General features: G+C 55.5%; 57 protein-coding genes (2 of these 57 cut by a window edge). 49 read left to right on the top strand and 8 right to left on the bottom strand.

The annotated features are described in order from the left end of the window. Positions 1-1,641: the 5' portion of a ribonuclease E gene (gene rne / locus ACT3UM_RS17785; RefSeq protein ID WP_498900985.1), read on the bottom strand. The gene continues 1,818 nt to the left of window position 1, outside the view; only the first 1,641 of its 3,459 coding nucleotides appear in the window; it begins with the start codon at positions 1,639-1,641; the stop codon falls past the left edge of the window. 720 nt (positions 1,642-2,361) lie between these two features. On the opposite strand from rne, the gene ACT3UM_RS17780 reads away from it, so the two are divergent. From ACT3UM_RS17780 to sppA, 3 genes are read left to right on the top strand one after another with little or no spacing between them, the layout of a single operon-like run. Then, positions 2,362-3,315, top strand: coding sequence for an RluA family pseudouridine synthase (locus tag ACT3UM_RS17780; RefSeq protein ID WP_498900983.1), 954 nt, complete (start codon positions 2,362-2,364; stop codon positions 3,313-3,315). 38 nt (positions 3,316-3,353) lie between these two features. Beyond that, on the top strand, positions 3,354-3,998 hold the full coding sequence (locus ACT3UM_RS17775) for an HAD family hydrolase (RefSeq protein ID WP_498900981.1): 645 nt from the start codon (positions 3,354-3,356) through the stop codon (positions 3,996-3,998). 9 nt (positions 3,999-4,007) lie between these two features. Next, on the top strand, positions 4,008-5,156 hold the full coding sequence (gene sppA, locus ACT3UM_RS17770; RefSeq protein WP_498900979.1) for a signal peptide peptidase SppA: 1,149 nt from the start codon (positions 4,008-4,010) through the stop codon (positions 5,154-5,156). A 20-nt stretch (positions 5,157-5,176) separates the two neighbouring features. Here sppA and ACT3UM_RS17765 read toward each other — a convergent pair whose 3' ends face one another. Then, complete coding sequence (locus tag ACT3UM_RS17765; protein ID WP_498900977.1) at positions 5,177-5,812, bottom strand: Maf family protein; 636 nt, start codon at positions 5,810-5,812, stop codon at positions 5,177-5,179. A 185-nt stretch (positions 5,813-5,997) separates the two neighbouring features. Between ACT3UM_RS17765 and ACT3UM_RS17760 the strand changes: the two genes are divergently transcribed. The 18 genes from ACT3UM_RS17760 to ACT3UM_RS17675 all read left to right on the top strand — a co-directional run bounded on the left by ACT3UM_RS17760 (position 5,998) and on the right by ACT3UM_RS17675 (position 22,490). Next, positions 5,998-6,528, top strand: a complete 531-nt coding sequence (locus ACT3UM_RS17760) for a YceD family protein (RefSeq protein ID WP_035578521.1) — start codon at positions 5,998-6,000, stop codon at positions 6,526-6,528. A 36-nt stretch (positions 6,529-6,564) separates the two neighbouring features. Beyond that, the gene (gene rpmF, locus ACT3UM_RS17755; RefSeq protein ID WP_007114757.1) at positions 6,565-6,735 is read left to right on the top strand and encodes a 50S ribosomal protein L32; all 171 of its coding nucleotides are present in this window, start codon (positions 6,565-6,567) and stop codon (positions 6,733-6,735) included. 43 nt (positions 6,736-6,778) lie between these two features. Further along, the gene (plsX, locus tag ACT3UM_RS17750) at positions 6,779-7,831 is read left to right on the top strand and encodes a phosphate acyltransferase PlsX (RefSeq protein WP_498900975.1); all 1,053 of its coding nucleotides are present in this window, start codon (positions 6,779-6,781) and stop codon (positions 7,829-7,831) included. 111 nt (positions 7,832-7,942) lie between these two features. Next, on the top strand, positions 7,943-8,902 hold the full coding sequence (gene fabD, locus ACT3UM_RS17745; protein WP_144814858.1) for an ACP S-malonyltransferase: 960 nt from the start codon (positions 7,943-7,945) through the stop codon (positions 8,900-8,902). A 58-nt stretch (positions 8,903-8,960) separates the two neighbouring features. After that, positions 8,961-9,704, top strand: coding sequence for a 3-oxoacyl-ACP reductase FabG (fabG, locus tag ACT3UM_RS17740; RefSeq protein WP_035578530.1), 744 nt, complete (start codon positions 8,961-8,963; stop codon positions 9,702-9,704). Positions 9,705-9,828: 124 nt separating this feature from the next. Further along, positions 9,829-10,062 (top strand): acyl carrier protein, encoded by a 234-nt coding sequence (acpP, locus tag ACT3UM_RS17735; protein ID WP_008956801.1) that lies wholly within the window; start codon positions 9,829-9,831, stop codon positions 10,060-10,062. Positions 10,063-10,254: 192 nt separating this feature from the next. Next, positions 10,255-11,493, top strand: a complete 1,239-nt coding sequence (gene fabF / locus ACT3UM_RS17730) for a beta-ketoacyl-ACP synthase II (RefSeq protein ID WP_498900973.1) — start codon at positions 10,255-10,257, stop codon at positions 11,491-11,493. Positions 11,494-11,499: 6 nt separating this feature from the next. Further along, entirely contained in the window at positions 11,500-12,312 is an 813-nt protein-coding gene (pabC, locus tag ACT3UM_RS17725) for an aminodeoxychorismate lyase (RefSeq protein WP_498900971.1), read from the top strand. A gap of 63 nt (positions 12,313-12,375) precedes the next feature. Next, positions 12,376-13,383 carry an endolytic transglycosylase MltG gene (mltG, locus tag ACT3UM_RS17720; protein WP_498900969.1) on the top strand — a complete coding sequence of 336 codons (1,008 nt, stop codon included), beginning with the start codon at positions 12,376-12,378 and terminating at the stop codon, positions 13,381-13,383. Between the two features lie 34 nt (positions 13,384-13,417). Continuing rightward, the gene (gene tmk, locus ACT3UM_RS17715) at positions 13,418-14,071 is read left to right on the top strand and encodes a dTMP kinase (RefSeq protein WP_172821677.1); all 654 of its coding nucleotides are present in this window, start codon (positions 13,418-13,420) and stop codon (positions 14,069-14,071) included. Beyond that, a complete protein-coding gene (locus ACT3UM_RS17710) occupies positions 14,062-15,048 on the top strand; it encodes a DNA polymerase III subunit delta' (RefSeq protein ID WP_498900966.1) in 987 nt (328 codons plus the stop codon). Before tmk ends, ACT3UM_RS17710 begins: the two co-directional genes overlap by 10 nt. Before the next feature lie 33 nt (positions 15,049-15,081). Further along, positions 15,082-15,417: a PilZ domain-containing protein gene (locus tag ACT3UM_RS17705; RefSeq protein ID WP_498900964.1), complete on the top strand. Its 336-nt coding sequence runs from the start codon at positions 15,082-15,084 to the stop codon at positions 15,415-15,417. A 46-nt stretch (positions 15,418-15,463) separates the two neighbouring features. After that, complete coding sequence (locus ACT3UM_RS17700) at positions 15,464-16,294, top strand: TatD family hydrolase (protein ID WP_498900962.1); 831 nt, start codon at positions 15,464-15,466, stop codon at positions 16,292-16,294. Positions 16,295-16,321: 27 nt separating this feature from the next. Continuing rightward, a complete protein-coding gene (locus ACT3UM_RS17695) occupies positions 16,322-16,894 on the top strand; it encodes a DUF1285 domain-containing protein (protein ID WP_498900960.1) in 573 nt (190 codons plus the stop codon). Next, complete coding sequence (locus ACT3UM_RS17690) at positions 16,891-19,116, top strand: ATP-dependent helicase (RefSeq protein ID WP_498900958.1); 2,226 nt, start codon at positions 16,891-16,893, stop codon at positions 19,114-19,116. The genes ACT3UM_RS17695 and ACT3UM_RS17690 overlap by 4 nt, the downstream gene beginning before the upstream one ends. 161 nt (positions 19,117-19,277) lie before the next feature. Beyond that, a complete protein-coding gene (locus ACT3UM_RS17685) occupies positions 19,278-20,507 on the top strand; it encodes a porin (protein WP_498900956.1) in 1,230 nt (409 codons plus the stop codon). Positions 20,508-20,518: 11 nt separating this feature from the next. Further along, on the top strand, positions 20,519-20,956 hold the full coding sequence (locus ACT3UM_RS17680; protein ID WP_498900954.1) for a type 2 periplasmic-binding domain-containing protein: 438 nt from the start codon (positions 20,519-20,521) through the stop codon (positions 20,954-20,956). Between the two features lie 193 nt (positions 20,957-21,149). Then, positions 21,150-22,490, top strand: a complete 1,341-nt coding sequence (locus ACT3UM_RS17675; protein ID WP_498900952.1) for a diguanylate cyclase domain-containing protein — start codon at positions 21,150-21,152, stop codon at positions 22,488-22,490. Positions 22,491-22,620: 130 nt separating this feature from the next. On the opposite strand, the gene ACT3UM_RS17670 is transcribed toward ACT3UM_RS17675, so the two are convergent. Then, positions 22,621-24,285, bottom strand: coding sequence for an electron transfer flavoprotein-ubiquinone oxidoreductase (locus ACT3UM_RS17670; RefSeq protein WP_498900950.1), 1,665 nt, complete (start codon positions 24,283-24,285; stop codon positions 22,621-22,623). Positions 24,286-24,780: 495 nt separating this feature from the next. Between ACT3UM_RS17670 and ACT3UM_RS17665 the strand changes: the two genes are divergently transcribed. From ACT3UM_RS17665 to ACT3UM_RS17625, 9 genes are all read left to right on the top strand, one after another. Then, positions 24,781-25,530 carry an electron transfer flavoprotein subunit beta/FixA family protein gene (locus ACT3UM_RS17665; protein WP_498900948.1) on the top strand — a complete coding sequence of 250 codons (750 nt, stop codon included), beginning with the start codon at positions 24,781-24,783 and terminating at the stop codon, positions 25,528-25,530. A 55-nt stretch (positions 25,531-25,585) separates the two neighbouring features. Next, entirely contained in the window at positions 25,586-26,512 is a 927-nt protein-coding gene (locus ACT3UM_RS17660) for an electron transfer flavoprotein subunit alpha/FixB family protein (RefSeq protein WP_498900946.1), read from the top strand. A 200-nt stretch (positions 26,513-26,712) separates the two neighbouring features. Next, positions 26,713-27,324 carry a superoxide dismutase gene (locus ACT3UM_RS17655; protein ID WP_273193214.1) on the top strand — a complete coding sequence of 204 codons (612 nt, stop codon included), beginning with the start codon at positions 26,713-26,715 and terminating at the stop codon, positions 27,322-27,324. A 251-nt stretch (positions 27,325-27,575) separates the two neighbouring features. Beyond that, the gene (gene nrdH / locus ACT3UM_RS17650) at positions 27,576-27,797 is read left to right on the top strand and encodes a glutaredoxin-like protein NrdH (protein WP_035578578.1); all 222 of its coding nucleotides are present in this window, start codon (positions 27,576-27,578) and stop codon (positions 27,795-27,797) included. Positions 27,798-27,806: 9 nt separating this feature from the next. Further along, on the top strand, positions 27,807-28,241 hold the full coding sequence (gene nrdI, locus ACT3UM_RS17645) for a class Ib ribonucleoside-diphosphate reductase assembly flavoprotein NrdI (RefSeq protein ID WP_498900943.1): 435 nt from the start codon (positions 27,807-27,809) through the stop codon (positions 28,239-28,241). Next, on the top strand, positions 28,223-30,430 hold the full coding sequence (gene nrdE / locus ACT3UM_RS17640) for a class 1b ribonucleoside-diphosphate reductase subunit alpha (RefSeq protein WP_498900941.1): 2,208 nt from the start codon (positions 28,223-28,225) through the stop codon (positions 30,428-30,430). The genes nrdI and nrdE overlap by 19 nt, the downstream gene beginning before the upstream one ends. A 106-nt stretch (positions 30,431-30,536) precedes the next feature. Beyond that, positions 30,537-31,508, top strand: coding sequence for a class 1b ribonucleoside-diphosphate reductase subunit beta (gene nrdF / locus ACT3UM_RS17635; RefSeq protein WP_007114779.1), 972 nt, complete (start codon positions 30,537-30,539; stop codon positions 31,506-31,508). A 48-nt stretch (positions 31,509-31,556) separates the two neighbouring features. Further along, positions 31,557-31,955, top strand: a complete 399-nt coding sequence (locus ACT3UM_RS17630; RefSeq protein ID WP_498900938.1) for an NUDIX hydrolase — start codon at positions 31,557-31,559, stop codon at positions 31,953-31,955. A 151-nt stretch (positions 31,956-32,106) separates the two neighbouring features. Next, positions 32,107-33,054 carry a LysR family transcriptional regulator gene (locus tag ACT3UM_RS17625; protein ID WP_498900936.1) on the top strand — a complete coding sequence of 316 codons (948 nt, stop codon included), beginning with the start codon at positions 32,107-32,109 and terminating at the stop codon, positions 33,052-33,054. A gap of 19 nt (positions 33,055-33,073) precedes the next feature. On the opposite strand, the gene ACT3UM_RS17620 is transcribed toward ACT3UM_RS17625, so the two are convergent. Together ACT3UM_RS17620 and ACT3UM_RS17615 are read right to left on the bottom strand one after the other, a co-directional pair. Then, positions 33,074-33,967 carry a DMT family transporter gene (locus ACT3UM_RS17620; protein WP_498900934.1) on the bottom strand — a complete coding sequence of 298 codons (894 nt, stop codon included), beginning with the start codon at positions 33,965-33,967 and terminating at the stop codon, positions 33,074-33,076. Between the two features lie 193 nt (positions 33,968-34,160). After that, complete coding sequence (locus ACT3UM_RS17615; RefSeq protein WP_498900932.1) at positions 34,161-34,436, bottom strand: addiction module protein; 276 nt, start codon at positions 34,434-34,436, stop codon at positions 34,161-34,163. Positions 34,437-34,693: 257 nt separating this feature from the next. Between ACT3UM_RS17615 and ACT3UM_RS17610 the strand changes: the two genes are divergently transcribed. Genes ACT3UM_RS17610 through ACT3UM_RS17585 form a run of 6 tightly spaced genes read left to right on the top strand, consistent with a single transcriptional unit; the run spans position 34,694 to position 39,662 of the window. Further along, the gene (locus tag ACT3UM_RS17610; RefSeq protein ID WP_498900930.1) at positions 34,694-35,476 is read left to right on the top strand and encodes a DUF3450 domain-containing protein; all 783 of its coding nucleotides are present in this window, start codon (positions 34,694-34,696) and stop codon (positions 35,474-35,476) included. A gap of 47 nt (positions 35,477-35,523) precedes the next feature. After that, a complete protein-coding gene (locus tag ACT3UM_RS17605) occupies positions 35,524-36,870 on the top strand; it encodes a MotA/TolQ/ExbB proton channel family protein (RefSeq protein WP_498901056.1) in 1,347 nt (448 codons plus the stop codon). A gap of 1 nt (position 36,871) precedes the next feature. Further along, positions 36,872-37,414, top strand: a complete 543-nt coding sequence (locus tag ACT3UM_RS17600; protein ID WP_035578586.1) for a MotA/TolQ/ExbB proton channel family protein — start codon at positions 36,872-36,874, stop codon at positions 37,412-37,414. Next, positions 37,407-37,814 (top strand): ExbD/TolR family protein, encoded by a 408-nt coding sequence (locus ACT3UM_RS17595; protein ID WP_498900927.1) that lies wholly within the window; start codon positions 37,407-37,409, stop codon positions 37,812-37,814. The genes ACT3UM_RS17600 and ACT3UM_RS17595 overlap by 8 nt, the downstream gene beginning before the upstream one ends. Continuing rightward, positions 37,811-38,575, top strand: coding sequence for an energy transducer TonB (locus ACT3UM_RS17590; RefSeq protein WP_498900925.1), 765 nt, complete (start codon positions 37,811-37,813; stop codon positions 38,573-38,575). Before ACT3UM_RS17595 ends, ACT3UM_RS17590 begins: the two co-directional genes overlap by 4 nt. Before the next feature lie 4 nt (positions 38,576-38,579). Then, the gene (locus ACT3UM_RS17585; protein WP_498900923.1) at positions 38,580-39,662 is read left to right on the top strand and encodes a tetratricopeptide repeat protein; all 1,083 of its coding nucleotides are present in this window, start codon (positions 38,580-38,582) and stop codon (positions 39,660-39,662) included. Positions 39,663-39,696: 34 nt separating this feature from the next. Here the strand turns inward: ACT3UM_RS17585 and xthA are convergent, their stop codons facing one another. Together xthA and ACT3UM_RS17575 are read right to left on the bottom strand one after the other, a co-directional pair. Further along, positions 39,697-40,524, bottom strand: coding sequence for an exodeoxyribonuclease III (xthA, locus tag ACT3UM_RS17580; protein WP_498900921.1), 828 nt, complete (start codon positions 40,522-40,524; stop codon positions 39,697-39,699). Further along, on the bottom strand, positions 40,524-40,781 hold the full coding sequence (locus ACT3UM_RS17575; protein WP_498900920.1) for a hypothetical protein: 258 nt from the start codon (positions 40,779-40,781) through the stop codon (positions 40,524-40,526). The genes xthA and ACT3UM_RS17575 overlap by 1 nt, the downstream gene beginning before the upstream one ends. 144 nt (positions 40,782-40,925) lie before the next feature. Between ACT3UM_RS17575 and rhlB the strand changes: the two genes are divergently transcribed. Continuing rightward, positions 40,926-42,200 (top strand): ATP-dependent RNA helicase RhlB, encoded by a 1,275-nt coding sequence (gene rhlB / locus ACT3UM_RS17570; protein ID WP_240716578.1) that lies wholly within the window; start codon positions 40,926-40,928, stop codon positions 42,198-42,200. A gap of 5 nt (positions 42,201-42,205) precedes the next feature. Further along, the gene (gene dinG / locus ACT3UM_RS17565) at positions 42,206-44,335 is read left to right on the top strand and encodes an ATP-dependent DNA helicase DinG (RefSeq protein WP_498900917.1); all 2,130 of its coding nucleotides are present in this window, start codon (positions 42,206-42,208) and stop codon (positions 44,333-44,335) included. A 46-nt stretch (positions 44,336-44,381) separates the two neighbouring features. Here dinG and ACT3UM_RS17560 read toward each other — a convergent pair whose 3' ends face one another. Further along, a complete protein-coding gene (locus tag ACT3UM_RS17560) occupies positions 44,382-45,458 on the bottom strand; it encodes a 3-deoxy-7-phosphoheptulonate synthase (protein WP_035578602.1) in 1,077 nt (358 codons plus the stop codon). Positions 45,459-45,818: 360 nt separating this feature from the next. Between ACT3UM_RS17560 and rpoE the strand changes: the two genes are divergently transcribed. From rpoE to pdxJ, 11 genes are all read left to right on the top strand, one after another. Further along, entirely contained in the window at positions 45,819-46,418 is a 600-nt protein-coding gene (rpoE, locus tag ACT3UM_RS17555; protein WP_035578604.1) for an RNA polymerase sigma factor RpoE, read from the top strand. A 305-nt stretch (positions 46,419-46,723) separates the two neighbouring features. Next, positions 46,724-47,452 carry a sigma-E factor negative regulatory protein gene (locus ACT3UM_RS17550; RefSeq protein ID WP_498900914.1) on the top strand — a complete coding sequence of 243 codons (729 nt, stop codon included), beginning with the start codon at positions 46,724-46,726 and terminating at the stop codon, positions 47,450-47,452. 50 nt (positions 47,453-47,502) lie between these two features. After that, the gene (locus tag ACT3UM_RS17545) at positions 47,503-48,540 is read left to right on the top strand and encodes a MucB/RseB C-terminal domain-containing protein (RefSeq protein ID WP_498900912.1); all 1,038 of its coding nucleotides are present in this window, start codon (positions 47,503-47,505) and stop codon (positions 48,538-48,540) included. Positions 48,541-48,546: 6 nt separating this feature from the next. Continuing rightward, on the top strand, positions 48,547-49,041 hold the full coding sequence (locus ACT3UM_RS17540; RefSeq protein ID WP_498900910.1) for a SoxR reducing system RseC family protein: 495 nt from the start codon (positions 48,547-48,549) through the stop codon (positions 49,039-49,041). A gap of 39 nt (positions 49,042-49,080) precedes the next feature. Continuing rightward, positions 49,081-50,484, top strand: a complete 1,404-nt coding sequence (locus tag ACT3UM_RS17535; RefSeq protein WP_498900908.1) for a DegQ family serine endoprotease — start codon at positions 49,081-49,083, stop codon at positions 50,482-50,484. Positions 50,485-50,679: 195 nt separating this feature from the next. Continuing rightward, positions 50,680-52,497: a translation elongation factor 4 gene (gene lepA, locus ACT3UM_RS17530; protein WP_498900906.1), complete on the top strand. Its 1,818-nt coding sequence runs from the start codon at positions 50,680-50,682 to the stop codon at positions 52,495-52,497. A 15-nt stretch (positions 52,498-52,512) separates the two neighbouring features. Further along, entirely contained in the window at positions 52,513-53,316 is an 804-nt protein-coding gene (lepB, locus tag ACT3UM_RS17525) for a signal peptidase I (RefSeq protein ID WP_498900904.1), read from the top strand. A 67-nt stretch (positions 53,317-53,383) separates the two neighbouring features. Beyond that, positions 53,384-54,076 (top strand): ribonuclease III, encoded by a 693-nt coding sequence (gene rnc / locus ACT3UM_RS17520; protein WP_498900902.1) that lies wholly within the window; start codon positions 53,384-53,386, stop codon positions 54,074-54,076. Beyond that, a complete protein-coding gene (gene era / locus ACT3UM_RS17515; protein ID WP_240716589.1) occupies positions 54,073-54,972 on the top strand; it encodes a GTPase Era in 900 nt (299 codons plus the stop codon). The genes rnc and era overlap by 4 nt, the downstream gene beginning before the upstream one ends. Before the next feature lie 8 nt (positions 54,973-54,980). Next, complete coding sequence (gene recO, locus ACT3UM_RS17510) at positions 54,981-55,676, top strand: DNA repair protein RecO (RefSeq protein WP_498900899.1); 696 nt, start codon at positions 54,981-54,983, stop codon at positions 55,674-55,676. A 55-nt stretch (positions 55,677-55,731) separates the two neighbouring features. Then, positions 55,732-56,173, top strand: the 5' portion of a protein-coding gene (gene pdxJ / locus ACT3UM_RS17505) for a pyridoxine 5'-phosphate synthase (protein ID WP_498900898.1). It continues 395 nt past the right edge of the window; the window shows 442 of its 837 coding nt (coding positions 1-442); it begins with the start codon at positions 55,732-55,734; its stop codon lies beyond the right edge, outside the window.

The raw sequence follows: 56,173 nt of genomic DNA, 5'->3' as shown, positions 1-56,173 counted from the left end.
CGCTTTCTCTTCGGTTTGCAGCGAAGCGGGTGCCGGCGCGTTGTGGGTAACGCTTTTAACCGCTGCTTCTGCCCGCATGGCGGGTGGCACAAAGCTGGGCGTCGGCTCTTTGCCCACTTCGGTATCGGTCGAGAGTTCAAAGCTCGAAAGGCTTTGAGTGTCATCTTCGTCCAGATGGTCGTCGCGCAGGCGTTGTACGTCGTAGTGGGGCGTATCCATTTCAGGATTGGGCAGCAGTACGACGCGAACATTCTGACGCGACTCAAGATCAGCCAGCACGCTGCGTTTTTCATTGAGCAGGTAAGTGGCCACCGGTACCGGCAGAATGGCGCGAATCTGTGCGCTATTCTCTTTCATGGCCTCTTCTTCAATCAGGCGCATGATGGAGAGCGACAGCGAGCGCACATCGCGAATGGTGCCCTGTCCATTACAGCGCGGGCAAACCACGCCGCTGGTCTCACCTAGGGAGGGGCGTAGACGCTGACGGGACATTTCCATCAGACCAAAGCGTGAAATACGCCCAATCTGTACCCGTGCGCGATCCAGCTTGAGGGCATCGCGCATGCGGTTTTCAACTTCACGCTGGTTGCGCGCGGGCCCCATGTCGATAAAGTCGATCACCACCAGGCCGCCAATATCGCGCAGGCGTAGCTGGCGGGCGATCTCATCGGCGGCTTCAGAGTTGGTCTGCAGGGCGGTCTCTTCAATATCGCTGCCGCGGGTGGCGCGGGCGGAGTTGATATCGATGGAGACCAGCGCCTCGGTGTGGTCGATCACAATCGAGCCACCGGAAGGTAGCTTCACTTCGCGCTGATAGGCGGTTTCGATTTGCGATTCAATCTGGAAGCGCGAGAACAGCGGCACTTCGTCCGCGTAGAGTTTGATCTTCTGCTGATACGAGGGCATGACCTGACGAATAAAGCCCAGCGCCTCGGCGTGAATCTCCGGGCTGTCGATCAATACTTCGCCGATGTCCTGGCGTAGATAGTCGCGCATGGCGCGAATGATGACGTTGGATTCACGATAAATTAGGAAGGGGGCAGGGCGCTTGGCTGCCTCGGTGGTAATCGATTCCCACACCTGAACCAGGTAATCTAAGTCCCATTGCAGCTCTTCCGGGTTACGACCGATACCCGCGGTGCGCACGATCAGGCCCATTTTATCAGGCACGGTGAGCTGGCCCATGGCGTCTTTGAGTTGGCTGCGCTCATCGCCTTCGATGCGGCGTGAAATGCCGCCCGCCCGCGGATTGTTGGGCATCAGCACCAAAAAGCGGCCCGCCAGGCTAACAAAGGTGGTTAGCGCGGCGCCTTTATTGCCACGCTCCTCTTTATCGACCTGAACGATGACCTCTTGACCCTCTTTAAGCACTTCTTTAATGCTTGGACGCCCGGAGACGTCTTTGACAAAGTACTCTTTGGAAATCTCTTTGAGGGGCAAAAAACCATGCCGATCGGCACCGTAATCAACAAAGGCGGCTTCCAGGGACGGCTCTACGCGGGTGATTTTACCGCGATAGATATTGGCTTTTTTCTGTTCTCTTGCGCCGGATTCGATGTCTAAATCGTAAAGGCGTTGTCCATCAACTAAAGCGACACGCAGCTCTTCGGGCTGGGTCGCATTAATAAGCATCCGTTTCATAGTGTCTCGCATAGCGTTGCGTACCGGCGAACGGCCTATGGGGTGACGTAGGCGAACCGCTGGGTGCTGCGTGCTTGTGCTCGGCGCATTGCTATGCTGACGCGTCAAGCCGGGAGGGCGTCATCGCCGACCCGGCCAATAGGGCGTTGAGTACGTGGCGGAGGCAGGACGTGTTCCGGTGGCTCTGTCACGTCCATCCGGCCCTGCTGACACCGCCAACACCTGGCATTCATCGATTCACCAACGCCGGCCACCGGCACAGCGTTGAACTTTTCGCCCGGAGTCAGTCAGCGCCTTGTGACGAATAAGGAGGGGCTGCTCAGGGCGTGGCGTTGTTTAGTTACTGCCTGCCGTTGAGGGCTAGGCTTACTTTCATCTGCCGGCATAAAACGGGCGGCAGAGTTACTGCATTTTTAAGATCAGTTTTTAATACTGGAAAAACGGCCAATGCGTACACTGGTGTCGTTTTGTGTTCAGGCCTGCGTGTTAGTCGGGCAGGCGCATTAACCAAGCTCAGCGGTGATGCTCTTTGCTAACAAATTTAATCAATTAGCTATCATTCAGCTAGTCACTAGCGCTAGACAAGGAAGCTTTCGGCGCTTAGCTGGTGAACAACTTGGAATATAACAGTAAAGACAACGACCAGCAATTGACGCAATGCCCTTGGGTCTACGTTAGAATGCCGTTTTTAGCGTCACAGCAGAGCAGGAGTAAGCGGTAATGTCCGAAGGGCGTGAAGTGCAGTGGGTGGATATCGCCCCGGAACAGGCTGGGCAGCGAATTGATAATTTTCTCATGACGCGTCTTAAGGGGGCGCCACGTGCGCTTATCTATCGCATCGTGCGTAAAGGCGAAGTGCGCGTTAATAAAAAGCGCGTAAAGGTCGATTACCGCTTACAGGCGGGCGATTTAGTCCGCGTTCCGCCGCTGCGTCTGGCACCTCGCGAGGCGGTGAAAGAAGTCAGTGATAATCTGCGCGACCTGTTGGTAGGGAGCGTTATTATGGAAGGCCCCGACTGGATGGTGCTTAACAAGCCCTCTGGTTTGGCCGTACATGGCGGCAGCGGGGTTAAAATTGGGTTAATAGAAGCGCTACGTCAGGTGCGCGATGATCTGAGTTTCCTGGAACTGGTTCACCGCTTGGATCGCGATACGTCCGGCTGTTTACTGCTGGCCAAATCTCGCGATGCGCTGGTGACCCTTAACGAGTCGCTGAAAAAACACGGTATGGATAAGCGCTACCTAGCCTTGGTGAGTGGGCGTTGGCCAGCCCGAAAAACCTATGAGAGCGCCCGTTTGGATCGCTTTGATGCGGGCAATGGTGAGCGGCGGGTCAGGGTGGACCCTAATGGTAAAGTGTCGCGTACCCATTTTTCGGTGGTCGAAACCTTCGAAAAAGTAACCCTGATAGAGGCTGAGCCGGTCACCGGGCGAACCCATCAAATTCGCGTTCATGCCGCCCATGCCGGGCATGCCCTGTTAGGTGACGACAAGTACGCTACCCGCGAAAGCGGTTTTCTCACCAAGCAGTTGGGCTTGGGGCGGCTGTTTTTGCATGCCCGAGCGTTGACCTTTCCAGAGCCCGGTAACGGACGCCCCGTCACCGTTAAAGCGCCGCTGCCTGACGCTTTGGAAGAGACGCTTAAGCGCGCCCGGCAAAATGCCCTTCGCTGATATGACCTTATAAGCGTGCCCTGCAACAAGGAGTTGCCATGCAGTACGAGCTGATTATATTTGATTGGGACGGCACCTTGATGGACTCCGTGCCGCGCATCGTGTCCTGCATGCAGGCGGCTGCTCTGGAGGCCGAGTGGGGCGAGCTTTCAGCGCCGGAAGTGGAGGATATTATTGGCCTGGGGCTGCCAGAGGCGATTGCACAGCTTTGCCCGGGCATTTTGCCTGCTCAGGCCGAGCGGCTTCGTGAGCGCTATTCACACCACTTTGTGACGGCGGATGCTACACCGATGATGTTTTTCCCAGGGGTAGAAGCGCAGGTCGCCCGTTTGCTCAGCCGTGAACACCAGCGGTTGGCGGTTGCGACAGGTAAAAGTCGTCGCGGGCTAGACCGCGTTTTTGCTGAGACGGGAAGTGGTGGCTGGTTTCATGCCAGCCGCACTGCGGATGAAACCCGCTCTAAGCCGCACCCGCAAATGCTGTCTGAACTGTTGGCAGAGCTTGAGGTGCCGGTAGATCGGGCGGTGATGGTTGGCGATACCGAGTACGACCTTGAAATGGCCCGCGCAATCGGTATGGACCGAGTGGGAGTCACATACGGGGTTCATGCGCCGGAGCGGTTGGCGCTGAGCCGCCCAAAGTGGATTGCCGATAGCGTCGACGAGCTTTTTGACCGGTTATAAGGATATTTTATGAGTGACGATCCAACCCGCCCAGGTGGTTCAGATGAAGGGCATGATGGCCCGGCCAGCGGCTACCGCCGTAGCGACGCTGATCATAGTGGCCAGTCCAGTGAGCTAAATGAGGATCCCTGGACTGAAGGGCCTGAGATCCCGCCCGGGAAAGGGGCTAAGCAGGCGTATGGGGCGCCAGGCGACGATGCTGAAACCCTGCGCGAGCGCCAGCGACTCGCCCAGCTAGAAATGATGGATCACTGGGTAGGCGGTGTGTTAACCGAGCAGCGACGTACCCGCCGCTGGAAGCTGTTTTTCCGCCTGATGTTTCTCGCTGTGGTTCTGGTGGCGCTGTCTGCCGCGCTGTATAGCCTGTTCTGGGATTCGCCGAGTGTCGCAACGCCCGCTCAGCGCCACTTGGGCATTGTTGAGGTTAATGGAGTAATCGCCAGCGATTCACCGGCCAACGCTGAGCGTATTATCCGGGGGTTAGACCGTGCCTGGGAGGCGGAAAGCGCGGCTGCCGTGGTGCTGCACATTAATAGTCCCGGCGGTAGCCCCGTGCAGTCTCAGCGGATTTATGCAGAAATCATGCGCCTGCGCGAGCAGGGCGATAAGCCGATTATCGCGGTGATTGAAGATATCGGTGCCAGCGGAGCCTATTATATTGCGGCGGCGGCGGATGAGATTGTTGCCTCACCGGTGAGTTTGGTGGGCTCAATTGGTGTTATCTACGCAGGATTTGGTTTTGAAGAGGCGATAGCGCGTATTGGTGTTGAGCGCCGCGTGCTCACGGCCGGGGAGAATAAAGCCTTTTTAGATCCGTTCCAGCCGCTGGATAACGATGCAGAGGCATTTTGGCAAGGTGTGCTCAGCCAAACCCATCGCCAGTTTATCGATGATGTGCGCGCCGGTCGCGGCGAAAGGCTCAGCGATAGTGCGGAGATTTTCTCAGGGCTGATCTGGAGTGGCGAGCAGAGCATCGGGCTAGGTTTAGTCGATCAATTGGGTAGCCTCGAGCAGCTGTCTCGCGATCAGGTCGGTAACACCGACTGGGTAGACTATACGCCGAGCCTTGATCCCTTTGAGCGCTTTACGCGGCGTTTTACCCAGGTTGCCGCCGAGGTGTTGGGTATTAGTGCGCCCAACACCCCGCTGCGCTTCTAGGCTGGCATAGTCCCTCCTGGTTAGTGGGCGGCGCCAAGCGGGTCGAGGCCCGCTTGGCGCAACATCTCGCAGAGCGCAATCAGCGGCAGACCAATCAGCGTGTTGGGATCGCGGCCTTCCAGTTTTTCAAGCAGCGCAATGCCGAGGCCTTCCATGCGAAAGCTGCCAGCGCTGTCTAAAGGCTGCTCTTTAGCGACATAGTTTTCGATCTCTTGGTTGCTCAAGGGGCGAAAGACCACTTCAAAAGGCTCTACATGAACCTGATGGCGCTGGTGGCGGGTATCCAGTAGCGCTAAGCCGGTCAGAAAGGTGACACGCTGACCAGAGAAGCGAGCAAGGTTGGCGCAGGCTTTTTCGGCGCTATGGGGTTTGCCCAGAATGTCGCCTTCAAATACCGCCACCTGATCAGAGCCTATAATGAGGTGGTGAGGGAAATGCTGCGCAACGGCGTTGGCTTTGCTTAGCGCTAGCCGGTGCACTAATGCCTGGGGTGTTTCGCCACGCTGGGGCGTTTCATCAATATCTGGTGAGAGACACTGATAGGGGAGTTGCAGGCGGTTCAGCAGCTCGCGCCGCGAGCGTGAGCTTGAAGCAAGTACCAGTTCTACCGTTGGTAGCTGGTTGCTTGATGGCTCTGTTGGTAATGAGGACGTCACAAATAGCTCCTGGCCACGGGGTTACACGCATCGAAATCTAAAGCAGTAGAGTGTAGCGAAAGCCAACACAGGTGCCTATGTTGGCTGTTTATTGTCGCTTATGTGGGTTATTTACTGAGGTAGGCATGAAGAAATATACCGACAGCTTTGACACCAGCAGGGGGAGTGCCTATCATTGCGCGCCTATGTTGACCTCACAACTCCCCAGTCGGGTGGAGCCTTATAAGCTCGCAGCCCGCCACGAACGAATCGAAGGCTTGGTAGCGCTTGATAAGCTGCCACGTCTTGCCGAAGAAGCGGGTGTCCAAACCGGCGACTGTCAAGTCGTGCTTGAGTTTGGCGTCGACGCTCAAGGTCGTCGTGAAATTCGTGGCCACTTGCAAGCGACGTTGGCGCTTGCCTGCCGACGCTGCCTGGTGCCGCTGCCTCAAGAGGTTAGCAGTGACTTTTTGCTTGGAATGGTCACTGACGAAGCCTTAGCGGCCGAGTTGCCTGCTAGTCATGAACCGGTGCTGGTGGAAAAGGAACAGCTGGATCTCCTGACGGTGGTGGAAGATGAGTTAATTCTCAGCCTGCCCCAGGTGGTCTATCACGATGAAGCCGAATGTCATGTCTCGGCGGAGCAGCTGGTCAGCAAAACAGAAGGCGCGGCGTCGGAAACAACGCCAGCGACGAACCCTTTCGCGGTGCTCAATGTCTTGAAAGGCAAAAAATAAGCACCCTTTACCTTAAATACCTTGGAGTAAACACCCATGGCAGTTCAACAGAACCGTAAAACTCGTTCCAAGCGCGGCATGCGTCGCAGCCACGATGCGCTGACCGCTCCGACGCTGTCCCAGGACAAAGAAACCGGTACCACTCACCTGCGTCACCACGTTTCTCCAGACGGTTTCTACCGTGGTCGTAAAGTGGTTGAGGTATAAACCTCAATTGCGTTACTAAGCGGCTAAACGGACTCAGTGCGGTATGCGCTTAGCGATTGATGTGATGGGGGGTGACCAAGGCCCTCGTGCGATGATCGCAGGCTCCGCAAAGGCGGTGGTGGAATGCCCCGACCTTGAGCTGATTCTGTTTGGCCCGCGTCAGCAGATTCTTGCTGAGCTTTCGCGCTTGCCGCAGCCTCTGGCTGCGGCAACGTCACGTTTGGTGGCGCGTGATGCACCCGATAGCGTGGCGCCCGGAGCAACGGCTGCCTGGGCATTGCGTAGAGGCCATGCCACTAGCATGGTGCATATGCTGCAGTGTGTCGCTCAGGGTGAAGCGGTTGCCGGCGTCAGCGCAGGCAATACGGCGGCGCTTGTTGCTTTGGCAAGGCGCGAGCTGGGCATGGTTGAGGGGATTTCTCGACCGGCGATCAGTACTGCGATTCCCGCACGCCAAGGGCGTCGCTGTTATCTGCTGGACTTGGGCGCCAACGTGGATTCCCCCGCTCATCGATTAGTCGATTTTGCGCTGATGGGGGCGGCGATGGCGCAGTGTATCGATGGCACCGCGGTGCCCCGTGTGGCGCTACTCAATGTTGGCGCAGAAGCCACCAAAGGGAGTCTTAGCGTGCGTGAGGCTGACGGTCTGCTGCGCGAGTATGCCAACAAGGCGAGTGCTTTCGACTATCAGGGCTATGCTGAGGGTGGCGATCTGTTTAAAGGCCAGTTGGATGTGGTGGTGTGTGATGGCTTTGTGGGCAATGCTGTGCTCAAGGCGAGCGAAGGCTTGACCAGTATGTTGGTTGAACGTGTGCAGATGGCATTTGAATCGCGTCTAAGCGGACGTTTAGCAAGCCTACTGGCCAAGCCTGTGTTAAAGCGCTTAAAGCAAGAGCTCGACCCCGTGCGCTACAACGGGGCCAGTTTATTGGGGTTGCGCGGCATCGTGGTAAAAAGTCACGGCAGTACTCACGCCGATGGTTTTTACTACGCTATCCGGCGTGCCCTGCAAGAGGTAGAACATGATTTACCTGCGCGGATCGCAGGCCGCTGGCAGTCGTCATCAAGTGAAGGCGATGGCGTACGTCAGCCATGAAGATAATAAATAGCTAATTTTTTTGCGGGTTTATAGGTGGCATCAGGATGTGCCAATAATCTCGCCTATCGCTCATATGAGCAAATGCCTACAAGAGCAAAGGTGAACGACATGTCTCAACCCCTTGCCCTCATTTTTCCCGGGCAAGGCTCTCAGCAGCTTGGAATGCTGCGAGAGCTTGCCGAGCGCTATAGTGTGGTGGGAACGACATTTGAGGAAGCGTCGGATGCTTTGGGCTACGATTTGTGGAAAGTCGTCCAGGAAGGCCCCGAAGAGTCGCTTAATGCAACTGCCTGCACCCAGCCCGCGTTACTCTCTGCAAGCGTCGCTATTTGGCGCGTGTGGCAAGAGTTGGAAGGGCCGCGGCCAACGGTTATGGCGGGCCATAGCCTAGGCGAATACAGCGCTATGGTATGCGCAGGTGTTATGAGTTTTGCCGAGGGCGTCAACTTAGTGCGTCTACGCGGAGAAGCCATGCAGACGGCGGTGCCTGCAGGTGAAGGCGGTATGGCGGCGATCTTGGGCCTGGCAGACGATGCGGTTGAAGCCGCCTGTGAAAAGGCTGCCCAGGGCGACGTTGTGTCAGCGGTCAACTACAACTCCCCAGGGCAAGTGGTGATAGCGGGCTCTAAAGTAGCCGTTGACCGTGCCATCGTTGCCTGTCAAGAGGCCGGTGCCAGGCGCGCCATGGCGTTACCGGTTTCCGTGCCCTCGCACTGTGCGCTAATGCGCCCTGCGGCCGAGCGCCTGGCAGCGGCGATGCAAAGCATTGAGCTGCGGGCGCCGCGCTATACGGTCATCCAGAATGTCGATGCCCAGGCCCATGCCGATACCGCAACACTCAGTACACGCTTAATCGAACAGCTCTATCAGCCGGTACGCTGGAGCGCCTGCGTTGAAGCAATGGCGGGTCAAGGCGTGGAGGTATTTATTGAGTGTGGGCCAGGAAAGGTGTTGACTGGCCTCAATAAGCGTATCGTAAAAGGTAGCAGAGGGTTGGCGGTAAATGATCCTGACAGCCTGGAGGCGGCGCTTGAGCTGGCACGTGAAACCTTGGCTGATAAGGCGTGACCAAGGTTCGCTTTATTTCGCTATCCTGGCTTGATTACATGGTTAGAGGCAGAACGTTATGACGCAAGAGAGTAGAGTTGCCCTGGTGACAGGGGCGAGTCGCGGCATTGGACAGGCCATTGCTCGCGAGTTAGGTCGCCAAGGCCGTACTGTTATTGGTACCGCGACCAGCGAGTCAGGTGCTGAAAAAATTGATGCCGATTTGAAAGAACACGGCATTGAAGGGGCCGGTTTGTGTCTTAATGTGACCGACCAGGCCAGCATCGATAGTGTGCTGAAAACCATCACTGAGCGCTTTGGTGCGCCCACTATTTTGGTTAATAATGCCGGCATCACCCGAGATAATTTGCTGATGCGCATGAAAGAGGACGAGTGGGACTCCGTTGTGGATACCAACTTGAAATCGGTCTATCGTGTGAGCAAGGCGTGTTTGCGCGGTATGACCAAGGCGCGTTTTGGGCGTATTGTGTCAATTAGTTCTGTTGTGGCAACCATGGGCAACCTGGGCCAAACTAACTATGCTGCAGCTAAGGCCGGTATGGAAGGTTTTAGCCGCGCCCTGGCACGTGAGGTCTCTTCACGTGCGATTACGGTTAATGCGGTGGCGCCGGGCTTTATCGCCACCGACATGACCGAGGCACTGCCTGAAGCACAGCACGAGATGTTGCTTAAGCAAATTCCGTTGGCCCGCTTAGGGGCGCCGGAAGAGATCGCCGCCGCGGTAGGCTTTTTGACCAGTGATGCAGCCGGTTATATCACTGGCGAGACGCTTCACGTCAATGGCGGCATGAATATGCGTTGATGGCCTTGGGCTTGGCGGTTGCGTCTGCCCAAGGGCGTCTATAAACTACCCCGCAGCTTTTGGCTTGCGGTTTCCAAATAGCTGGTTATCAAAAACGGCTAATGTGAACGACTGGAGTACGTTAATGAGTACTATTGAAGAGCGCGTGAAGAAAGTTGTAGCAGAGCGCCTGAACGTTAAAGAAGAAGACATCCAAAACAGCTCTTCTTTTACAGAAGACTTGGGTGCTGATTCGCTCGACACCGTTGAGCTGGTCATGGCTTTGGAAGAGGAATTCGATACTGAAATTCCTGATGAAGAAGCTGAGAAGATCACCACGGTTCAAGAAGCCATCGATTACGTGAACGCCCACCAGTAAGGGCTGCGTCGATGCATCGAACCAGGGTGGGGTGCTAGCCACCCGCCTTAAAAGCCGTCCTTTTCCAGGGCGGCTTTTTTGCTTTGCTGCCACAATGCTTATAACGTTCAATCTCCGTTATACTGTTGACCAAATTTAAGCAGCAAATGACCCAAGAGGGTCGCGTCACCATGGATGCCTGGAGGAAAGCTGATGGCACGGAAAAGGGTAGTGGTAACTGGGTTAGGCCTGGTGACCCCAGTGGGTAATAGCGTTGATGAGTCATGGGCCAACATCGTGGCCGGTAAAAGCGGTATTACGCCCATAGAGCATTTTGACACCAGCGGCTTTAACACTCGCTTTGGTGGATCGGTTAAAAACTTTGATATTAGCCCGTATCTGAATCCTAAAGATGCCCGCAAGATGGATCTGTTTATTCAGTACGGCATGGCGGCGGGCGCCCAGGCGGTAGAAGATTCCGGCATCGAGTGTACTGAGGAGAATGCCGACCGTATCGGTGTGGCTATCGGCTCAGGCATTGGTGGCCTTCCCATGATTGAGCACAATCACAACGCGCTGAACAAAGGCGGTGCCCGTAAGGTGTCGCCGTTCTTTGTGCCGGGCTCTATCATTAATATGATCTCAGGCAATATGGCGATTCAGCACGGCTTTAGAGGCCCGAACATTGCCATTACGACTGCCTGCACCACGGGTACCCATAATATTGGCTATAGTGCACGCACTATCGCCTACGGCGATGCCGACGTGATGATCTGTGGCGGTGCTGAAATGGCCACTACGCCGCTAGGGCTGGGTGGCTTTTCGGCTGCTCGTGCACTCTCTACCCGCAATGATGACCCGGAAGCGGCAAGCCGCCCCTGGGATACTGATCGCGATGGCTTTGTGCTCTCCGATGGTGCCGGTGTGCTGGTGCTTGAAGAGTATGAGCATGCTAAAGCGCGGGGCGCCAATATCTACGCCGAGCTGGTGGGCTTTGGGATGAGCGATGATGCTTATCACATGACCTCGCCGCCGGAAGATGGGCGTGGCGCAGCGCTCTCCATGCGCAATGCGATCAAAGATGCCCAGATAGATGTTTCTAAAGTGCATTACATTAATGCGCATGGCACATCGACGGCTGCGGGAGATTTGGCGGAAAGCCGCGCTATTGAAGACGTCTTAGGCGATGCCGCTGCTAACGTGGCAGTTAGCTCCACCAAGTCGATGATTGGCCACCTTTTGGGGGCAGCAGGCGCTGTAGAGGCAGTATTTTGTATTTTGGCAATACGCGATCAGGTGGCACCACCCACGATTAACCTGGATAACCCCCAGGCAGGCTGCAACCTGGATTACGTGCCGCATACAGCGCGGGATATGCCTATTGATATGGCGCTATCGAACTCCTTCGGCTTTGGTGGCACTAACGGTTCGCTGCTGTTTAAGAAGGTGTAGTTGGCTATGTCGCCCCCCGCGCTATCTGGCGAACAGTCTGTGCCGTTTGATGACCGTGGGCTGGCGTATGGTGACGGTCTGTTTGAGACGGTACTGCTGCGTGCGGGGTCACCCGTGCTGTGGCGCTATCACATGGCCCGTTTGGCGCAGGGCTGTCATCGTCTGGAAATACCGCTACCTTGTCAGCAGGCACTTGATGCCGCTTGGCAGGGCGCCTCCACGGCTGAATTCGAAGTGCTTAAGCTGATACTGACCCGCGGCAGTGGCGGGCGTGGCTATGCCCAGCCGGAGCAGGTGGCACCGCGACTGCTCAGCCGTCGAACGCCTTTTCAACCGTCGGTTGAGCGCTGGCAGCAAGGGGTGACAGTGCGACTTTGTGATTTGCGGCTTGCCCGTCAGCCTCGGTTGGCGGGTATCAAGCACCTAAATCGACTGGAAAACGTACTGGCCCGCCAAGAGTGGAGCGATAGCGCTATTGCTGAAGGGGTGCTGGCCGATAGCGAAGGTTTTGTCGTAGAAGCCACCAGTATGAATGTTTTTTGGCAGCAGGCGGGGGAGGTGTTGACACCTCCGCTTGACCAGTGCGGTGTGGCGGGAACGCTGCGTGCTGCACTGCTTGAACAAGGTGCCGTTGCTCAAGCTTCGCTTTTGCTTCATCAACTCGCGGATGTCGAACGGCTATGGGTGGCAAACTCTGTCCAGGGGGTATGGCCAGTGACTACGCTACTTGCAGCGGATGGCTCGCTGTTGCAGCGCTGGCCCTTATTTCAGGCTGACCCGTTCCAACGCTTGGCGCATCAGCTATTGGGTGTTGCTTAAACACCAATGTTTGTTTAGATATCGTTTGTTTGGATATCGCCCGGTAATTTTCTTAGAGGTGTCATGGTGAAACGGTTATTAACCGCTTTATTGGTGTTAGTGGTGGTCGGCGCTGCAGCTGCAGTAGGCGGTTATTTCTATTGGCAGAGTCGATTAGAGGCACCGCTAGCGCTTGATGAGCCAATGCTTTACCAGGTGCCGTCTGGCGCGGGCTTTAATCAGGTGGTGGCGCAATTGGAAGATCAGGGCGTGCTGGCAGATGCCTGGGCGTTTCGTTTGCTCGCACGGGTTGAGCCAGAACGTGTGCCGCAGCTGCGTACCGGCGAGTACCAGCTATTGCCGGATATGAGCGGTCTGGAAATGATGGCACTGCTAGGCAGCAATAAGGTGGTTACCTACTCGCTGACGATTCCTGAGGGTTGGTCCTTTCAGCAGATGCGCGAGTTACTCAATGCCGCGCCGAAACTCGAGCATCGTACCGCTGAGTTGAGTGATGCAGAGGTGATGACGCTCCTCGACCGCGAAGGCACCTTTCCCGAAGGCTGGTTCTTCCCCGATACCTATCGTTACCACCTGGGGATGAGCGATGTCGATATTCTGCGCCAATCACTTACGCGTATGGAGCGCATACTGGCCGAGGTATGGGAAGAGCGCGCGGACGACCTAACCATTGATTCTCCCTACGAGGCGTTGATTATGGCCTCGCTGATTGAACGGGAAACCGGTGCACCTGAGGAGCGGCGCGAAATTGCCGGGGTGTTTAAACGCCGTATGGAGCAGGGTATGCGCCTGCAAACTGACCCGACGATTATTTATGGCATGGGCGAGCGTTACGAAGGGCGGATTACCCGTGCCGATATACGCGAGGCTACGGCGTATAACACTTACGTGATTGACGGGATACCACCCACGCCGATCGCCATGCCGGGGCGGGCCTCATTAGAAGCGGCGGTAAATCCGTTGCCGGGAGAAACACTCTATTTCGTTGCCCGTGGTGATGGTACGCACCACTTCTCGCGTACCCTGCGAGAGCATAATAATGCCGTTAATCGCTATATCCGCAACCGATAATAGCCATGACTGATGACCACATTAAGGGAGCATGATGAGTAAGCGTGGACGCTTCATTACGCTGGAAGGCGGCGAAGGTGTCGGAAAGTCCACCAATGTGGGCTTTGTCGCCGAGTGTCTGGAAGCCCAAGGGCTGGAAGTGGTGCGCACCCGCGAGCCGGGCGGCACCGCCCGTGGCGAAGCGATTCGCGCACTGCTGCTGGATCCCGCCCCCCAAGAGCCGCTGCATGTGGATGCTGAGCTGTTGCTGATGTTCGCCGCCCGCGCGCAGCACTTAGCGGAAAAAATTCTGCCCGCCCTGGCCAGAGGGGCGTGGGTGGTGTGTGATCGTTTCACTGATGCCACCTTTGCCTATCAGGGCGGTGGGCGGGGCATTGCAAAGGAGCGTATCGCCGTGCTGGAAAACTTTGTTCAGCAGGGGCTTTCGCCGGACTTAACCCTACTGCTCGATATGCCCAAAGAGGCGGCAAAACAGCGCTTAGAGTCACGCCTGCGTGATCGCCATGAGCAGCGTGATCGCTTTGAGCAGGAGCAGGCCGAGTTCTTCCAGGCGGTGCGTGATGGCTATTTAGCACGAGCAAAAGAAGCACCGGAGCGCTTTGCGTTGATCGACGCCCAGCACCCGCTAGAAGAAGTACAAACGCAAATTCATCAAGCCCTGCTCACACGGGTCGCGGCATGGCGTTAACCGGCGTAATGCCGTGGCACCAGGCCACGTGGCAGCAGTTAACCCGCCTGGCCAATAGCGGACGCATGCCCCATGCGCTACTTATTCACGGCGCTCACGGCGTGGGTAAACAGCAGTTGGCAGAGGCGTTAATTGCCCGGACGCTATGCGCCTCGCCTGCCGACCAGGCCTGTGGCCACTGCCATAGCTGTGCCATGCTGGCATCGGGGTACCACCCGGACTTACTGCGTGTTTCGCCGGAAGAGGGTAAGCGCCAAATCCGTATTGACCCGATTCGCGAGGTTAATCGCTTTGTTTCGCAAACGGCCCAGCAGGGTGGTTACCGGGTGATTGTGATTTCTCCCGCCGAGGCAATGAACGTTGCCGCCGCCAATGCGCTACTCAAAAGCCTAGAAGAGCCTGGCGATAAAACGCTGTTTATTCTGCTCTCAGACGTGCCTTCACGTATGCTGGCGACGATCCGTTCCCGTTGCCAGCAGTGGTCGCTGCCAAGCGTTGCTTATGAGGCGTGTCGCGGCTGGTTAATCGAGCAGTTGGGCAGCGCCGATGAAGCCTATTTCTGGTGGCAGGTGGCTGGCGGTCTGCCGCTGCTTGCGGTGGAGCTGGCCGTCCCGGAAGAGCGTGCATTGCGCCACCAGATTCACGACAGTTTTGAGCAGCTAGTGCGCGGTGCCGAGCCCGTTTCAGAGGCGGCCCGCCTGGATCGCCAGGCGATTGATGCCATCTTGTGGTACGGTATCGCCTGGCTGGAAGACCTGATTCGACTGGGCTTATCCGGTGAATCGGAGGTGTTACATAACCCCGATCTTGAGCCGCTCTATCGCCAGGCGGTTAAAAATGGCCGAGTGCAGGATTGGTTTCGCCTGCTGGATTATGCCCGCGAGCAGCGGCGCTTGCTGGCGGTGGGGGCCAACCCCAATCCTCAGTTAGTGCTTGAAGCATGGCTGGTGCGCTGGGCGGCGCTGCTGCGCTCATAGCGGCTTATCTTAACATTTTGCAGCGAGGTCGTTATGGCAGCTCAAAAAGCGCTCTCTCTTACTGTTCCGGATGTGCCGACACTGCTCTCCGCGTATATGCCTTTTCTGGATCATGGGGGTATTTTTGTGCCCACTCAAACCCCTTACGCCCTTGGTCAGCAAGTGTTTTTACTCCTCACGCTACCGGGTGAAAGCGAACGCCTTTCGGTCACCGGTCAGGTGGTGTGGGTATCACCGGAGGGGGTGAGTGGCCGCCGTATGCCAGGTATTGGTCTTCACTTCAGCCAGCAAGATTACCCGGTGCGTGACCGCATTGAGACGCTGCTTGCCGGTCAATTAGATAAAGCAGCCCCGTCGTTTACGCTCTAAATCAGACGGTTAAAACGCTTATAGCCCACCCGCTTTCGAGATCTACATGTTTGTTGATTCACACTGCCACTTAGACCGTTTAGCCGACCAGACCCATGGGGGCGATATCGCTGCCACCCTGGCCGCCGCTCGTGCTGCCCACGTCAGCCAATTGCTTGCTGTGGCGGTGACATTAGAGGATATGCCGCAGCTGGCGGCCATTGCCCGTGCCCATCACGATGTAGCGATCTCCGCGGGGTTACACCCTTTATATAGCGTTGAGCGCGAACCCAGCGTGGCAGATATTAAAGAGGCCGCTGAACAGTATGGCGCCGTAGCGATTGGCGAAACCGGCTTGGATTATCACTACCGTGACAGCGTCCCTGTAGAGATTCAGCATGAGCGCTTCAAGCGGCATTTGATCGCGGCACAAGAACTGGAACTGCCGGTGATTATTCATACCCGCGAAGCCAAACAAGAAACCCTGGCGCTGCTGCGTGAATATAGCGACCCCCGGGTGGGCGGTGTATTACACTGTTTTACAGAAGACCTGGCGATGGCCCGCGAGGCGGTGAGGCTGGGGTTTTATATTTCGCTGTCGGGCATTATTACTTTTCGCAATGCGGCTCCACTGCGTGAACTTGCCCGTCAGCTGCCGTTGGACCGCCTGCTGATTGAGACCGATAGCCCTTATCTAGCGCCCGTTCCATATCGTGGCAAGCCCAATGAGCCAGCCTGGGTGGTGCAAGTGGCAGAGTGCATCGCCCAAGAGCGGGGCATCAGTGTCGATGAAGTTGCCATGCAAACCACCGCCAACTTTTACCAGCTCTTTCGTGCCGCCGCGCCGGATGCCCCAGAACACGTTAAACAGGCGCTGGCAAACGCTGGGCTTTTATAGCGAATACGCTTAAGCGAGGTGGGCGAGATGAATATTGACCGATTGCTGCAGCAAGGTAGTGGAGAGCCAGAGCGCGCTGGCGCTATTCCGCCGCTTGATGAGTGGCAGCCTGAGCTCTCTGGCGATATGAATATACGCATTCGCGCTGACGGTAGCTGGTGGCACGAAGGTCAGCCGTTTGCCCGCCCCAAGGTGGCGCGCCTGTTGGCCACGCTGCTGCGCTTTGATGACCAGGGTTACTGCCTGGTCACACCGGTAGAGCGCTGGCGGATACAGGTCGAAGACCTGCCGCTGGTCGCGGTAGAAGCCGACTTTCGTGATAATGCCTGGTGGTTTACCACCCAGTTTGACGACGTTGTTCGCTTAGATGCCGACCATCCGCTCGCCGTTACGTTAACGCCGCAAGGGGAAGCGGTGCCGCAACTGCCGGTACGTTTTGGACTGGCTGCGCGCTTGCACCGTAATGTCTATTACCAACTGGTAGAGGCCGCCGAAGCCCGTGATTTAGGCAATGGCACTAGCGAAATTGGGCTGATGAGCGCCGGGCACTGGTTTGCGCTGGGGCAACTCGACGACGATTCATTGGGCGAGGCGCCGTGAAGTTAACCGCTGAACAGCAGGCTGTGGTTAATCACCAAGCTGGGCACGCGCGGGTGGCGGCAGTGGCTGGGGCCGGTAAAACGACCACTATGGCTGCCCGGGTACTGCATCTATTGGCTAGCGGTGTGCCGCCAAAGCGTATCCTGGTGCTGATGTTCAACCGCTCCGCCAAGGATGATTTTCAGCGCCGGTTAGCCTCAATGGCACCCGCTGGGCAGGCGCTGCCGGATGTGCGCACTTTTCACTCCCTGGGCCACCGTTTAACCCAAAGCTTATGTCGATGGGGGGCGCTGGCGCCACGCCAGCTACTGTCCGCTGATTGGCAGCTGGAAAGGCTGCTTCGCCAAGCGAGTCTCAATGTGCTGCGTGACGCAGTTGAACGCCGCGATGCTGCACTGGAAGGGGACCGTCTTGAAACCCTGGCCCACTTTTGCGGCTTAGTGAAGGCGGAAATGATCACCCCGGAAGCGCTCTATGAGCGGCTCAATTTAGACCCCGACACGGACTATTTCCCGGCGGCCTTTGCCGAGGGCGAGCGGCTACTAGCAGCCGAAGGGGTGATGACCTATGCCGATCTGCTCTACCGCCCGCTGTTGGCTTTAGAGGGAGATAGTGACCTGCGTGGTCGCGTGGAAGGGTTTCTCGATCATGTCATTATTGACGAGTATCAGGATATTAACGCCGCGCAGCAGCGGCTTTTATCCGTGTTGGTGGGCCGCACGGCCGAGGTAATGGCGGTGGGCGACGCTAACCAGTGTATTTATGAGTGGCGCGGCGCCAAACCCGACACCATGCTGGAAAATTTTACGGCCACCTTCGGCAGTGCGACCGACTATCCGCTATCGACAACCTTTCGCCACGGTCACGCCTTAGCGCTCGCCGCTAATCATGCCATTGCCGCTAACCAGCGGCGCCCTGACCAGCTGTGTTTAGCCGCGGCCAATAACCCCGAAACCCGCGTTGCGGTGGGGCAGGGCAGCCGCCTGCTACTCGATGCATTAATGGATTGGCAGGCCCAGGGGCGAGCGTTTAACGAGGCCAGCCTGCTGGTGCGTAGCTGGGCACTCTCGGTGCCATTTCAACTGGCGCTGCTCCAGGCAGGCATTCCGTTTCGGCTGCAGCGCGAGGATCGCTTTGTGTTTCGTTTGCCGCTGGTGCAGGCCTTGGCGGGCTATTTAAAGCTGTCGCGTCGGCCTGACCTGCTACGCGACCCCCAGCAGTTGCTACTGCTGCTTTCCCAGCCGACGCCCTTCGTTGCCCGTGAGCGGCTGCAGCGGCTAGCCTATCAGTTGGCTGCTACTCAGCAGTGGCCCGAACGGCACGATCCCATGTTGACGGAGCTAAAGCCGATTCAGCGCCGTACGCTGAAAAAACGGTGGGTTCTGCTTTGCGAACTGCCGCAACTGAGTGCCTGGCCACCCGCCAAGCTGTTACGTTACGTGGTGGAAAGTATCGACGCTGAAAAGACGCTTAAGCGTGCGGCGGCGCGACGGGATAAAGGCGAAGAGGATGTGCGCTTACTCGACGTGCTGATTGAACAAGCACAAAGCGTGCAAGACCCCGACGCTTTTATCGAGCTATTGGAACGCCCGGTAGAGAACCAGGCGGGCGGCGTGCTGATCAGTACAGTGCACGGTGCCAAGGGACTTGAGTGGCCACTGGTAGCGGTGGCCGGGGTCAATGAGGAAGATTTCCCTCACTATAGCCGCGATAACCCGCTCAGCGACGAGCGCTTGGAGGAGGAGCGACGGCTCTTCTATGTGGCGATCACCCGTGCCCAAGAGCAGTTGCTGGTGCTGCATGACGGCGGCGTGCACCGGCCGAGTCGCTTTATTGCCGAAAGCGCCTGGCAGGATAGCATGCGCGTCGCTGCCTGCCTGGTTGCTGAAAGCTCAACTGCGGCTTCGCTACAGGTGACCTCAGTGGGGCTGGTAGAGCGCTATCTGGCGCGTCTTGGGCGCGACGACATTGTGCTTGCCCCGGCGCAGGTTGAAGAGACCAAAGCCGGTTATTCAGGCGCGGGCTCTTCCGGAGAGACGCACTTTTATCCTGGCCAGCGGCTGCTTCATGCGGTGTTTGGCGAGGGCGAAGTAGCGGCGGTAGAGGGAAGTGCCAGCGACCCGGTGATTGATGTGCGCTTTGATCAGGCGGGAAGAAGGCGGCTGATTGCCCGACGGGCACCCATTGAAGTGTTGAAAAATGGCTCAACGCTTGTTGGGTAAGTAGTTGATTCAACAACAAGACACACTCTTTCACACTTGCCGTCAAATTAAGCTTTAGGGCGGTTTGACTTAGCATGGCCCTGCCGATTTAATACCCACAAGCCTACCGAGCTAATACTCAGCAGCTCATCGCATAATAACTGATGAAATAGGGAACGGGCATGGTAAGGCAAGCCACTTGGCTCTGCGCCATTTTGATTGTTACCCAAAGCGGCGCCTTGCTGGCCGATAGCGGTCTGCCGAACTTGGAATTTAATGGTTTTGGCACGCTAGGGGTCGTTCACTCTGATGAGCGTGACGCTGACTTCGTTGCTGACCCCTTTGCTTCAGAAGGTGCGGGGTATAGTAATGACTGGAGCGCTGAAGTTGATAGCCGCTTAGGGCTTCAAGCAACGCTACGAATGACGCCTCAGCTCTCCTCTGTTGTGCAGGTGGTCAGCGAGAAGCGATACGACGGCTCATTTGCACCTGATATTGAATGGGCGAATGTTCAATACGATGTTACCCCTGATCTTAGTCTGCGCGTTGGGCGTATGGTGCAGAGCTCTTTTATGGCCTCTGAGCACCGCAAGGTTAATTACGCCACCCCTTGGGTTAGACCACCACAAGAAGTTTACCGTTTAATCCCTTTGGCTAATTTCGATGGTGTTGATGTGCGCTATCGATATCACCGCGGAAGTGCCACCAATGAGCTGCAGATGAATTTTGGGGGTGGCAACGCTGATTATCAAACTGGAAGTATCGACGCCAGCGATTCATGGGGTGTGTCTCATCGCACGCATTGGGGGAGTGCCACCCTGTTTGCCAGCTACGGCGAACTGAAAGTAAGCGCTGATGAGCTCACAACGTTCTTCGATATTTACCGTCTCTTTGGTCTGCCTGGCGAAGAGCTTGCTAGCCGTTACGAAGTTGATGGTAAGCGTGCGCGCCTGCTGAGTTTAGGGGCGAGTTATGACCCCGGTTCATGGTTTGTGATGGGAGAGTGGGCGCACTTTTCGTCGTCGTCTCTGTTAGGCAAAAGTGAAGGAGCCTACATGACTTTCGGCTACCGTGTTGCCGAATGGACGCCCTATATGGGTGTGGCGCGGGCAAAAATCACCAGTAGCACCTCGGAACCGGGATTGAATGCTGCCCTCTACCCATCGCCCTATGCAGAAGGCGCGCAGCTTCTTAATGGTGTATTAAATGAGATTCTATCCAGCGGGATGCAGCAAGACAGTATTACGGTTGGGGCTCGCTGGGATTTCAGGCAGGGCATGGCACTTACAGCCCAGTATGATCATATCGATATGCGTTCAGGTTCATCCGGGGGGCTGATTAATCAACAGCCCGAGTTTACCCCAGGTGAACGTATTAACTTGTTCAGCCTTGCGCTCGACTTTGTGTTTTAAGGAGAGTGACAATGGTTAAACGTCTTATTGCGCCTGGAATCAGCCTCTTATTGGGGGCAATGCTGAGCCTGTTTTATAACCCCGCTTTAGCTGAGGTGTTGGTGGTTGTATCAGCGGACGCGCCTTTTTCTCGCCTTACAAGCAGTGATCTAAGGGATATTTATTTAGGACGCCGTACGCAAATAGCCGATGGGATGATGGTGGTACCTTTGGATCAGTCTGAAGGTACGGCGGCGAGAAGCGAGTTTTACACTCACTTCACGGGGCAAACCCCCGCGCAGATCAAAGCGCACTGGGCCAGGCAAATATTTACCGGCCGGGGGCAGCCGCCCCAAGCGCTCGCTAATAGTCGTGCTGTGGTAGAGCGGCTGGTCAGTGATACAAAAGCACTGGGTTATATAGACCCTGCTTTTCTTGATGAGCGTTTAAGAGTTGTGACAATTGAGTAGTCTCAATGAGCAGAGAAGTCCTCACCGGTTCAGCTCAACCAAAGCCTTTATTAAGCGATGGCCTCATCATCTTGTAGAGCCACTGGTGCTATTTAGCATAGTGGCTTTTATGATGCTGTTGGTTGTTTGGGGGAGTACTTATTTTTTAGTTAATAAAGAGCGTGTGGCCATTGAGCGTCAGGCAAAGCTCTCCGTGGGTGAAATCACCGACACCTACGAAGCACGCGTTGTAAGAGCTCTCAGGGAAATTGACACGACATTGAAATTAGTCCGTTTTACCGCCAACAACACCGTTCACGCGAACGTGCTTAATGCATTAAATGAACAGCGTTTATTGCCACCTGCGCTGCTATTTACCATCAGTCTTGTTGATGCCCAGGGTATGGTAGTTGAGTCGACTGATTCAGAGCTGCTTGGGCTGCGCTTGAGGTCTCCTTTACAAGCCACGCAGGAGGGCGATTACTTAGCTTTGGGTGAGGCACAGACTGATCAAGACAAGCAGCTTACCTTTACCCGGCCACTACTGCCGGGGCAAGCGCCCACCCAACAAATAGGCTCGGGCTGGGTCGTTATTGCTATTGATGCCAATTATTTTGTGAGCAGTTATGAAGCTCGTTCTTTGGGTCAGCAGGGCCTGCTGGCGCTAGTCGGCGCAGATGGAATCGTCCGCGTCAGGCGTACCGGGGAGGCTATTAATTCAGGCGAGTTGATGGAGTTAGCGGCTTGGCAAAGTAGTACGCTGGATGCTGTTAGTGTCCCCTTTCTGACTCACTGGCAAGACGTGGAGCGCTACACGCTGGTGCGCAAACTCTATGATTTTCCACTATCAATCGTCGTAGGGCTTTCGGCCCAGGAGCAGTTGGCAAAGGCTCAGTTACTAGTGCGAAAGTACTGGCAGCGGGCCGCGTGGACAAGCGCTCTGCTGCTCATTATTCTGGCGATACTTGGCCGCCTGAGCTGGCAACTTCAGCGGGAGCGGCAACGGGTAATGGACGAGCGCGTATTGCATGCTCAGCAAGTCGAGCACTTGGCTTTTCATGACACGCTAACCGATTTGCCTAATCGCGCTTTTTTGAGTCATCTGGTGAGCCAGGAAGTTATCCTTTGTGGTCGCCATGGCGAATCCTTCGCGCTACTTTTCTTGGATCTTGATCAGTTTAAGTTAATCAATGATTCTTTGGGGCACGCTGTGGGCGATCATCTATTACAAGAAGCGGCTAAGCGGCTGACTGGAGCGGTACGCGAAAGTGATGTGGTTGCCCGGCTGGGGGGGGACGAGTTTATTATCCTTTTACGCAAAGTGAGTCGAACCGACCAAATTGAACCGATTGCTGACGAATTACTATCTTCCATGAGGCAGCCATTTACCTTAGCGGGTCACGAGTGCCGTATATCGGTGAGTATCGGGGTGTCTCTTTTCCCTGTTGATGGACTCGATGAACAAAGCTTAATGAAAAATGCGGATATAGCGATGTATCAGGCCAAGCAAGCGGGTAAAAACAAAGTGCATTTTTATAGCATAGCGACGAATTAAGTACCAAGCTCTTAGGATAACCAGCCGTTTTCACCACAGGTGTTTGACTTAGTCTAGAAAAGCGTATTTAAAAGGCGTCGGCGAGCGCCGACGCCTTAAATATCATTCGTCTCTACGACATGCTGGAATGCTACATATTTGGATAGTTGGGCCCGCCGCCGCCTTCGGGGGCTACCCAGGTAATGTTTTGCGCTGGGTCTTTGATATCACAGGTTTTGCAGTGCACGCAGTTCTGGAAATTGATCTGAAAGCGTGGCTGTCCCGCACTATCTTCTACCACTTCGTAAACACCGGCCGGGCAGTAGCGCTGTGCCGGTTCGGCGTATTCGGGCAGGTTTTCGCGGATCGGCAGGTCAGGATCATCAAGGCGCAGGTGGCACGGCTGATCCTCTTCATGGTTGGTGTTCGACAGAAATACCGAGGTCGGCTTGTCGAAGGAGAGCTTGCCGTCCGGTTTGGGATAGTTAATCTTTTCAAACTCGGCCGCAGGCTTAAGGGCGCCGTGGTCGGTAGTGGTGTCGTGGACGTTAGGCAGCTTGTTGCCCAGCAACTGGTGGGCAAAGTTATATGCTCCACCGCCCACAGTGCCATATTTATGGATCGCGGGGCCGAAGCTGGCGCTCTCTTTAAGCTCCTGATATGCCCAACTCGCTTCCCATTTCTGGGTAAAACTCGTTAGCTCCTGCGCACCCTCATCGCCAGCTTTGATCGCCTCAAATACGCTCTCTGCCGCGACCAAGCCTGACTTCATGGCGGTGTGCAGACCCTTGATCTTGGAGAAGTTGAGGGTGCCTGCATCGCAACCAATCAATAGCCCCCCTGGGAAGGTCATTTTAGGCAGGCTGTTAAAGCCCCCTTTGGTAATCGCCCGGGCGCCGTAAGCCACGCGCTTGCCACTCTCCAGGTACTGGCTAAGGACTGGATGATGCTTCATGCGCTGGAACTCGTCGAAGGGCGAGAGCCATGGGTTCTGGTAGCCCAAGTCCATAATTAGACCAACGACGACCTGCTGGTTTTCCGCGTGATAGAGAAACCAACCGCCGTGAGTGTTTTTGTCCAGTGGCCAGCCTGAGCCGTGGAGTACAAGCCCTGGTTCGTGTTGTTCAGCAGGTACATCCCACAGCTCCTTGAGACCGATCCCGTAGTGTTGCGGGTCGCGGCCTGCATCCAGGGAGAAGTCTTTAATTAGGCGTTTGCCCAAATGCCCGCGCGCACCTTCAGCAAACAGCGTGTACTTGGCGCGAAGCTCCATACCCGGCATATGGCCATCTTTGGGAGTGCCATCTGCGGCGACGCCCATATCGCCAATCAAAATGCCGCGCACGGCGTCATCTTCAATGATAACGTCCTGGGCGGCAAAGCCTGGAAAGATCTCAACGCCGAGGGCTTCGGCCTGTTCGGCCAACCAGCGGCACAGATTGCCAGCACTGATCACATAGCGGGTAAGGTCGCCGTCGGTGTTGTGCATGCTTTTAGGCACTAAGGCGTTGGGCACTTTCTGCGCTTTTTCGGCGTCTTTGAGCAAAAAAACATCGTCGCGAATCGCCGGCGTATTGAGTGGTGCGCCGCGCTCCTCCCAGTCAGGGAATAGCTCTGCCAGGGCGCGGGGTTCAAATACCGCCCCTGACAATATATGCGCGCCCACTTCCGAGCCTTTTTCAACCACGCAGACGGTAAGCTCTTGCTCAGCTTCGTTGGCTTGCTGCATTAGGCGGCATGCGGCGGAAAGCCCGGATGGGCCCGCACCGACAATGACGACATCAAAGTCCATTACATCGCGTTCAACAGTTTCCACCCGGTTTCTCCTTATTCTCTTTAAGTGCCATTATTTATACACACTAGCGAATGAGAACTAGCTTATAAAAAATCGGCCTTAATTTAAAACGGTCGTTTGCTTCTGGTTATATGCCATGATAGGCATAATACCTGTGTCAGGTCACGCCTACGATGGTGAAAGAGGCATTTATTGGCTGTATGCTTCGCTAATCAGCGTTCAGTGCTACGACTAAGGCCGTAGTGGTTGTTTAGGCATTAGGTGTTGTCGCTTTGCAGCAGGCTATGGCAAATTGGTAGGGTTTCTCAATTGCGCACCTATCAAACGCTTGATTGAATTTAATCCATTGAATTTAAACGCGCCCTCATTGCTGTTGGCAGTCGCTGTGTTGAGGCAGGTGGGTCGCTTTTGAGAAGTGGCCAGTTAGTCTTCACGACACGTCTTAAATTAAGGGGTATCCGCTGGGCGGGTGCCGTCTCAGGGTAACGGCTTTACGACAAGCCAAGCGAGGAACCTATGAAAGTACTCGTCGCGGTTAAACGCGTCATCGACTACAACGTCAAAATCCGCGTTAAAGCGGATCACTCGGACGTCGACCTTACCAACGTCAAAATGGCCATGAACCCGTTCTGCGAAATTGCCGTGGAAGAAGCGGTACGCCTGAAAGAGAAGGGGGTGGCCACCGAAGTGGTAGCCGTCACCGTTGGCCCCAAAGCCGCCCAAGAGCAGCTGCGTACGGCACTGGCGCTGGGTGCGGATCGCGCTATTCATATCGAAACCGATGAGCGCGCCGAATCCCTGGCCGTAGCCAAGCTACTGGCTAAAGTGGTTGAGGAAGAGCTGCCGGGCTTAGTGATTCTCGGCAAACAGGCGATCGACACCGACAACAACCAGACCGGCCAGATGCTTGCCGCGTTGACCGGCCTGCCCCAGGGCACGTTTGCGTCAGAAGTGGCGGTCGACGGTGACAAGGTGCATGTGACCCGTGAAATCGACGGCGGTCTGCAAACCATTGCCCTAACGCTGCCGGCGATTGTGACCACCGACCTGCGTTTGAATGAGCCACGCTACGCTAAGCTCCCCGATATCATGAAGGCCAAGAAAAAGCCGCTGGATGTCAAAACCCCCGCCGACTACGGCGTCGAGGTTGCCTCCAAGGTGAGCCTGCTAAAAGTCGAATCGCCAGCGGAGCGCAAGGGTGGCGTTAAAGTCGCCTCGGTAGACGAGCTGATCGACAAACTGAAAAACGAAGCCAAAGTTCTCTGAAGTCGGTTGTTTACCCCCGTACGTTGAGATAAGCGCTTTTGAAGGAGCTGATTTTATGAGCATTCTGGTACTTGCCGACCTGCATGAAGGCCAACTGGCCGGTGCGACGGCTCACGTGATTGCGGCCGCCCAACAGATCGGCGGCGATATTGACGTTCTCGTCGCTGGTGAAGGCGTGCAAGCCGCGGCCGAGTCTGCCGCCAAGCTCGACGGCGTGAGCAAAGTGCGCGTCGCCGATAACGCCGTTTACGCTCACCAGCTCGCCGAGCCCATGGGGGCGCTACTGGTCGAACTGGCAGGTGATTACACCCACGTACTTGCCAGCGCCTCCACCACTGGAAAAAATGTGCTGCCGCGCCTGGCGGCGCTAAAAGACGTCAGCCAACTGTCGGATGTACTTGGTGTAGAAAGTGCCGACACCTTCCTGCGCCCGATCTACGCCGGTAACGCCATTGCCACGGTCAAAAGTGACGACGCGCTGAAGGTCATCACCATCCGCACAACCGGCTTTGACGCCGTGGGCACAAGCGGCAGTGCCACCATCGAAGCGGTCAACACTGTGGTAGAAAACAGCCAATCCAGCTTTGTTAAAGAAGAGCTGGCGGCATCGGATCGCCCCGAGCTGGGCGGCGCCAAGGTGGTGATCTCAGGTGGTCGCGGCATGGGCAACGGCGAGAACTTCAAGCTGCTCGACGGCATTGCCGACAAACTGGGGGCTGCCATTGGCGCCTCCCGCGCCGCGGTAGACGCAGGCTTTGTGCCCAACGATATGCAGGTCGGCCAGACTGGCAAGATCGTTGCGCCGGATCTCTACATTGCCGTGGGCATCTCCGGTGCCATCCAGCACCTGGCGGGCATGAAGGATTCCAAGGTGATCGTCGCGATCAACAAAGACGACGAAGCGCCGATCTTCCAGGTCGCGGATTACGGCCTGGTGGGCGATCTGTTTGAGATTCTGCCGGAGCTTGAGAGCAAGCTGTAAGTGGTTGAACAGCTAAGTCCTAAAAGCCGGCTTCGTCAGAAGTCGGCTTTTTTGTGCCGGGTCTATTAGGTAAACTGGCAATAGTTGACTAAAGTACTGGGGCAAAAGGTAAGAAAAACCACCCCGGTGGTTGAAAAAGCTGCGGGCTGTCCGCACATAGTTAAGTGAAAGCAACGAAAGCCACTCAAGGAGATGATGATATGGCACATACATTACCCGAACTGCCGTACGCATATGACGCTCTCGAACCGAATATCGATGCGATGACGATGGAAATTCACCACTCTCGTCACCATCAAACCTACATCAACAACCTGAACGCCACGCTGGAAGGCACAGGTCTTGAAGATGTACCCGTCGAAGAGTTGGTCGCTAATCTGGATCGCGTTCCAGAAGCCAAGCGCCAAGCCGTTATCAACAACGGTGGCGGCCACGCCAACCACTCTATGTTTTGGCAGATGATGTCGCCAAACGGCGGTGGCAACCCACAGGGCGATGTGGCGAAAGCCATTGACGCTGAACTGGGCGGTCTGGAAGCCTTTAAAGAAGAGTTCAAAAAAGCGGCTGTTGGCCGTTTCGGTAGCGGTTGGGCATGGCTATCCATTACCCCTGAAAAGAAATTGGTGGTAGAAAACACCCTGAACCAAGACAGCCCGCTGATGCACGGCAACACGCCGTTGCTGGGTCTGGATGTTTGGGAACATGCCTACTACCTGAAGTATCAAAATAAGCGTCCTGACTATATTGCAGCGTTCTTTAACGTTGTTAACTGGGAAGACGTTGAGCGTCGTTACCAGGCGGCGATTAGCTAATATTGCTATGATCCGCTAGCTGCGCCGCCTCGCGGCGCTGTGAAAAAACCGTCCATTTTTTAGTGGGCGGTTTTTTTATTGCCTGGGATAACGTGGGGTATTAGTTGTCAATAACCTGTGGATGAAAAATACCACATATGCTTGAATTGATTTTCTATTGGTCTATATATAGTATGCGTTGTATCTTCTAGAGGGGGCGGGCACTAGATGTGCTCTACCCGAAAAATGCCGCTATGAAAAGGAAAATGGCCATGGAAATCCAAATTTATAGCAAGCCAGCTTGTGTTCAGTGTACCGCGACTTACCGCGCGCTAGACAAGCAGGGGCTTGAGTACACCGTCATCGATATTACCGCTGAATCTGGTGCCCAAGAAGAAGTTGAAGCGCTGGGCTATCGCCAGCTTCCCGTCGTGGTAGTCGGCGAAGATCACTGGTCGGGTTTCCGTCCAGACCGTATTCAAGCGCTGGCTTAAGTCATCTAAATGCTGGCAAGTTGCACATCCGCGCCTGCGGCCGACAGTTTGGTGTACTTCTCTACTAAATCAGGCAATACCCATCGTTTTGTAGAAAAGCTTGGTTTTGCCGCAAAGCGACTGCCGCTGAATCGAGACGAGCCTGTTCCACGTGTCACCCAGCCGTATATTTTAATTACCCCCACTTATGGTGGGGGAAGTGAGCAGGGTGCGGTGCCCAAACAGGTAATCCACTTTCTCAACGACACGCATAATCGGAGCCTCCTGCGGGGGGTCATTGCAGCGGGCAATACTAATTTTGGCGAAGCCTATGGCCTTGCTGGCCGCATTATCGCCAAAAAGTGCAACGTGCCGCTGCTGTATCGATTCGAACTGTTTGGCACCGACGACGACGTGGCCAACGTCCGCAAAGGAGTAGAAGAGTTTTGGAAACGACAAGCCTAGCCTCTAAAGACACAGCCTCTAAAGATTTAACCCCTAAAAATGTTGAGGCAAAACGGCCTGCGGCTACTTCTGAAGCGCGCACGCTGGATTACCACGCCCTCAATGCCATGCTCAACCTGTACGGGGCCAATGGCGAGCTGCAGCTGGATAAAGATCGCGAAGCGGCGCGCCAGTACTTTTTGCAACACGTTAACCAGAACACAGTGTTTTTCCACTCGTTAGAGGAAAAGCTCGATTACTTAGTCGAAGAGCAGTACTACGAAGCAGAAATGCTGGCCCAGTACAGCTTCGCCTTTATCAAGGCGCTGTTCGAGCAGGCCTATGCGTATAAGTTTCGCTTCCCCAGTTTTTTGGGCGCTTTTAAGTACTACACCAGCTATACGCTGAAGACGTTTGACGGCAAGCGCTACTTAGAGCGTTACGAAGACCGCGTCTGCATGGTCGCGCTGACCCTGGCGCGGGGTGACGAAACGCTGGCGAAGTCGCTGGTGGATGAAATTATTAGCGGTCGTTTCCAGCCCGCGACGCCGACCTTTTTGAACTGTGGTAAGCAGCAGCGCGGTGAGCTGGTGTCGTGCTTTCTGCTGCGTATTGAAGACAATATGGAGTCGATTGGCCGGGCGATTAACTCCGCCCTGCAGCTCTCCAAGCGTGGCGGCGGCGTAGCGTTCCTGCTCAGCAATATTCGTGAGTCGGGTGCCCCCATCAAGCGCATCGAAAACCAATCGTCGGGCATCATCCCGATTATGAAACTGCTGGAAGATGCCTTCTCCTATGCTAATCAGCTGGGGGCGCGTCAGGGCGCCGGAGCAGTGTATCTCAACGCTCACCACCCGGATATCCTGCGCTTTTTGGATACCAAGCGTGAAAACGCTGATGAGAAAATTCGTATCAAAACGCTTTCGCTGGGCGTGACGATTCCGGATATTACTTTTGAGCTCGCCAAGCGCAACGACGATATGTACCTGTTCTCGCCCTACGATGTAGAGCGCGTTTACGGCGTCCCCTTTGGCGACATCAGCGTTACCGAGAAGTACCAGGAAATGGTCGCCGATGCGCGTATCCGCAAGCACAAGATTAACGCCCGAGCATTTTTCCAGGTGCTGGCCGAGCTGCAGTTTGAGTCCGGTTATCCTTACCTGATGTTCGAAGATACGGTGAACCGCGCCAATCCAATTGCTGGCCGCATTAACATGAGTAACCTGTGCTCTGAAATACTTCAGGTGAATACGCCTACGGAGTATGACGACGACTTGGGTTACCGCCATATTGGCCAGGATATCTCCTGCAACCTGGGCTCCATGAACATAGCCAAAGTCATGGACTCAGGCGATCTCGGCACCAGCGTGGATATCGCCATTCGCGGCCTTACCGCCGTTTCGGAAATGAGCAATCTGCGCAGCGTTCCGTCGATTGCCGAAGGCAATGCGAAGTCCCGGGCGATCGGCTTGGGCCAGATGAACCTGCACGGCTATTTGGCGCGTGAACATATCTACTACGGTTCTGATGAGGGCTTGGATTTTACCAATCTCTATTTCTACTGCGTGGCCTTCCATGCAATCCGCGCGTCGAACCGATTGGCCATTGAGCATAAAGACACCTTCGCAGGTTTTGCCGATTCCACCTACGCCTCGGGTAGCTTCTTTGATAAGTATACCGATCAGGCGTGGCTGCCACGTACCGAAAAAGTACGTGGGCTGTTTGAGCGCAGCGGTATCGCGCTGCCGACTCAAGACGATTGGAAGGAGCTTAAAGCCTCGGTCATGGCCCACGGTTTATACAATCGTAACCTGCAGGCGGTGCCGCCCACAGGCTCGATCTCCTATATCAACAACTCCACCTCCAGTATTCATCCGGTGGCGGCGAGAATCGAGATTCGTAAAGAGGGCAAATTAGGGCGTGTTTACTATCCCGCACCTTTCCTGGATGAAGCCAATTTTGACTATTTCCAGGACGCCTACGAAATTGGCCCGGAAAAGATCATCGACACCTATGCGGAAGCCTCACAGCACGTCGATCAAGGCCTATCGCTGACGCTGTTCTTCCCGGACACCGCAAGCACCCGGGATATCAATAAGGCGCAAATTTACGCCTGGCGCAAAGGTATCAAAACGCTTTACTACATCCGCTTGCGTCAAAGTGCGCTAGAAGGCACTGAGGTGGAAGGCTGTGTGTCGTGCACGCTGTAATCGCGTCGACGCATTAGGTTTTTTTGAGCGTTAGTTTTTTATAACCCTGCTTATATAACCAAGCTTTGCTAGCCCGGCTGTGATGGCCGGGCTTTGAGAGAGTGATATGAACACCATGCAACGTTTATCGCGGGTTGATGCGATTAACTGGAACCGACTCCAGGATGATAAAGACCTGGAAGTGTGGAACCGCTTAACGAGTAATTTTTGGTTGCCCGAAAAGGTGCCGCTGTCTAACGATATTCAGTCATGGAATACTCTGACTGAAAAAGAAAAACAGCTGACGATTCGTGTGTTTACCGGTCTCACGCTGCTCGATACCATTCAGAGCAGCGTCGGTGCACCGGTATTAATGGAAGATGCTCGCACTCCCCACGAAGAGGCGGTTTACACCAACATCGCCTTTATGGAGTCGGTGCACGCGCGCTCCTACAGCTCGATTTTCTCGACGCTGTGCACCACCCGCGATGTGGACGACGCCTTTCGCTGGAGCGAAGAGAACCCCACGCTACAGGCAAAATCCCAGCTGATTTTAGAGCGTTACCGCTCTGACGATCCGCTGATGCGCAAAGTCGCCAGCGTTTTCCTTGAGTCGTTTCTGTTCTATTCTGGCTTCTACCTGCCGATGTACTGGTCAAGCCATGCCAAGTTGACCAACACCGCCGACCTGATCCGTCTCATCATTCGCGATGAAGCGGTACACGGCTACTACATTGGCTACAAATTCCAGCAGGCAATGGCGGAAGCGACACCCGCGCGTCAGCAGGAAGTGAAAGATTATGCCTACGAGCTGCTGTTGGAACTGTACGACAACGAAGTGCGCTATACCGAGTCGCTGTATGACGAGGTAGGCCTGAGTGAAGACGTGAAAAAATTCCTTCACTACAACGCCAACAAAGCGCTGATGAACCTAGGCTTCGAGCCGCTGTTCCCCAGCAGCGTCACCGATGTGGATCCGACTATCATGGCGGCGCTGTCGCCCAACGCCGATGAGAACCACGACTTCTTCTCCGGCTCCGGTTCCTCCTACGTCATCGGCAAAGCCGTCGCCACCGAAGACGACGACTGGGCGTTTTAATATCACCGGAAGTTATGGGCATGAAGTCATGGGCATAGAGGAGGATGTATGTCAGCTAGCGAAGCTAACCTATTGAAGATCGCCGCTGCCGTCGTAAGCGACCCCGATGGGCGTTTGCTATTAGTGCGTAAGCACAATACGTCTTTCTTTATGCAGCCCGGCGGCAAGATCGATGCGGGTGAAAGCGCGTTAGAAGCGCTGTGCCGCGAACTGAAGGAGGAGTTGGGCTTGCATGTTAGCGAGGATCAATTGATCCCGCTAGGCGTGCACAGCGCTCCCGCCGCTAATGAGCCGGGCATGGCGCTTGAAGCGCATCTGTTTAGCTTGGTTATTGATGAGCCTGTCGAAGCGGCGGCTGAAATCGCCGAAGCAAGATGGGTAACCCGAGAAGAGGCTTGGCAGCTACCGTTGGCACCGCTGACAAAAGAGTACGTAGTGGTCAGTTAGTGTTGATTTCTCAGTACCTTAAGCGTATCTAGCTCGGGGGCGATTGCATCAGCGCCGTTTGGTTGTCTCCTCTGCGAAACTAATTGTCTGGTTGTGTTTAATTCCTCTACAAGCGTATAAAAGAACATGCACTTTTGGGGAGTGGGGGCTCATGACAGACATAATAAAGACAGCGCGAAAGGCTAATTTAGACACAACGCTATTGCGTACGCTGGTATCCATAAACGACTGCGGTGGGTTTTCCGAAGCGGCTCAGGCCTTGCATCTAACTCAATCGGCTGTTTCTCACCATGTGCGTCGTCTTGAGGGGCAGCTCGATAATACTCTTTTCGAAACTCATGGCCGACGAAAACGTCTTACAGAGGCTGGCGAGCTCTTTCTATGGTATGCACGGCAGATCCTTGCCCTCAACGACGAAGCTTTCGATAAGCTCGGGCAACACCGCGGGGTGACAACAGAGATTCGCTTGGGAGTATCGGAATATTTTGCCCAAGATTACCTGCCTATCATGCTGGCCTCTTTGTGTTTTGAGCAAGAAGGTATTCGCATCATTCCTCAGTTGGGGCGATCAACGAAACTGCAGCGTAGGCTCAATGATGGTCAGCTTGATATGCTCATTGCTGTCGACGCTCTAGAAACATTGCATTCGAATGTGCAAAAAGGCGTCCGGTTGTCTGACCGACGCCTTTCCTGGGTAGGTGCCTCAGGATTTTTGCTTGACTCCAGCAATGAGATTCCTCTCGTTGTATTCTCTCCACCTTGCATGCTACGAGACCTTCAAATTAATGAACTCAAGCAAAATCAGTTGCTAGGGCGCATAGTCTACGAGGCGCGTGATTTAGGCGATCTACTTGCAGCGATCAAGGCTGGCCTGGGTGTGAGTGCTTTGCCGGTTACTCCCTCGCAGTATGGGCTCGTCTCTCCGATAAATTTGCAACAACTCCCTGCGCTGCCGGATGTACGAATCAGCATTACAACTGCTGCCACCGTTGAGCTCGATCAATTTGAGTGGCTAATTCGGCTTATTCGTCGCTGCTGGAACTCTCATGAACAGCAGGAAGTAGAAACTACGACTCTCCAAGAGTCATGCGCGATATAACTGCGGTAAGGTGGAATCGCTAGCGGTTATTCAGATAAACCCCGAAAGCGGTCACTGTAAAGCCAATCATGGCTAACGGTTGAAGTGTTTCGCCAAGAAGCACAAAGGCCATAAGGGCAGTCATGCCGGGTATGAGGTAGAAGAGGCTGGCCACTTTGCTTGCCTCGCCACGACGAATCATGACGTAAAGCACGCTGATGGCTCCGATCGAGTTCACAAGGCTCATCCAGCTTGTCGCGAATAAGAAAGTAGGCGTGACTTGGAAGTACAGGTCTTCAAGTGCATAGGCTGCAACAAAAGCAAAGCTTGCTGCGACACTTAGTTGAATGAATCCACCCGTACGTAGATCCATGCTCGTACAAAATTTCTTCTGGTAAAGCGTGCCAAGCGTGATACCAAGAAGGGCGAAGAGGATAGCGATATATCCCCCGACCGTCGCCTCTCCGAAAGAGAACTTTTCTGAAACAACCAACGCAACACCTACTAGACCAATTAGAAGCCCAACCCATTGATGTGACTTTATGCGTTCAGACAGAAAAGCGCTGGCGCCAAGTGCAACGAAGATGGGCATTGTGCCGACGATGAGCGCCGAAACCCCAGCGCTCACGCCGAGATTGATACCGGTATAGAGTCCCGAGAACTGCATTGCTTGAATCAGCAGCCCGACAACCGCAATGTGTCCAACGTCCTTCCACTTTTTTGGCCACGGTGCGCGTGTTGCAACGGCGACCATTAGTAGCACCAAGGCGGCACTAGAGAAGCGCAGAAAGATCATGGTGTACGGTCCGACAAAGGGCAGGGCTGCTTTGCCAGCCACGTAGCCAGAGCTCCACATTACGATGAAAAGCAAGGGCAGCCCTAAGGCGGTCACGCTTGGGCGAAAACGGGGGATTGTGATTGTATTTGGTGTCATTGGAATCTCTCCTTAGTGGGTTTGTTACTAAGGAAAGGCTAGCGAGATCCAATGATTATGAATAATGAAGATTTGCCCAGGAAAACTTTACAAGTCGTAATGAGTGGAAGGCCGTAGTGGCCGATTATAGGCGGTTGTGTGATGCTTCTAATATCGACGTGGTTATCCTTGGGTGCTAGTGAATACTTGTCCGCTACAGTTTTCGGGTCAATGCGTTATTCTTCTCTCGGCGAGCGGTTGCTAGCCCCACTCGCATCTGCTGCCGGAACTCTTCGCGGCTCAGTAAAGTGGCATTGCCGCTTCTGACTTTGGAGGCGCGCTGAATAATCTCATCGTTCCAGGCTTGTTCAGCTGAATTATCTTGTGGGCCGTCCAGGCTTATGATGAGTTCGTGAGCCAGCGCTGCACGCTCCGATTCTGAGAGCGTCGAAATCTGTGAGCGTAACTGGTTGAGTGTTTCGTCAGTCATAGCGCCTCCCTAGGTTATCTACAGTTATTCCATCCCCATCCCAAAACCCGAGCAAGCGGGTAGGCCGAGCGCAAATTACGATGAAGGCCGGGGTTTAAACGCCGCAAAATCCATTGATTGTTAATGATAAATATTGTCATTTCTTCTATTAGTGGTAGGCTATGGCTCGTAAAAGATAAACGCAAATCGTTCTGATACCCAATTAGTTTCTAGTGGGGCGGTGTCCGCCGCCCGCTACTCAGTGACGGAGAGTCGACGTGCTGAACAGGCCTTTCTTTGCCTTGCGTGGATGGTGGCTAGCGGGAGTGCTGGCCAGTGGCACGCTATTGGCAAGTGAACAAGCAGTGGCTCAAGCAGCCGAAAGTGTAGAAGCCCAACAGGCCCAGGCAGCGCTTCAAGAGCAGATAGACGCTGCCGATGAGCAAACCCGCGAACAGTTGGAAGAGCTACGTCGTTTAGAGCGCGAAACCCGCCAGTTAGCGGCTGATAATGCTTCGCTGACAGGACGCTTGGCGGAAGAGGCTGAGCGCCAGCAGCGGCTGGCAACTGCGCTGGATACGTTGGAAGAGACCCGTGCCGCGCTGCCTGTCATCGAACAAAATATGTCGGTGCAGCTTAGTCAGTGGATCGAACGTGACCTGCCATTTCTGCGCGAAGAGCGGTTGGCGCGGGTTGAGCGTCAGCCCGACGAGCAGGGTCAAAATACCATTGAACGTATTAATGGGCTGCTCGAAGCGTGGCGCGTTGAACTTGATTATGGGCAGGAGATGGATAGCTGGCGGGGGCGCTTACGCCAGGATAACCGCGAGCGCGAAGTGGATTTCTTGCGCATCGGGCGTATTGGCTTTTATTACCTAACCCCTGACGGCCGTGAAGGCGGTGTGTGGAATGCTGAAAGTGGCGCATGGGAGCCGCTGGAAGATGAATACCTGCGTGAAGTGCGCAGTGGGTTGCGCATGGCGGAAGATCAGCGCGCTCCGGATCTACTCACCTTGCCGCTCTCGATCAGTGCCAATGACCTGCAGGGAGAGCAACCATGAGTCGTTTCAGCCTAACAGTTAACCGCCAACCCGATAGTCGCCTATCCATGCGTCGGCTAACACTTCGCCAACTTGGCTATGCCTGCGTTGTATTGGGGCTGGTAGCGGTCAGTGGCGTATCAATGGCGCAAACCGAGAGCGCGACTTCGCTGCGGGAAGCTCGTGAGGCGGCGCAAGCGCGAGACCAGCAGCGGTTAATGCGCTTTCTTGATGATCAGCAAGCATTAGAGTCCGCACTGGAAGAGGCGCGCGCCGAGCATGAAGAGGCCCAGCAGCAGCATGATACGTTAGCGGCTCAGCAGGCAGAGCAAACAGATCAAGCCAGCGAGCTAAGCGAGCGCCAAGCGGAGCAGGGCGCTGCGCTTTCAGGTCTGCTCGCAAATCTTGCCCGGCATAGCTCCGAGATTCGAAATGCGCTGGGTGAAGAGAGCCTGCTCACCTTAGAGGAGGGGTCACTGCCGCCGCGCTTGGATGAAGTTGAAGTGCTTGAGCGCCACCAGTTGGAAGATGTAGTGGATCATTTAGCGGCGTTAACCGCGCGCACCGGTCGTGCCGAGCGGCTTTCAATGCCGGTCGCTGATGCTAGCGGTGAAGTGACCACCCGTGAGTTAGTAAGGCTGGGCGATTTCGCAGCTTTTACCGAGAGCGAGCTTTTAGAGCGTGGTGAAGGCGATGGCAACCTCGTCGTTTTGCCGCGTACGCCCGATGCCATTGGCGGATTACTGGCCGATTACTACCAAGGCGAAAGCAACGTGATGGCGGTGGATCCTACCCAGGGCAGCGTGCTGGAAGCTTTGGCCCAGCAGCCTAACCTATGGGAGCGCTTCCAACAGGGCGGCTATGTCGGCTATGTGGTCGTGGCACTGGGTGTGTTGGGCATGATCATCGGGCTTGGCCAATACCTCTATCTGGTGCTGGTCAGTCTGCGGGTTAAACGTCAGCGTCATTCCCTTGATCAACTGCAGGCCAATAACCCGTTGGGGCGGGTACTGCTACGCTTTGAAGGCATGGACAAGCATCAAACTCCTGAAGCGCTAGAAGCGCGGCTGGACGAAGCAGTATTGGCCGAACTACCCAAGCTAGAGCGTAGTCAGCCGATGGTGAAACTGCTCGCCGCCATTGCGCCGCTGCTCGGTCTACTGGGGACAGTGACCGGCATGATCGTTACCTTTCAGGCGATTACCGTGTTTGGCACCGGCGACCCGCAGCTAATGGCGGGCGGTATTAGCCAGGCGCTGGTTACCACCGTGTTGGGTCTAATTACCGCTGTGCCGTTGCTGTTCGTGCAAACAGCGCTGGCAGGCCGCAGCCGCTACTTAACCCACGTGATTGAAGGGCAGGCGAGCGCCACCTTGGCGGATCACCTGGAATCACACACACCTGTGGTGAACTAACATGTCCACACTTCCTCTCTGGCTCGAACCCGTTGAGCGCTTAGTGGAGGCGGGTGGCGCGGTACTGGTGGTTTTGGCCGTCGTGGCCGTATTGGTGTTTGCCATGGCCATGGAGCGCTGGTGGTACTACCGAATTACCTGGCGTATAGCGCGGCGACAATTGCTACGTCGCTGGGCGGCGCGCAGCGATCACACCAGTTGGAGTGCTCGAACGCTGCGCCAGGTTTGGGCAGAAGCATTGGTCGCCAGGCTGCGCAAACCCCTGCCATGGTTAAAGCTGTTGGTTGCGTTGTGCCCTTTGCTGGGGTTGTTAGGCACGGTCACGGGCATGATTAGCGTGTTTGATAGCCTTTCGCTGAGCGAGACCCATCAAGCCCGTGCCATGGCAGACGGCGTCGCCCGGGCGACGCTGCCGACCTTAACCGGTATGGCCATTGCCGTGGTAGGGCTGTTATTTATTAGTCGTTTAGAGCACGTCATTCGTCGCGAAGACCAGCGGCTGCATGATCGCTTGGCGCGGGCACTGGAGGAAAGTGATGCGTAGACGCCGTTCCATAGATGCAACCGCTGAGAGTAATGAGGTGAACCTGACACCCATGCTTGACGTGGTCTTTATCATGCTGATTTTCTTTATCGTCACCACCAGCTTTGTCAAAGAGAGTGGTGTCGAGATTGAGCGACCTGAATCCAGTGCCGCCACCCCGCGCCCGGATGCTCAGGTGCTTGTCGCGGTTTCCTCCGAGGGCGCTGTGTGGGTGGATGGTAGCCCGGTAGATGTTCACCGGGTTGGGCAGCAGGTGGCCGATATGCTGAGCGACGATGGTTCGGTGGTTATCCAGGCGGATCGTGAATCGACCACGGGCTTGCTGATCGAAGTGATGGATCGCCTGCGCGAGGCGGGGGTTGACCAAGTGGCGGTGGCGGCGAGTCGGAGTGGGTCATGATGCGCCACCTTCTGTCGTTGTTGGGAGGCGTTGTGCTGGCGGTGGGCTTATTCTGGCTGCTGGCGCAGCTGGTTGCCCCCCCTGAGCGGGAGCCCGAAGAGCTGACCATGAGTATGGCGATGACGATGGTTGAAGCGCCGGAAGTCGCCCCTGAGCAGGAGGCGCCCACGCCGCAGCCTGTAGAAGCAGCGCCCCAGCAGGCGCCGCCGCCCATGCCAGCCCCCGAGCCACCGCCCGTAACTGAGAGCACTATTAGCTTGCCGGAAGTAGAGCTGCCGGATGAGCCCGTTGAGCCGGTTCAAATGGATAGTCAGCTCCCCGAACTGACGGAAGTGACGCCGGAGCCTCGGCCAGAGCCTACTCCCGAGCCTGCGCCGGAACCACCGCCACAGGAAGCGCCCGCTGAGCCAGCGCCCGCTTCAGACGCAGTAGAGAGTGAGCCCGCCGAGCGTGAAGCCGCGCCGGAAGCTGAGCCCGTTCCTTCTAACGAACCGGTCAGCGTTGGCCAAGCGACGCCGACCAGCCGGGTCAACCCAAGCTATCCGCCACGTGCGCAGCGGCGGGGTATGGAGGGTTATGTGGAAGTAGCCTTTACGATTCAGCGCGATGGCAGTGTTGATAGTTCTTCTATTCGCATCACTAATGCGCAGCCACGCCGGGTATTTGATGATGCGGCGCGCGAGGCAATTGCCCAATGGCAATTTGAACCCAGTAATCGGTTACGCAATGCCACCCAGCGGATCGAGTTTCAGTTGAGGTAGCGGTATGCAGCGTCCTTTATCGATTTTAGTGCTCAGCGTTTGTTTAATACTAACCACGTGGTCCTTCTCGGCGCTGGCCAGCCCTGCGCTAAAAGGCGGTGTGATTGACGATCTCAATACGCTCCAGGCCCAGCTACAGGATGGAGCGTTATCCAGCGTTGTAGAGCGGGCGACCGCACAGGCCGAGCGCTTGGCGCCGGGGAACCAATCGGATCAATGGGCCAGCGCGCTCTATCAGCAGCTGGCGGCAGGTGCCTTGGCGCGCCAGGATCAACACGCAGCGGCAGCAGATCGGTTGGCGATTGCCCGCGGCTTAAATGGTGTTGATGACGCCCAGGCGGCTCGCTGGCTACGTGAGGAAGCCTCACTGCGCCGTGCTGCCGGTCAGCGTGATCAGGTCATTGAGCTGCTTAGTGAGTGGTTATCCAGCCATCAGGATAGTGATGCCACCTGGCAGTTAACCCGGCTGCTGGCGCAGCAGGCGCGCTGGGAGGAAGCTGCCGACTGGCTTGAGCAAGCACTTAATGAGACGCCAGAGCTAAGCGAAGCGCAGCAGTCTGTAACGCTGGCTGTGTATCGCAATGCAGGGCAAGGTGATCAGGCATTGGGCTGGCTGCTGGATGACTTGAGTGCGCAGAGTGAAGCCGCCGAATGGCGTCAAGCCGCGGGGCTTGCTCAGCAGGCTGGCCAATCTGGGGTAGCCGCTGGCCTGTGGGAGACGGCCTGGCAATTAGGCAAGTTAACCGAGCAAGAAGATTTCTGGCTGTTGGTTCAACTTCATCTCGCTGGCGGCACCCCCGCAAGAGCGGCAGAACACTTAGAGCAGGCGCTGAATGAGGGTGATATTGTCCGCGATGAGTCTCATCTGCGCTTGCTGGCTAACGCCTGGTGGCAGGCTAAAGACGTTGAGAAGGCCCTGAATGCCTGGCAAGCCTTAGCGCTGCATACGCAAGCTGCTGCCGACTGGCGAGCCTATGGTCAACTTGCTTACGCCTGGGGTGAGGATGGTCAAGCGAAACAAGCCTTTGCCCGCGCCTCTTCGCTAGGTGACGATGAGGCGGAGCAGTGGCTGGCCAGTTTTAACTAGAAAGGTCTAGGTAGGCAGGGCTGTGTAGCAAGGACTAGGGCTTAAGCGTAAGAGCGAAGTCACTCCAAGTAGGGGCATGATCGGAAGGCCGCTCCATGCCACGCAGGTCGTAGTCGATGCCCGCATCAGTGGTCTGCTCGGCTAGCGGCTTGGTAACTAGAATATAGTCGATACGTAGGCCGCGCTTGGGCTCCTGGTTAAACCCTTTTGAGCGGTAGTCGAACCAGCTGAAGCGGTCATCGCTGTGCGGATAGCAGAGACGATAGCTGTCGGATAGCCCCCAGGCTTTAATGCCTTCCAGCCACTCGCGCTCAATAGGCTGAAAGCTGGTTTTGCCTTCGCGCAGCCAGCGCTTGCGGTTGGCGTCACCGATGCCGATATCCTGATCTTCCGGTGAGATATTGAAATCGCCCATAATCGCCAACCGCTCGTCAGGGTGGTGCTGTTCGTTAAGCAGCCGCGCTAGCTGACCATAAAAGCGCTCTTTATGAGGAAATTTGGTCGGGTGAGTGACGTTTTCGCCCTGCGGGAAGTAGCCGTTCCACACCGTCACCGGTTCGCCATCTTCAGCCAGCAGGCGGACGCCAATCATGCGGCGCTGAGCGTCTTCCTCATCGTCGGGGAAACCGTAAAGCACCTCTTGGGGCGCCTGACGACACATCAGAGCAACGCCATAGTGGCCTTTTTGGCCGTAATAAAAGACGTGGTAGCCCATGGCTTCCACGTCTGCGATAGGAAACTCGCTGTCTTGTACTTTGGTTTCCTGCAGGCCGATCACGTCAGGCTGCTGGGTATCGATCAATGCCTGTAACTGGTGAAGACGGGCACGAATACCGTTAATATTGAACGAAACCAAGCGCATTACGAGTCGTCCCCCTGAGGCTTGTTAGCACCGCTATCCGTTTTTTCAGGGTGAATAGCGATATCTTGACCACTCTGCTGACGGGCGAGTTTTCGCACTGCCTGCAGTTTGCGCTGCTGCTGCTTTTTAGCCACAAAGCGGCGCGAAGGGGCGACTTGATCAGGGTTGTCGTGGCGCCATTTTTTGTAATCCTTGCGCCGACCGGTACGAATAGTCACCTTGTCGGCCAGTGAACGAGTTTTTTTCTTACGCGTCATGTCGCGCTCCTTACGTCGATTTAACGGCTATTCTAACAGGCCTTGGGACTCCTTCGACAGCAGGACGCGCTCTTATCGCCAAGCCCTGGTACAATGCGCGCTTCATGATGCCAACTTCCACAGCAATGGACAGATAGACAGCCTATGAGCGAGTCGGAACAGACCACAGCCCCGGCCCAGAATCGCAAGCCAAAACGTCGCCGTCGTAAACCGCGTCGTCGCCAGTCGAACTGGGATCTTCGTCAGTTTCAGGTGCCTGCCGTGGCCGGCAAGTGGCGCTTTCATGACTTTGATCTGCCGCTGCCCTTAATGCGCGCGATTCATGCCCAAGGGTTTGAATACTGCACGCCTATTCAAGCTGAGGCCCTGCGCCAAACGCTGCTAGGTGGCGACATTGTCGGCAAGGCGCAAACGGGAACCGGTAAAACCGCGGCCTTTTTGATCTCGGTGATGGCCTACTTCCTGGAAGAGCCCACACCCAATGGGCAAAAGCCGGGTGCGCCGCGGGCGTTGATTATTGCGCCTACCCGCGAGCTGGCACTGCAGATTGAAAAAGATGCCAAAGCGTTAGCACGGTTCACGCAGCTCAATGTGGCGAGCGTGGTCGGCGGTATGGACTATCAGAAGCAGCGTGAAAGCCTGGGTAGCAAGATCGATATTCTGGTGGCAACGCCAGGGCGGCTGTTGGATTTCCACCAGAAACGCGATATCGACCTCAATGAAGTTGAAGTATTGGTGCTGGATGAAGCCGACCGCATGTTGTCGATGGGCTTTATTCCCGACGTGAAGCGTATTATTCGCTACACGCCGAAAAAAGAGGAGCGTCAGACCTTCCTCTTTTCGGCCACCTTTACCGACGACATTTTGAATCTTGCCAGTCAGTGGACGTTAGACCCAGCCCACGTCGAGATCGAAGTGACCGTTGAGAACCAGGCGGATATCGATCAGCGGGTGTACTTGGTGTCCGATGACGACAAGCAGCGCTTACTGGTGAATCTGCTTCAGCAGGAGAGCTTTGAGCGTGTCATGGTGTTTGGCAACCGCCGTGATTTGGTGCGTAAGCTGGATGACCTGCTTAAAAAAGCCGGTGTCAGTGCGGCGATGCTGTCGGGTGATGTGCCCCAGAATCAGCGCATCAAAACCCTGGAAAGCTTCCGCGAAGGCGAAATTCAGGTATTGGTCGCCACCGATGTGGCTGGTCGTGGTATTCATATTGAAGATGTCAGTCACGTCATCAATTATACCCTGCCGGAAGACCCGGAAGACTACGTACACCGTATTGGCCGTACCGGTCGCGCCGGCGCCAAGGGTGTGTCGATCAGCTTCGTCGGTGAAGAGGATGCCTTCTCGCTGCCGGAAATCGAACGCTATATCAACGACAAGCTGCCCTGCGTGCATCCGCCGGAAGGTATGCTCTAAGTCGCATGCTTGATACAGCCCTCAAAAGCGAAATTCAAGATGCTTACCGTCGCGTGGTGGACTCCCTGGAGCTAACCCCACGCTACGGCCAGCGCATGATGATTGCCGAAATTGCCCGCACGCTGGGTAATATCGAGAGCGACGGCGAGGGTAAGCGGACGAGCGATACCCATGTCTGTGTGCTTGAGGCGGGTACTGGTACGGGCAAAACCTTGGCCTACCTGCTCGCCGCCTTGCCGATCGCGAAAGCGCGCGGCAAGCGGCTAATCATCTCGACCGCGACGGTTGCGCTTCAAGAGCAGGTGCTCAACCAGGATCTACCTTCGCTGGCCAGCCATAGTGGCCTTGCCTTTCGCTACGCGTTAGCCAAAGGGCGGGGGCGTTATGTGTGTGTCGCGCGGTTAGATCAGGCGCTGGAGGGGAGTGAACCCAACCCGACGCTGTCACTGTTTGAGCAGTCTCTGCAAACCCAAAGCAGCGATTTCAATGTCATTGCCAGTGATATGGCGCAAGCCTATGGGCAGGGTGAGTGGGAAGGGGATCGCGACAACTGGCCCGAGGCGATTGAGGATGCCCACTGGCGCAGGCTGACGGTGGATCACCGCCAGTGCACGGGACGACGCTGCGGGCACTTTGGCGCCTGCGCGTTTTTTCGTTCCCGCCGGGAGCTTGAGAATGCCGATGTCATCGTCGCCAACCACGATCTTGTGTTGGCTGATTTGGCCTTGGGTGGCGGCGCGATTCTGCCTGACCCAGCAGACTGCATTTTCGTGTTTGACGAAGGTCACCACCTGCCGGAGAAGGCGCTTTCTCACTTTGCCCACCGCTTTGCGGTGCACGGCTGTTTGCGCTGGCTGAAAACGCTGAAAAGCAGTTTGACCGACCTTCACCAAGCGTTGGCCATTCAGCCTACGGTGTCTCGCCTGTTGGTAAGCTTGCCAGAGCTGATCCATAACCTGGAACCCGCCCTGGGTGATGTATTTAGCATGGGGCATCAGCTTGCGGGGCGGCCCAACGGTTTGGCTGATGAAGAGGCTACCCATCAATCGCGCTTTGAGAAGGGCCAAGTGCCTGATGTGCTACGCGAGCAAGCGCAGCAGCTATTGGTGATGTTCGCATCGCTGTCGCGCTGCCTGGAAAGCATTAGCGATATTCTGCGTGAAAGCCTCGATCCCGATAAGCAGACCGGCCTTGACCGTGAGCAGGCGGAAACCTGGCTGCCGTTGGTGGCGCTGCTGCATGGACGTGCACTTGAGGCACATGCCTTGTGGCAGGCGTTTAGCGAGCAGGATGTGGCCAATGAGGCACCTAGCGCCCGCTGGATAACCCTAAGCCGTGTGGCGGGGGAGCCGGAAGTTGAGTTTTCGGCCAGTCCGGTATCGGCCGCACATACGTTGGCCAAGCATTTATGGGGACGTTGCCACGGTGCGGTGGTTACCTCGGCGACCTTGACCGCCTTGGGGCGCTTTGAGCGCCTGCAGGAGCGGGCAGGTTTGGCCAACCGCTATCGCTATCAGGCGTTGCCGAGTCCGTTTGATTACGCCAATGCGGTGCTGCGCGTGCCCAAAGAGGCCACCGACCCCAGCGATAGGGACGCACACGAACGCGCCATCGTCACGTTTGTGTCGCAACTCGCCGACACCGAGGCGGCGCTGGTGCTGTTCTCTTCCCGCGCTCAACTGCGGGCGGTGGATAAAGCGCTGCCCGCAAGTGTGAAGGAACGCGTGCTTGCCCAGGATGCGCTGCCCAAGCGTGAGCTTATTGAGCGCCATCGGGCGGCGGTGGATAAAGGGGCTGGTAGTATTATCTTTGGTTTGGCGAGCTTCGCCGAAGGTATCGATCTGCCCGGTGATTACCTGACCCATGTGGTGATTACGCGACTGCCCTTTGCAGTGCCCGACGACCCCGTGGGCGCGACACTAGCCGAGTGGATAGAGAGCCAAGGCGGCAATGCGTTTATGCGCATTAGCGTGCCCGATGCGTCTATCAAGCTGGTACAGGCTTGCGGGCGTTTGATTCGCAAAGAGAGTGATCGCGGGACGATCACAATACTGGATAAACGGGTGATTACCCGCCGCTACGGGCAGGCACTGTTGGATGCGTTGCCGCCGTTTCGGCGCGAAATTAGCCGGTAATGAAAAACCCCGCCGTAGCGGGGTTTTGCAGGTGTTGAACGCAGTGTTATTTGGCAATGCGCTTAGCCAGGGTGGCGGCCAGCTTCTCGTTCATGCGATTGAAGGTTTCCACCGTGGTGTCCCAGTCGATGCAGGCATCGGTAATCGACACACCATACTGCAGTTGGCTGAGGTCTGCGGTTAGTTTCTGATTGCCCCAGCCAATGTTGGATTCAACCATCAAGCCGATAATGGAAGTGTTGCCTTCCAAAATCTGGTTGGTGACGTTTTCCAGTACCAGCGGCTGTAGCGCCGCGTCTTTATTAGAGTTGGCGTGGGAGCAGTCGATCATAATGTTGGGCGATAGCTTGGCCTTCTCAAGCTCTTTCTCAGAGAGGGCAACGCTTACACTATCGTAGTTGGGCTTGCCGTTGCCGCCGCGCAGGACGACGTGACCGTAGGCATTGCCGCGGGTGCGAATGATCGCCACCTGGCCTGCCTGGTTAATGCCCAGGAAGTTGTGCGGGCTGGCCACGGACTGGAGCGCATTGATTGCGACATCCAGGCTGCCGTCGGTGCCGTTTTTAAAGCCGACCGGGCAGGAGAGGCCAGAGGCCATTTCCCGGTGAGTCTGCGACTCGGTGGTGCGGGCGCCAATCGCTGACCAACTGATGCAATCCTGTAGGTACTGGGGCGAGATGGGATCGAGTGCTTCGGTGGCGAGCGGTAAGCCCATTTCGGCCAGATCGACCAGCAGTTTGCGGGCGATATGCAGGCCCTCATCGATCTCAAAAGAGTCGTTGAGGTGCGGGTCGTTGATCAGGCCTTTCCAGCCCACTGTTGTGCGCGGCTTTTCAAAATAGACGCGCATCACGATATACAGGCTGTCGCTGACTTGATCAGCCAGCGCGCGCAGGCGACGGGCGTAATCAAGCGCGGCTTCCACATCGTGGATTGAACACGGGCCGACGACGACTAAGAGTCGCGGGTCGTTGCCATCCAGGATATTCTGAATGGTTTGACGACCTTCAATTACGCTGCGCTCTGCCGCATCGGTTAACGGCACGGCATTTTTGAGCGCTTCTGGGGTGGTGAGAACGTCTTGAGCGAGGACGTTAAGGTTATTAACCTGCTGTTCTGACATCTTGCTACCTGTGTTTGCGCGATGGCTGAAAAAAGTGAGGGGGCGATAAAAGTGGCACCTACTATCGCTTGTCGAGCAGGTAAAAATCAATTGCTGTGGAACTATAGCGGCATTAAAAGTGTCAGCCGCAGGGTTTTGCGAAAGGGGCTAAGCGCTTGATACGCTGCAAAGAACGCGCAACACTGGCCGCATATCGTTATAAAATGCAGCAACATACTCGGGCGATGTATTCGCTCTTTTACTAACTCTATTATTAATCAATGCCCAAGGGACGCTATGCTGCTTGCTGTGAACGCCCATTTATCAGGGCTAATAGGAATGGGGCTCGGCGCACGCCGTACGAGCTGGGGGAGCGTGTGAATGGGCACTCGGGAAACAGACCAACAGCTTGTTGAACGTGCCCAAAAAGGTGATACGCGCGCTTTCGATCTGCTGGTAAAAAAGTACCAGCATAAAATTATCGGCCTGATTGGTCGTTACGTTCATGATCACTCTGAAGTTCAGGATGTGGCCCAGGAGGCATTTATTAAGGCATATCGCGCCTTGGGCAAGTTTCGCTCAGAGAGTGCGTTCTATACCTGGATGTACCGCATCGCGATTAACACGGCGAAAAACTATCTGGTCTCACGGGGTAGACGCCCGCCGGGAAGTGATCTGGATATCGTCGATGCTGAAATTATCGACCAAAGCGGAAGGCTGGCCGATTCAGAGTCGCCGGAAGCGGCGATTGCCAGAGACCAGTTAGAAGCGGCGGTTTATCAGGCGATTGAAAACCTGCCGGATGATCTACGCACGGCGATTACCCTGCGTGAGCTGGATGGCCTTGCTTACGAAGATATAGCGCAGGTCATGCAATGCCCGGTGGGCACCGTGCGTTCGCGGATTTTCCGCGCTCGCGAGGCGGTTGATGAACATATCCGGCCATTAGTATCCACCGCGCGGAACAGTCGCGATGAGTAGTGGTCAGTAGAGGGTAGGTAGGATGGTCGCTATCGGATGCCGAAATAAAGGTTTTATCTTTTTTGTGAACTGTCTGGCATGTAAGGCGTCATAAAGCCTGACTATCTTGATGAGTACGTTCGGTGTATCGATAAATGATATATCAATGTGCAAAGCGTCATGAGCTTAGCGTTGTAGGCTAATGAGAGTTGGTAATTTATTAGTGTGCAACTGAGTCTTGGCCTTGGAAGTCGTCGGAGTGGTGGTGCGCAGAATGATGGCCCATCACCCCAGTACTTCTTTTAAACAGTGTGAGGGTGTGAAGTATGAGTCAAAACACACGGGAATCACTTTCGGTGTTAATGGATGGCGAAAGTGATGAGCTTGAGCTTCGCCGAGTGTTGAAGGCACTGCCTAATGATGACGATGCCGCAGATACCTGGCGCCGTTATCACCTTGCCCGCAGTATGATGCAGCGCGAGCAGGGCGTAGATGTAAGCGTTGACCTTTCGGCGGGTATTATGGCCCGTTTGCGCGACGAGCCTGCTCCAATGATGCAAGACGCTGAGCCTGTGGCTCACCGTGCGGGAGGCATATCGTTTGCCCGAGGTGCTGGGGTTGCAGCTGCGGTGTCATTGATGGTGATCACTGGCGTTCAGTTCTTTGGCAATGACTCATCCGTTCGCCAGGGCAGTAGTGACATTGCGACGACAGCGTCCAATTCCAACGGGGATACCCAGGTGCAGCCTGTTAGCTTGGCTTCTCAGTCGGCAGTGGCTACGCGTGCTGACATGCCCATGTTTGAGCCAAAGTCGTTTCGGCTTAGCGGCCAGTCGGGTCAAAGTGGTCTAATGAATATTAGCGAAACTGGCTTCTCTTCGCAGCCACCCCAGGGAGTGACCGCTTCCCAGGGCATGAACATTGATATAGATCAGATTGGCTTGCTGCAGTCCTATTTAGAGCAACATACTCAGAGTGCTGCTTACGGCAGTGGTGACAGCTGGATGCCGTTGATGCGCTCTTCAGCCGTTACCGAACCATTAGGGCAGCGCTGAATCAAATGACGCTATTGATATGCCTGTCAGGTGAGTAGGGAGTGCGCGAAATGGAAGTGCGCGAAATGATAAACGCCTGGCGAGCTAAGCGCATAGCAGTGCTGGTGGTGACTGTAAGTATGCTCTCATTTCAGGCGCATGCAGAAAGCACTGATAACCCTCCAAATAATGATGCAGGCTATGAATGTGCAGTAGCTCCCCAGGCGACACCTAGTAGTGCACAGCAGTGGCTGGAGCGGGGCTTATGGGCCAGCCACTGCTATGCCTTCCAAGCCAGAGCAGTGGCTATTGATGACGTCGATGTGCGCACATTAGCACTGTCTCATCGTATTCAAGACGGTATCCGACAGCAGGTAGTGCAGTATTTAGATGGCCCTTCTGTCAGCATTGAGCGTCGCTCGCCAGTGGGAAGCTTAGCCTGGACCGAAGAGACTAGTGACGGTGAGCTACCTTCGCCCGCAAAATGGGCGGCGCATCTCGAAAATTATTACGCGATTAAGCTTGAGGAAGGAGCCCGTGTCGCTGGACGCGACGCTGTCAAGCTCATTTTTACTCCCACTGATGAATGGCGTTTTGCTCATGAGTGGTGGTTAGACCGGGATACTGGCCTGCTGCTTAAGCATGTACTTAGTGATCAGCAAGGCAGGATCATTGAAACCTTTCAAATTACCCAGCTTCAGTCACCCCAGAAGTATATCGGCAGCGTTCGAGTGGTCTCGCCGAAGGTTATAGTTAACACTTCTTGGCAGCGCCCTTGGCATAGCACCTGGCTGCCTGATGGTTTTGTTGCCCAACCGATTGCTTTTGCTGGCGATAATGAACATCAGCGTGTCTACAGCGATGGCTTAGCCACCGTGAGTATCTTTGTAGAGCCCATTGCGTCTGAAGAAACGACCGTCTTACGTGAAGGTGTGCAGCAGTTGGGCGTGTCGTCCGTTGCTATTGAGCACACCAGCACCGCTGAAGGGCGCTGGCAGTTAGTGGCCATTGGTGAGCTGCCGGTAGCAACATTGCAGCGTATTGTGCGCTCAATCACTTTCGACTTGCTTGAAGGTCAACCTCAAGAAAGCGTCGATGAGGCTGAGTAGATAAGTATGTCGCCCCCCACGCCCTGTAACTCTTTGCCTGGCAGTTCTCTGCTGCGCACTGGCACGGTTGTCGGCTATACCTCGCAGGTAGTAATCGTTGAAATTGCCGCTCGGCAGAACTGCGAGCAGTGTGCTCAGGGGCGTGGGTGCGGGGTTGGATTGCTGGCGCGCCAGCGAAGCCAGCGTATTGCCGTAGCGCTTCCCCTAAAAATAGAAAACGCTGAGCTTAACTACCCGCTAGGAAGCCAAGTCACCATCAGCCTGCCGCGTGCCTCTGTGACGCTGCTGGCTTTTTGTGTTTATGGTCTGCCGCTAATGTTGGCGCTGTTGCTATCCGGTCTGGTCGCGCTAGTGAGTAGTCCGATTTGGTTGGCTCCCCTGAGTTTTTTTATTGCTCTGGTGGTCGGTGCACTAAGTATTAAATATCTAATGCGCGGGCGTAGGGAACACTTCCGCCCACACCTGGTCAATTGTCCGCGGCATTACGCCGTGAGTTGTTGACCTACCCTCGTTACTATCACACTAAGTAGGAGCTCTTGCATGAAGCGCTTGATTCTCCCTTCCACACTATGGGTCTGTGTGGTGGCATTGCTAACGTTTAGCCAAGCCGCCAGCGCACAAGGTTTACCTGATTTCACCCAGTTAGTTGAAGACGCCGCCCCTGGGGTGGTGAATATCTCGACCAGTCGAACGATTCAGCGCAGCAGCGCACCTGGTTTTGGTGGGCAGGAAATTCCGGAAATCTTCCGCCACTTTTTTGGCGATAGTTTTCCTGCTCCACCAAGCAATGGGCAAGGGCGAACAGAAGAGCGCCAGTCGTTAGGCTCGGGATTTGTCATCAGTGAGGACGGCTACGTGATGACCAATGCACATGTGGTTCAGGACGCCGATGAGATTCTTGTGCGGCTCAATGATCGTCGCGAATTGAGTGCGGAGGTAGTTGGCAGCGATCCGCAAACAGATGTGGCATTGTTGAAAATTGACGCAAATGACTTGCCTACGCTCAATCTAGGCGACTCTGACGAACTCAAAGTCGGCGAGTGGGTGGCTGCCATCGGTTCCCCCTTCGGGTTTGATCACTCAGTTACGGCGGGCATCGTCAGTGCCATTAATCGAACCTTGCCGCGGGATGCGTATGTACCGTTTATTCAAACCGATGTGGCGATCAACCCCGGTAACTCTGGCGGTCCGCTGTTCAACTTGGATGGGGAAGTCGTCGGCATCAACTCGCAAATCTTTACCCGCAGCGGCGGCTTTATGGGCGTGTCGTTTGCTATCCCCATCAACGTGGCTATGGATGTAGCCGAACAGTTGCGTGAAGATGGCCGCGTTAATCGTGGTTGGCTAGGCGTAATGATTCAGCCTGTCTCAGATGATCTGGCAGAGTCGTTTGGTATGGAGAGAGCTAATGGCGCCTTGATTGCTGATCTTGACCCCGAAGGCCCCGCAGCCCAAGGTGGACTGCAAGCGGGCGATGTCATCCTTGAGGTCAATGGTGAAGAGGTCGAGCGCTCGAGCTCTCTGCCGCGCTTGATTGGTAAAGGCGCCCCAGGTACCGAGGTGGAGCTCACCTTGATGCGCGACGGTGAACAGCTAACCGAGTCAGTCGAATTAGGTAGCTGGCCAGATGCCGAGCAGCAGACGGCGCAGGCCAGCAGCAATAACCAAGCCCGTCTTGGCGTAATGGTTGCTGAAATTGATGACGCCATGCGCGAGCAGCTGAATATTCCCGGCGGTGTGATCGTTCGTCAGGTTGAGTCTGGCAGCGTGGCCGCTGAGGCAGGGATTCGCTCAGGAGACGTGTTGGTGAGTATCGATCATCGCAGCGTTTCTTCGTCCGATGAGCTGGTAGAGATTGTCGAGGCGTTGCCCACTGATCGCGCCATCCCTGTGCGTCTGTTCCGCGATGGACGTTCGCTATTTGTAGCACTGCGTCTGGAATAACCCGTCTATTTTCACTCCTGGTCCGGCGGTTCTCGCCGGACCGCTGTTCCTAGCCTGCGCATATCGCTACAATAGCGGATATCTTTTTGTCGGAAATGGCCCTTATTTTTAAACGGCAGCTGTTTTCGAGCTTTGAACTCTCGAAGCGGCCTGCTAGTAGGGCCGCTTGCGTACCACTAAGGCAGAACAGACTCGATGTCCCAAGACGTTCCCAACGGAAAGCTTAAGCACATACGTAATTTCTCTATTATCGCCCACATCGACCATGGCAAGTCTACGCTCTCAGATCGTCTGATCCAGACCTGCGAAGGATTAACCGAGCGTGAGCTTAAAGAGCAAGTGCTCGACTCCATGGATATCGAGCGCGAGAGAGGCATCACGATTAAGGCGCAGTCGGTCACGCTGGATTACACCGCTGCAGACGGCCAGGTTTACCAGCTGAACTTTATCGATACGCCTGGGCATGTTGACTTCTCTTATGAAGTGTCGCGTTCGCTCTACGCCTGCGAAGGGGCGTTGCTGGTTGTCGATGCCGCACAAGGGGTAGAAGCTCAATCAGTGGCCAACTGTTATACCGCTATCGAACAGGGACTAGAAGTTCTGCCGGTACTCAACAAAATTGATTTGCCTCAGGCGGATTGCGACAAGGTTTCCCAGGAGATTGAAGAGATTATCGGCCTGGATGCCACCGACGCCTGCCAGGTCTCGGCCAAAAGTGGCTTGGGCATTGATGCCTTGCTAGAGCGCTTGGTGCGCGATATTCCGCCGCCCAAGGGCGACCCGGAAGCGCCGCTGCAAGCACTCATTATCGATTCCTGGTTTGATAACTACCTTGGCGTTGTCTCGTTAGTGCGCCTGTTTGATGGCACGCTGCGCAAAGGCGATAAGATCCGTATTAAATCGACGGGCCGCGATTGGGGCACCACTGAGGTGGGGATTTTCACCCCACAGCGTAAGCAGACAGGTATTCTGCGGGCCGGTGAAGTCGGTTTTATTGTCGCCGGTATCAAAGAGATTCACGGCGCACCGGTGGGCGACACCATTACCCATACCAAAACGCCAGATGTCGCGCGACTGCCTGGTTTCCAAAAAGTAAAACCGCAGGTTTATGCCGGTATGTTCCCGGTCAGTGCGGATGATTACGAAGACTTCCGTGATGCGCTTGAAAAGCTGGCGCTTAACGATGCTTCGCTTGCCTACGAGCCGGAAAACTCCGATGCCCTGGGCTTTGGCTTCCGTGTAGGCTTTTTGGGCACGCTGCATATGGAGATCGTCCAGGAGCGCTTGGAGCGTGAGTATGATATTGATCTGCTTACCACCGCGCCAACGGTTGTCTATGAGCTGGCGATGAAAAATGGCGACATCACCTACGTCTCCAACCCCTCTAAGCTACCTGACATGGCCGACGTAGATGAAATGCGCGAGCCTGTGGTACGCGCCAGCATTCTGGTTCCTCAGGAGTACGTGGGCAACGTGATCACCGAGTGCGAGCAGCGCCGTGGCACACAGCTGGATATGCAGTTCCTGGGTAACCAGATTCAGTTGGCCTACGAGCTGCCCATGTCCGAAGTGGTCATGGACTTCTTTGACCGCTTGAAATCGATCTCCAAGGGTTACGCTTCGCTTGAATATAACTTTGAGCGATTTGAGATGGCCAAGCTGGTGCGTCTTGATGTGTTGATCAACGGCGACAAGGTCGATGCGCTGGCGGTGATTATCCATCGTGATCACGCCCACCATCGTGGTCGTTTATTAGTGGAAAAAATGCAAGAACTGATCCCGCGGCAGATGTTTGATGTGGCTATTCAAGCAGCTATCGGGGGCCAAGTGGTGGCGCGCTCCACCGTCAAGGCGCTGCGCAAAAACGTGACGGCCAAGTGTTACGGCGGCGATGTCAGCCGTAAGAAAAAACTGCTCGAGAAACAGAAAGCGGGTAAGAAGCGCATGAAACAAGTGGGGCGCGTGGAAATTCCCCAGGATGCCTTCCTTGCTGTGCTCAAGGTTAACGACTAGGAAAGAACGCCACTCATGGATTTTTCATTACTGCTGGTACTTGCCGTTGCGCTCTCGGGCGCTATTTACCTGTTGGACGTGTGGCTACTAAAGCCCAAACGCCGCCAACGCTTCGCCGCTGCGGAGGCCAAGGCCCCGGAAGGTCTGGATCCAGCTACCAGCGAAAAGCTGCTGAAAGAGCCTTGGCCGGTCGATTATGCGCGCTCGTTTTTTCCGGTGCTGTTAGTGGTGCTGGTGGTGCGTAGCTTTATCATTGAGCCCTTTCAGATTCCTTCGGGTTCAATGCGGCCAACGCTTGAAGTGGGTGACTTTATCCTGGTCAACAAGTTTGCCTACGGCCTACGCCTGCCGGTAGTCAACACCCGCTTTATCGAAGTCGATGATCCTGAGCGGGGTGATGTGATGGTGTTCCGTTTTCCGGAAGAGCCCTCGGTAAATTTCATCAAGCGAGTGGTTGGCATACCAGGGGATCGTATTCGCTACGAAGGCAAGCAGCTTTACGTTAACGGTGAACCGGTTGCCAAAGAGTTGATCGAAGAGGGACCAGATGGTTCGCCACAGGAGCTGCTGTTAGAAGAACAGCTTGGCGACGCTGAGCACTTCATTTATAACAACCCTCGCGCCCCCGGCCCACAAATGCGTGAAGTGGAAGTCCCTGAAGGGCACTATTTCATGATGGGGGACAACCGTGACCACTCCAACGACAGCCGCTACTGGGGCTTCGTGCCGGAAGAGAATATTGTTGGTCGTGCGTTTGCGGTATGGATGCATTGGGATGGCGGATTGCCAAGTTTCACCAGCGTGCGGCACATTGAATGAAGATGCTGCTTAGGCTGAATTTAGTCAGTTATGTCACTTTAGTTAACGTCAATGACGTAGGAGAGCTGTGAGTAATTCCTTGAACGCTTTTTGCCGACGAATCGGCCATACCTTTAGCGATGATACGCTATTGGAATTGGCCTTGACCCACCGTAGCTTCGGTGGTCGTAACAATGAGCGCCTGGAGTTTCTGGGTGACTCCATCGTCAACTTTGTGATCGCTGAAGCGCTATTTCAGCGGTTCCCCCAAGCTCGTGAAGGGCAGCTTTCGCGCCTGCGTGCGCGGTTGGTGAAGGGGCAAACCCTGGCAGAATTAGCCCGGGAAATGGAGTTCGGTGAATGCTTGCGGCTAGGCTCTGGTGAGATGAAAAGCGGCGGGCATCGGCGTGAATCGATCCTGGCGGATGCGGTAGAAGCCATTATTGGTGGTATCTATCTGGACGCCGGGATGTATGTGGTGCGCGACCGGGTGTTGGATTGGTACGCAGAAAGACTGGGTAATATCTCTTTGCAAGATACTCAAAAAGATCCCAAAACACGACTGCAAGAATTTTTGCAGTCACGCCAAGCGGCGTTGCCGCGGTATGAAGTTGTCTGCGTCAAGGGCGAGGCGCATGCCCAGACCTTTACCGTGGAGTGCTACATTGACCTGTTGGCCGAGCATACCACCGGTAAAGGCCCTAGCCGCCGCCATGCTGAACAGCAAGCGGCAGAAGAAGCGCTGTCGTACCTCGAAAAAAGCCCTGGAGATAAATCATGAGCCAAACCTGCGGATTCGTTGCCATTGTTGGCCGACCCAACGTGGGCAAATCAACCCTCATGAACCGTATTCTGGGGCAGAAGATATCGATTACCTCACGGCGGCCGCAAACCACGCGCCACCAGGTCATGGGTATTAAAACAGTTGATGAAACACAGTTTATCTATGTGGATACGCCGGGCATGCACATCATGTCCAAGGATCGTAATAAAGCCATTAACCGCTTTATGAACCAGGCGGCCACCCAGGCGCTGCGCGATGTCGATTGTGTGGTCTTTATTATTGACCGCACCCGTTGGACAGAAGAGGACCAGGCGGTGTTGAAGCGCCTTGAACACGTTAAGGCGCCGATAATTCTGGCGGTCAATAAAGTCGATCGGTTAGGCGAAAAGGGCGATTTGCTGCCTTGGCTAGCGGATGTCGGCGCTCGCCGTGACTTCGCCGCCATCGTGCCGATTTCAGCGAAGCACGGTACCCAGGTAGATACCCTGGAAGAGGAGGTGGCCAAACACCTGCCCGAAAGCGTCCACTTCTTCCCCGAAGACCAAATTACCGATAAAAGCCTGCGCTTTATGGCCGCGGAGCTGGTGCGTGAAAAAGTCATGCGCCAGTTGGGCGATGAGCTCCCTTACCAGATGACCGTCGAAATTGAAGAGTTTCGCGAGACTGAGCGTGTGACTCATATCAGCGCCTTGATCCTGGTCGAGCGCCAGGGGCAAAAGGTCATTTTGATTGGTGAAAACGGCGACCGCCTCAAAAGCATAGGCCGCGAGGCGCGCCTGGATATGGAGCGCGCTCTGGGCACCAAGGTGATGCTCAATTTATGGGTGAAAGTAAAACGTGGTTGGTCGGATGACGAGCGCGCCTTGAAAAGCTTGGGTTACGACCTCGATTGAAGGTAACGATGGCGCCAGAGCCGGCTTTTTTACTTCATCGCCGGCCTTATCGTGAAACCAGTGCGCTGGTGGACCTATTAACGCTTGATTACGGTAGGGTGAGGGCGGTTGCTCATGGAGGCCAGCGGCCTGGCTCAAAATCACGCCAGCGTCTGCAGCCGTTTACACCGCTGTTTGTGACCTGGCAAGGCAGCCGTGATCTAAAGCGGCTCACGCTAATGGAGTCCCGCGGCCAGACGGCGCTGCTGGCCGGGGAAGGTCTGTTATGTGGGCTCTACGCCAATGAGATTGCCACCCGACTACTGCCATTAGAGCTGCCAGCGCCTGACGTTTTCGCGTTTTACACCGCGTTACTCGAAGCACTCCCAGCGCCCGCGGAACGCGCATTGTCGCTGCGTCGCTATGAGTGGGCGTTGTTGGAAGCGCTTGAAGCAACGCCACAGTTTACAACACCCGACGGTAGCGTTTTAGATCCTCAGCTTCGCTACCGCTTTGATGCCGTGTCGCGCTCTTTTTTGCCTGCAGATCGCGGTTTGGATGGTCGCACGTTGCGCTATATCGAGCAGGGGGATTGGCAACATGAAGGGCTTGCCAATGCATTGAAGGCAGTGACACGAGCGGCGCTGGCCCCTCACCTTGGCTCCACCGTGTTACGTTCGCGAGAACTGATGCTTGATTTAGCCCGGCGCCGCCACCGCCCCTGATTTTTTGAATGTCCTTGTTCACAAACTCTTATCTTATTGCTGCGTTGGAGGCATCATGCACCCCCCTCGGATACTGTTAGGCGTCAATATTGATCACATCGCGACACTTCGCCAAGCCCGAGATACTCGCTATCCCGATCCCGTACAGGCGGCTTTAGTCGCTGAAGAGGCGGGCGCCGATGGCATTACGGTGCATTTGCGTGAAGACCGGCGGCATATCCAGCCCCGGGATGTACGCATTCTGGCGGAAGTGCTTAACACGCGCATGAACCTGGAAATGGCCGTCACTGAAGATATGCTGGCCCTGGCTGAAGACGTTCGCCCCGCGCATGTCTGTTTAGTGCCGGAAAAACGTGAAGAGCTGACCACCGAAGGCGGTCTGGATGTCGTTGGCGGTTTTGACGCCATTGCCAGCGCCTGTCAGCGGTTGAGCGCGGCGGGTTGCGACGTATCCTTGTTTATCGACCCTGATATTGAGCAGATTGACGCTGCTCAGC

This window comes from Halomonas sp. AOP13-D3-9 (assembly GCF_052379125.1).
Taxonomy (GTDB): Bacteria; Pseudomonadota; Gammaproteobacteria; order Pseudomonadales; family Halomonadaceae; genus Vreelandella.
The sequence above is the reverse complement of the archived record's forward strand: the minus strand, read 5'-3'. Positions and strand labels throughout refer to the sequence as shown.

What these genes read in the sequence shown, in the direction of transcription:
- ACT3UM_RS17780 (WP_498900983.1), top strand. Translation starts at nt 2,362, where the DNA reads ATGTCCGAAGGGCGTGAAGTGCAGTGGGTGGATATCGCCCCGGAACAG.
- ACT3UM_RS17775 (WP_498900981.1), top strand. Translation starts at nt 3,354, where the DNA reads ATGCAGTACGAGCTGATTATATTTGATTGGGACGGCACCTTGATGGAC.
- sppA (WP_498900979.1), top strand. Translation starts at nt 4,008, where the DNA reads ATGAGTGACGATCCAACCCGCCCAGGTGGTTCAGATGAAGGGCATGAT.
- ACT3UM_RS17760 (WP_035578521.1), top strand. Translation starts at nt 5,998, where the DNA reads ATGTTGACCTCACAACTCCCCAGTCGGGTGGAGCCTTATAAGCTCGCA.
- rpmF (WP_007114757.1), top strand. Translation starts at nt 6,565, where the DNA reads ATGGCAGTTCAACAGAACCGTAAAACTCGTTCCAAGCGCGGCATGCGT.
- plsX (WP_498900975.1), top strand. Translation starts at nt 6,779, where the DNA reads ATGCGCTTAGCGATTGATGTGATGGGGGGTGACCAAGGCCCTCGTGCG.
- fabD (WP_144814858.1), top strand. Translation starts at nt 7,943, where the DNA reads ATGTCTCAACCCCTTGCCCTCATTTTTCCCGGGCAAGGCTCTCAGCAG.
- fabG (WP_035578530.1), top strand. Translation starts at nt 8,961, where the DNA reads ATGACGCAAGAGAGTAGAGTTGCCCTGGTGACAGGGGCGAGTCGCGGC.
- acpP (WP_008956801.1), top strand. Translation starts at nt 9,829, where the DNA reads ATGAGTACTATTGAAGAGCGCGTGAAGAAAGTTGTAGCAGAGCGCCTG.
- fabF (WP_498900973.1), top strand. Translation starts at nt 10,255, where the DNA reads ATGGCACGGAAAAGGGTAGTGGTAACTGGGTTAGGCCTGGTGACCCCA.
- pabC (WP_498900971.1), top strand. Translation starts at nt 11,500, where the DNA reads ATGTCGCCCCCCGCGCTATCTGGCGAACAGTCTGTGCCGTTTGATGAC.
- mltG (WP_498900969.1), top strand. Translation starts at nt 12,376, where the DNA reads ATGGTGAAACGGTTATTAACCGCTTTATTGGTGTTAGTGGTGGTCGGC.
- tmk (WP_172821677.1), top strand. Translation starts at nt 13,418, where the DNA reads ATGAGTAAGCGTGGACGCTTCATTACGCTGGAAGGCGGCGAAGGTGTC.
- ACT3UM_RS17710 (WP_498900966.1), top strand. Translation starts at nt 14,062, where the DNA reads ATGGCGTTAACCGGCGTAATGCCGTGGCACCAGGCCACGTGGCAGCAG.
- ACT3UM_RS17705 (WP_498900964.1), top strand. Translation starts at nt 15,082, where the DNA reads ATGGCAGCTCAAAAAGCGCTCTCTCTTACTGTTCCGGATGTGCCGACA.
- ACT3UM_RS17700 (WP_498900962.1), top strand. Translation starts at nt 15,464, where the DNA reads ATGTTTGTTGATTCACACTGCCACTTAGACCGTTTAGCCGACCAGACC.
- ACT3UM_RS17695 (WP_498900960.1), top strand. Translation starts at nt 16,322, where the DNA reads ATGAATATTGACCGATTGCTGCAGCAAGGTAGTGGAGAGCCAGAGCGC.
- ACT3UM_RS17685 (WP_498900956.1), top strand. Translation starts at nt 19,278, where the DNA reads ATGGTAAGGCAAGCCACTTGGCTCTGCGCCATTTTGATTGTTACCCAA.
- ACT3UM_RS17680 (WP_498900954.1), top strand. Translation starts at nt 20,519, where the DNA reads ATGGTTAAACGTCTTATTGCGCCTGGAATCAGCCTCTTATTGGGGGCA.
- ACT3UM_RS17665 (WP_498900948.1), top strand. Translation starts at nt 24,781, where the DNA reads ATGAAAGTACTCGTCGCGGTTAAACGCGTCATCGACTACAACGTCAAA.
- ACT3UM_RS17660 (WP_498900946.1), top strand. Translation starts at nt 25,586, where the DNA reads ATGAGCATTCTGGTACTTGCCGACCTGCATGAAGGCCAACTGGCCGGT.
- ACT3UM_RS17655 (WP_273193214.1), top strand. Translation starts at nt 26,713, where the DNA reads ATGGCACATACATTACCCGAACTGCCGTACGCATATGACGCTCTCGAA.
- nrdH (WP_035578578.1), top strand. Translation starts at nt 27,576, where the DNA reads ATGGAAATCCAAATTTATAGCAAGCCAGCTTGTGTTCAGTGTACCGCG.
- nrdI (WP_498900943.1), top strand. Translation starts at nt 27,807, where the DNA reads ATGCTGGCAAGTTGCACATCCGCGCCTGCGGCCGACAGTTTGGTGTAC.
- nrdF (WP_007114779.1), top strand. Translation starts at nt 30,537, where the DNA reads ATGAACACCATGCAACGTTTATCGCGGGTTGATGCGATTAACTGGAAC.
- ACT3UM_RS17630 (WP_498900938.1), top strand. Translation starts at nt 31,557, where the DNA reads ATGTCAGCTAGCGAAGCTAACCTATTGAAGATCGCCGCTGCCGTCGTA.
- ACT3UM_RS17625 (WP_498900936.1), top strand. Translation starts at nt 32,107, where the DNA reads ATGACAGACATAATAAAGACAGCGCGAAAGGCTAATTTAGACACAACG.
- ACT3UM_RS17620 (WP_498900934.1), bottom strand. Translation starts at nt 33,967, where the DNA reads ATGACACCAAATACAATCACAATCCCCCGTTTTCGCCCAAGCGTGACC.
- ACT3UM_RS17615 (WP_498900932.1), bottom strand. Translation starts at nt 34,436, where the DNA reads ATGACTGACGAAACACTCAACCAGTTACGCTCACAGATTTCGACGCTC.
- ACT3UM_RS17605 (WP_498901056.1), top strand. Translation starts at nt 35,524, where the DNA reads ATGCGTCGGCTAACACTTCGCCAACTTGGCTATGCCTGCGTTGTATTG.
- ACT3UM_RS17600 (WP_035578586.1), top strand. Translation starts at nt 36,872, where the DNA reads ATGTCCACACTTCCTCTCTGGCTCGAACCCGTTGAGCGCTTAGTGGAG.
- ACT3UM_RS17595 (WP_498900927.1), top strand. Translation starts at nt 37,407, where the DNA reads ATGCGTAGACGCCGTTCCATAGATGCAACCGCTGAGAGTAATGAGGTG.
- ACT3UM_RS17590 (WP_498900925.1), top strand. Translation starts at nt 37,811, where the DNA reads ATGATGCGCCACCTTCTGTCGTTGTTGGGAGGCGTTGTGCTGGCGGTG.
- ACT3UM_RS17585 (WP_498900923.1), top strand. Translation starts at nt 38,580, where the DNA reads ATGCAGCGTCCTTTATCGATTTTAGTGCTCAGCGTTTGTTTAATACTA.
- xthA (WP_498900921.1), bottom strand. Translation starts at nt 40,524, where the DNA reads ATGCGCTTGGTTTCGTTCAATATTAACGGTATTCGTGCCCGTCTTCAC.
- ACT3UM_RS17575 (WP_498900920.1), bottom strand. Translation starts at nt 40,781, where the DNA reads ATGACGCGTAAGAAAAAAACTCGTTCACTGGCCGACAAGGTGACTATT.
- rhlB (WP_240716578.1), top strand. Translation starts at nt 40,926, where the DNA reads ATGAGCGAGTCGGAACAGACCACAGCCCCGGCCCAGAATCGCAAGCCA.
- dinG (WP_498900917.1), top strand. Translation starts at nt 42,206, where the DNA reads ATGCTTGATACAGCCCTCAAAAGCGAAATTCAAGATGCTTACCGTCGC.
- ACT3UM_RS17560 (WP_035578602.1), bottom strand. Translation starts at nt 45,458, where the DNA reads ATGTCAGAACAGCAGGTTAATAACCTTAACGTCCTCGCTCAAGACGTT.
- rpoE (WP_035578604.1), top strand. Translation starts at nt 45,819, where the DNA reads ATGGGCACTCGGGAAACAGACCAACAGCTTGTTGAACGTGCCCAAAAA.
- ACT3UM_RS17550 (WP_498900914.1), top strand. Translation starts at nt 46,724, where the DNA reads ATGAGTCAAAACACACGGGAATCACTTTCGGTGTTAATGGATGGCGAA.
- ACT3UM_RS17545 (WP_498900912.1), top strand. Translation starts at nt 47,503, where the DNA reads ATGGAAGTGCGCGAAATGATAAACGCCTGGCGAGCTAAGCGCATAGCA.
- ACT3UM_RS17540 (WP_498900910.1), top strand. Translation starts at nt 48,547, where the DNA reads ATGTCGCCCCCCACGCCCTGTAACTCTTTGCCTGGCAGTTCTCTGCTG.
- ACT3UM_RS17535 (WP_498900908.1), top strand. Translation starts at nt 49,081, where the DNA reads ATGAAGCGCTTGATTCTCCCTTCCACACTATGGGTCTGTGTGGTGGCA.
- lepA (WP_498900906.1), top strand. Translation starts at nt 50,680, where the DNA reads ATGTCCCAAGACGTTCCCAACGGAAAGCTTAAGCACATACGTAATTTC.
- lepB (WP_498900904.1), top strand. Translation starts at nt 52,513, where the DNA reads ATGGATTTTTCATTACTGCTGGTACTTGCCGTTGCGCTCTCGGGCGCT.
- era (WP_240716589.1), top strand. Translation starts at nt 54,073, where the DNA reads ATGAGCCAAACCTGCGGATTCGTTGCCATTGTTGGCCGACCCAACGTG.
- recO (WP_498900899.1), top strand. Translation starts at nt 54,981, where the DNA reads ATGGCGCCAGAGCCGGCTTTTTTACTTCATCGCCGGCCTTATCGTGAA.